This window comes from Hyphomonadaceae bacterium BL14, from assembly GCA_027627705.1.
Classification (GTDB): Bacteria; Pseudomonadota; Alphaproteobacteria; order Caulobacterales; family Maricaulaceae; genus Oceanicaulis.
Window position 1 is genome coordinate 1757379 of record CP091242.1, and the last position, 54920, is coordinate 1812298.

General features: G+C 66.3%; 58 protein-coding genes and 3 tRNA genes (1 of these 61 only partly in view). 29 read left to right on the forward strand and 32 right to left on the reverse strand.

The features are described from left to right. Positions 1–22: 22 nt before the first annotated feature. From L2D00_08490 to L2D00_08500, 3 genes are all read right to left on the reverse strand, one after another. Positions 23–424, reverse strand: coding sequence for a hypothetical protein (locus tag L2D00_08490; protein ID WBQ11887.1), 402 nt, complete (start codon positions 422–424; stop codon positions 23–25). Positions 425–550: 126 nt separating this feature from the next. Next, positions 551–943, reverse strand: a complete 393-nt coding sequence (locus tag L2D00_08495) for a hypothetical protein (protein WBQ11888.1) — start codon at positions 941–943, stop codon at positions 551–553. 75 nt (positions 944–1018) lie between these two features. Next, entirely contained in the window at positions 1019–1681 is a 663-nt protein-coding gene (locus L2D00_08500; protein WBQ11889.1) for a sulfur transferase domain-containing protein, read from the reverse strand. Between the two features lie 88 nt (positions 1682–1769). Between L2D00_08500 and L2D00_08505 the strand changes: the two genes are divergently transcribed. From L2D00_08505 to L2D00_08520, 4 genes are read left to right on the forward strand one after another with little or no spacing between them, the layout of a single operon-like run. Continuing rightward, entirely contained in the window at positions 1770–2492 is a 723-nt protein-coding gene (locus tag L2D00_08505; GenBank protein WBQ11890.1) for a lysophospholipid acyltransferase family protein, read from the forward strand. Beyond that, entirely contained in the window at positions 2489–3781 is a 1293-nt protein-coding gene (locus L2D00_08510) for a 3-deoxy-D-manno-octulosonic acid transferase (protein WBQ11891.1), read from the forward strand. The genes L2D00_08505 and L2D00_08510 overlap by 4 nt, the downstream gene beginning before the upstream one ends. Continuing rightward, positions 3778–4788 (forward strand): tetraacyldisaccharide 4'-kinase, encoded by a 1011-nt coding sequence (lpxK, locus tag L2D00_08515; GenBank protein ID WBQ11892.1) that lies wholly within the window; start codon positions 3778–3780, stop codon positions 4786–4788. Before L2D00_08510 ends, lpxK begins: the two co-directional genes overlap by 4 nt. Before the next feature lie 9 nt (positions 4789–4797). Further along, positions 4798–5736 (forward strand): lysophospholipid acyltransferase family protein, encoded by a 939-nt coding sequence (locus tag L2D00_08520; GenBank protein ID WBQ11893.1) that lies wholly within the window; start codon positions 4798–4800, stop codon positions 5734–5736. Here L2D00_08520 and L2D00_08525 read toward each other — a convergent pair. Beyond that, positions 5685–6503 (reverse strand): M23 family metallopeptidase, encoded by an 819-nt coding sequence (locus tag L2D00_08525; GenBank protein WBQ11894.1) that lies wholly within the window; start codon positions 6501–6503, stop codon positions 5685–5687. The two genes, L2D00_08520 and L2D00_08525, sit on opposite strands and share 52 nt — an antisense overlap. Before the next feature lie 2 nt (positions 6504–6505). Further along, positions 6506–6748: a DUF2093 domain-containing protein gene (locus tag L2D00_08530; protein WBQ11895.1), complete on the reverse strand. Its 243-nt coding sequence runs from the start codon at positions 6746–6748 to the stop codon at positions 6506–6508. Between the two features lie 105 nt (positions 6749–6853). Between L2D00_08530 and mutL the strand changes: the two genes are divergently transcribed. Together mutL and L2D00_08540 are read left to right on the forward strand one after the other, a co-directional pair. Next, a complete protein-coding gene (gene mutL, locus L2D00_08535) occupies positions 6854–8704 on the forward strand; it encodes a DNA mismatch repair endonuclease MutL (GenBank protein ID WBQ11896.1) in 1851 nt (616 codons plus the stop codon). 90 nt (positions 8705–8794) lie between these two features. Beyond that, a complete protein-coding gene (locus L2D00_08540) occupies positions 8795–9871 on the forward strand; it encodes a nitrate- and nitrite sensing domain-containing protein (GenBank protein WBQ11897.1) in 1077 nt (358 codons plus the stop codon). Positions 9872–9886: 15 nt separating this feature from the next. Here the strand turns inward: L2D00_08540 and L2D00_08545 are convergent, their stop codons facing one another. Beyond that, positions 9887–10549: a COQ9 family protein gene (locus L2D00_08545; protein ID WBQ11898.1), complete on the reverse strand. Its 663-nt coding sequence runs from the start codon at positions 10547–10549 to the stop codon at positions 9887–9889. 226 nt (positions 10550–10775) lie between these two features. Between L2D00_08545 and rpsU the strand changes: the two genes are divergently transcribed. From rpsU to L2D00_08565, 4 genes are all read left to right on the forward strand, one after another. Then, a complete protein-coding gene (gene rpsU, locus L2D00_08550) occupies positions 10776–11012 on the forward strand; it encodes a 30S ribosomal protein S21 (GenBank protein ID WBQ14498.1) in 237 nt (78 codons plus the stop codon). A 199-nt stretch (positions 11013–11211) separates the two neighbouring features. Further along, positions 11212–12444: a right-handed parallel beta-helix repeat-containing protein gene (locus L2D00_08555; GenBank protein WBQ11899.1), complete on the forward strand. Its 1233-nt coding sequence runs from the start codon at positions 11212–11214 to the stop codon at positions 12442–12444. Between the two features lie 2 nt (positions 12445–12446). Further along, positions 12447–13595 carry a hypothetical protein gene (locus L2D00_08560; GenBank protein WBQ11900.1) on the forward strand — a complete coding sequence of 383 codons (1149 nt, stop codon included), beginning with the start codon at positions 12447–12449 and terminating at the stop codon, positions 13593–13595. Positions 13596–13696: 101 nt separating this feature from the next. Further along, positions 13697–14200, forward strand: coding sequence for a hypothetical protein (locus tag L2D00_08565; protein ID WBQ11901.1), 504 nt, complete (start codon positions 13697–13699; stop codon positions 14198–14200). Between the two features lie 7 nt (positions 14201–14207). Here L2D00_08565 and L2D00_08570 read toward each other — a convergent pair whose 3' ends face one another. Next, positions 14208–15041, reverse strand: coding sequence for an enoyl-ACP reductase (locus L2D00_08570; protein WBQ11902.1), 834 nt, complete (start codon positions 15039–15041; stop codon positions 14208–14210). A 257-nt stretch (positions 15042–15298) separates the two neighbouring features. Here L2D00_08570 and L2D00_08575 point away from each other — a divergent pair, with 257 nt between their 5' ends. Both L2D00_08575 and L2D00_08580 read left to right on the forward strand, forming a co-directional pair. Further along, positions 15299–16225 (forward strand): acyl-CoA desaturase, encoded by a 927-nt coding sequence (locus L2D00_08575; GenBank protein ID WBQ11903.1) that lies wholly within the window; start codon positions 15299–15301, stop codon positions 16223–16225. A 141-nt stretch (positions 16226–16366) separates the two neighbouring features. Continuing rightward, on the forward strand, positions 16367–16780 hold the full coding sequence (locus tag L2D00_08580; GenBank protein WBQ14499.1) for a low molecular weight phosphotyrosine protein phosphatase: 414 nt from the start codon (positions 16367–16369) through the stop codon (positions 16778–16780). Between the two features lie 40 nt (positions 16781–16820). On the opposite strand, the gene L2D00_08585 is transcribed toward L2D00_08580, so the two are convergent. After that, complete coding sequence (locus L2D00_08585; protein WBQ11904.1) at positions 16821–18371, reverse strand: hypothetical protein; 1551 nt, start codon at positions 18369–18371, stop codon at positions 16821–16823. A gap of 286 nt (positions 18372–18657) precedes the next feature. Between L2D00_08585 and ahcY the strand changes: the two genes are divergently transcribed. Next, positions 18658–20076: an adenosylhomocysteinase gene (ahcY, locus tag L2D00_08590; GenBank protein ID WBQ11905.1), complete on the forward strand. Its 1419-nt coding sequence runs from the start codon at positions 18658–18660 to the stop codon at positions 20074–20076. A gap of 103 nt (positions 20077–20179) precedes the next feature. On the opposite strand, the gene L2D00_08595 is transcribed toward ahcY, so the two are convergent. Then, positions 20180–20407 (reverse strand): lipoprotein, encoded by a 228-nt coding sequence (locus L2D00_08595; GenBank protein ID WBQ11906.1) that lies wholly within the window; start codon positions 20405–20407, stop codon positions 20180–20182. Positions 20408–20418: 11 nt separating this feature from the next. After that, positions 20419–21831 (reverse strand): argininosuccinate lyase, encoded by a 1413-nt coding sequence (gene argH, locus L2D00_08600; GenBank protein WBQ11907.1) that lies wholly within the window; start codon positions 21829–21831, stop codon positions 20419–20421. 70 nt (positions 21832–21901) lie between these two features. Here argH and L2D00_08605 point away from each other — a divergent pair, with 70 nt between their 5' ends. Further along, positions 21902–22495 (forward strand): TlpA family protein disulfide reductase, encoded by a 594-nt coding sequence (locus tag L2D00_08605; protein WBQ11908.1) that lies wholly within the window; start codon positions 21902–21904, stop codon positions 22493–22495. Between the two features lie 138 nt (positions 22496–22633). On the opposite strand, the gene L2D00_08610 is transcribed toward L2D00_08605, so the two are convergent. Next, positions 22634–23452, reverse strand: a complete 819-nt coding sequence (locus L2D00_08610; protein ID WBQ11909.1) for an alpha/beta hydrolase — start codon at positions 23450–23452, stop codon at positions 22634–22636. Positions 23453–23711: 259 nt separating this feature from the next. On the opposite strand from L2D00_08610, the gene L2D00_08615 reads away from it, so the two are divergent. The 5 genes from L2D00_08615 (at position 23712) to L2D00_08635 (ending at position 26414) form a co-directional block, all read left to right on the forward strand. Then, positions 23712–24200: a TetR/AcrR family transcriptional regulator gene (locus L2D00_08615; protein WBQ11910.1), complete on the forward strand. Its 489-nt coding sequence runs from the start codon at positions 23712–23714 to the stop codon at positions 24198–24200. Beyond that, entirely contained in the window at positions 24197–24889 is a 693-nt protein-coding gene (locus L2D00_08620) for a LysE family transporter (protein ID WBQ11911.1), read from the forward strand. The genes L2D00_08615 and L2D00_08620 overlap by 4 nt, the downstream gene beginning before the upstream one ends. A gap of 60 nt (positions 24890–24949) precedes the next feature. Next, on the forward strand, positions 24950–25408 hold the full coding sequence (locus tag L2D00_08625) for a DUF2267 domain-containing protein (GenBank protein WBQ11912.1): 459 nt from the start codon (positions 24950–24952) through the stop codon (positions 25406–25408). Between the two features lie 184 nt (positions 25409–25592). Then, entirely contained in the window at positions 25593–26027 is a 435-nt protein-coding gene (locus L2D00_08630; GenBank protein WBQ11913.1) for a hypothetical protein, read from the forward strand. After that, entirely contained in the window at positions 26028–26414 is a 387-nt protein-coding gene (locus L2D00_08635; GenBank protein ID WBQ11914.1) for a hypothetical protein, read from the forward strand. Between the two features lie 71 nt (positions 26415–26485). Here L2D00_08635 and L2D00_08640 read toward each other — a convergent pair whose 3' ends face one another. Further along, positions 26486–27427 (reverse strand): helix-turn-helix domain-containing protein, encoded by a 942-nt coding sequence (locus tag L2D00_08640; GenBank protein ID WBQ11915.1) that lies wholly within the window; start codon positions 27425–27427, stop codon positions 26486–26488. Between the two features lie 111 nt (positions 27428–27538). On the opposite strand from L2D00_08640, the gene L2D00_08645 reads away from it, so the two are divergent. Together L2D00_08645 and L2D00_08650 are read left to right on the forward strand one after the other, a co-directional pair. Next, positions 27539–27967, forward strand: coding sequence for a rhodanese-like domain-containing protein (locus L2D00_08645; protein ID WBQ11916.1), 429 nt, complete (start codon positions 27539–27541; stop codon positions 27965–27967). A 17-nt stretch (positions 27968–27984) separates the two neighbouring features. Continuing rightward, entirely contained in the window at positions 27985–28173 is a 189-nt protein-coding gene (locus L2D00_08650; protein WBQ11917.1) for a hypothetical protein, read from the forward strand. 131 nt (positions 28174–28304) lie between these two features. On the opposite strand, the gene soxR is transcribed toward L2D00_08650, so the two are convergent. Further along, a complete protein-coding gene (gene soxR / locus L2D00_08655) occupies positions 28305–28754 on the reverse strand; it encodes a redox-sensitive transcriptional activator SoxR (protein ID WBQ11918.1) in 450 nt (149 codons plus the stop codon). Between the two features lie 79 nt (positions 28755–28833). On the opposite strand from soxR, the gene L2D00_08660 reads away from it, so the two are divergent. Beyond that, positions 28834–29217 carry a VOC family protein gene (locus L2D00_08660; GenBank protein ID WBQ11919.1) on the forward strand — a complete coding sequence of 128 codons (384 nt, stop codon included), beginning with the start codon at positions 28834–28836 and terminating at the stop codon, positions 29215–29217. Between the two features lie 274 nt (positions 29218–29491). Then, complete coding sequence (locus L2D00_08665) at positions 29492–29938, forward strand: hypothetical protein (GenBank protein WBQ11920.1); 447 nt, start codon at positions 29492–29494, stop codon at positions 29936–29938. Positions 29939–30200: 262 nt separating this feature from the next. Here L2D00_08665 and L2D00_08670 read toward each other — a convergent pair. From L2D00_08670 to L2D00_08690, 5 genes are all read right to left on the reverse strand, one after another. After that, positions 30201–30277, reverse strand: a tRNA-Arg gene (locus L2D00_08670). Positions 30278–30361: 84 nt separating this feature from the next. After that, positions 30362–30964 carry a hypothetical protein gene (locus tag L2D00_08675; protein WBQ11921.1) on the reverse strand — a complete coding sequence of 201 codons (603 nt, stop codon included), beginning with the start codon at positions 30962–30964 and terminating at the stop codon, positions 30362–30364. A 1-nt stretch (position 30965) separates the two neighbouring features. Next, the gene (locus L2D00_08680; GenBank protein ID WBQ11922.1) at positions 30966–31220 is read right to left on the reverse strand and encodes a helix-turn-helix transcriptional regulator; all 255 of its coding nucleotides are present in this window, start codon (positions 31218–31220) and stop codon (positions 30966–30968) included. Between the two features lie 162 nt (positions 31221–31382). Continuing rightward, positions 31383–31673 carry a hypothetical protein gene (locus L2D00_08685; GenBank protein WBQ11923.1) on the reverse strand — a complete coding sequence of 97 codons (291 nt, stop codon included), beginning with the start codon at positions 31671–31673 and terminating at the stop codon, positions 31383–31385. Positions 31674–31713: 40 nt separating this feature from the next. Next, positions 31714–32670, reverse strand: coding sequence for an ABC transporter ATP-binding protein (locus tag L2D00_08690; GenBank protein WBQ11924.1), 957 nt, complete (start codon positions 32668–32670; stop codon positions 31714–31716). A gap of 156 nt (positions 32671–32826) precedes the next feature. On the opposite strand from L2D00_08690, the gene L2D00_08695 reads away from it, so the two are divergent. Further along, complete coding sequence (locus L2D00_08695) at positions 32827–33039, forward strand: zinc-finger domain-containing protein (protein WBQ11925.1); 213 nt, start codon at positions 32827–32829, stop codon at positions 33037–33039. Positions 33040–33168: 129 nt separating this feature from the next. Then, positions 33169–34686 carry an SLC13 family permease gene (locus L2D00_08700; protein WBQ11926.1) on the forward strand — a complete coding sequence of 506 codons (1518 nt, stop codon included), beginning with the start codon at positions 33169–33171 and terminating at the stop codon, positions 34684–34686. Between the two features lie 4 nt (positions 34687–34690). Here L2D00_08700 and pyrF read toward each other — a convergent pair whose 3' ends face one another. The 7 genes from pyrF to L2D00_08735 all read right to left on the reverse strand — a co-directional run bounded on the left by pyrF (position 34691) and on the right by L2D00_08735 (position 41111). After that, positions 34691–35377, reverse strand: coding sequence for an orotidine-5'-phosphate decarboxylase (gene pyrF, locus L2D00_08705; GenBank protein WBQ11927.1), 687 nt, complete (start codon positions 35375–35377; stop codon positions 34691–34693). 70 nt (positions 35378–35447) lie between these two features. After that, complete coding sequence (locus tag L2D00_08710; GenBank protein ID WBQ11928.1) at positions 35448–36296, reverse strand: hypothetical protein; 849 nt, start codon at positions 36294–36296, stop codon at positions 35448–35450. A 122-nt stretch (positions 36297–36418) separates the two neighbouring features. After that, the gene (locus L2D00_08715; GenBank protein WBQ11929.1) at positions 36419–36799 is read right to left on the reverse strand and encodes a hypothetical protein; all 381 of its coding nucleotides are present in this window, start codon (positions 36797–36799) and stop codon (positions 36419–36421) included. Further along, positions 36799–37146, reverse strand: coding sequence for a hypothetical protein (locus tag L2D00_08720; protein WBQ11930.1), 348 nt, complete (start codon positions 37144–37146; stop codon positions 36799–36801). The genes L2D00_08715 and L2D00_08720 overlap by 1 nt, the downstream gene beginning before the upstream one ends. Before the next feature lie 23 nt (positions 37147–37169). Then, complete coding sequence (locus L2D00_08725; GenBank protein WBQ11931.1) at positions 37170–37808, reverse strand: hypothetical protein; 639 nt, start codon at positions 37806–37808, stop codon at positions 37170–37172. A gap of 57 nt (positions 37809–37865) precedes the next feature. After that, complete coding sequence (locus L2D00_08730; GenBank protein WBQ11932.1) at positions 37866–38201, reverse strand: hypothetical protein; 336 nt, start codon at positions 38199–38201, stop codon at positions 37866–37868. Positions 38202–38339: 138 nt separating this feature from the next. After that, a complete protein-coding gene (locus L2D00_08735) occupies positions 38340–41111 on the reverse strand; it encodes a TonB-dependent receptor (GenBank protein WBQ11933.1) in 2772 nt (923 codons plus the stop codon). A gap of 395 nt (positions 41112–41506) precedes the next feature. Between L2D00_08735 and L2D00_08740 the strand changes: the two genes are divergently transcribed. From L2D00_08740 to L2D00_08750, 3 genes are all read left to right on the forward strand, one after another. Beyond that, positions 41507–41583, forward strand: a tRNA-Arg gene (locus L2D00_08740). Positions 41584–42011: 428 nt separating this feature from the next. Continuing rightward, positions 42012–43502, forward strand: a complete 1491-nt coding sequence (locus L2D00_08745) for a SulP family inorganic anion transporter (protein WBQ14500.1) — start codon at positions 42012–42014, stop codon at positions 43500–43502. A gap of 12 nt (positions 43503–43514) precedes the next feature. Further along, positions 43515–44369, forward strand: a complete 855-nt coding sequence (locus tag L2D00_08750) for a universal stress protein (protein ID WBQ11934.1) — start codon at positions 43515–43517, stop codon at positions 44367–44369. A gap of 22 nt (positions 44370–44391) precedes the next feature. Here the strand turns inward: L2D00_08750 and L2D00_08755 are convergent, their stop codons facing one another. The 3 genes from L2D00_08755 to L2D00_08765 all read right to left on the reverse strand — a co-directional run bounded on the left by L2D00_08755 (position 44392) and on the right by L2D00_08765 (position 46955). Further along, positions 44392–45342, reverse strand: a complete 951-nt coding sequence (locus L2D00_08755) for a methyltransferase domain-containing protein (protein WBQ11935.1) — start codon at positions 45340–45342, stop codon at positions 44392–44394. Between the two features lie 81 nt (positions 45343–45423). Next, a complete protein-coding gene (hslV, locus tag L2D00_08760) occupies positions 45424–45975 on the reverse strand; it encodes an ATP-dependent protease subunit HslV (GenBank protein ID WBQ11936.1) in 552 nt (183 codons plus the stop codon). Then, positions 45972–46955 (reverse strand): complex I NDUFA9 subunit family protein, encoded by a 984-nt coding sequence (locus tag L2D00_08765; protein ID WBQ11937.1) that lies wholly within the window; start codon positions 46953–46955, stop codon positions 45972–45974. Before L2D00_08765 ends, hslV begins: the two co-directional genes overlap by 4 nt. Positions 46956–47249: 294 nt before the next feature. On the opposite strand from L2D00_08765, the gene L2D00_08770 reads away from it, so the two are divergent. After that, a tRNA-Leu gene (locus tag L2D00_08770) sits at positions 47250–47336 on the forward strand. A gap of 294 nt (positions 47337–47630) precedes the next feature. Here L2D00_08770 and L2D00_08775 read toward each other — a convergent pair. From L2D00_08775 to L2D00_08790, 4 genes are all read right to left on the reverse strand, one after another. Next, a complete protein-coding gene (locus L2D00_08775) occupies positions 47631–49013 on the reverse strand; it encodes an FAD-dependent oxidoreductase (GenBank protein WBQ11938.1) in 1383 nt (460 codons plus the stop codon). Positions 49014–49141: 128 nt separating this feature from the next. Then, entirely contained in the window at positions 49142–50770 is a 1629-nt protein-coding gene (locus tag L2D00_08780) for a peptide ABC transporter substrate-binding protein (protein ID WBQ11939.1), read from the reverse strand. A gap of 135 nt (positions 50771–50905) precedes the next feature. Next, positions 50906–53725, reverse strand: a complete 2820-nt coding sequence (locus L2D00_08785; protein ID WBQ11940.1) for a TonB-dependent receptor — start codon at positions 53723–53725, stop codon at positions 50906–50908. Between the two features lie 227 nt (positions 53726–53952). Further along, a protein-coding gene (locus L2D00_08790) for a metallophosphoesterase (GenBank protein ID WBQ11941.1) crosses the window boundary here: on the reverse strand, positions 53953–54920 show its 3' portion. It continues 91 nt past the right edge of the window; only the last 968 of its 1059 coding nucleotides appear in the window; its start codon lies beyond the right edge, outside the window; its stop codon occupies positions 53953–53955.

Below are 54920 nucleotides of genomic sequence, written 5' to 3' on the forward strand. Positions count from 1 at the left end.
GCCAATGAGCGGCGCGGGGCCGTCAGGCGAGGAAGAGAATATCGGCCTCGGCTTCGCTGGACAGCCAGGCATCGGCTTCCTGCTCGCAGATGAAGACCGCCGTCTCGTGCCCGGTCTCGATCAGGCCGCGCCGCCAGAAGCGCGCATACACGCTGTCCAACGATCCGGCGAGGATCGCGACCTTGCAAGGGACCATGTTGTGGCCACACCGCACGGCGCGCGCGTAGAGGTCTTCGGGCGGACCCCCATAAAAGGCGTTCGATACGTCAAACAGAACCTGATTGGACGGGTTGGCGCGATGCATCGTCATGAAGGCATCAAGCGCGGCCTGCGCCTGCCCCTCATCGCGCTCGCCGGTGATCCGAACCAGAATCAACCCGTCACGCGGGGTGGATACGATATGGCGGCGCGGCATAGCGGGCATGCTTTCATCGGCTCACTGAGCGCGTACACTGCATGCATACAGTAAATAATTTCCTTTGGATGTGAATCACTCGCGCCGCAGCGGATGTGCGGCCTGAAGCGAGCGGGTGTGATCGGCGTGTGGACGTCAGACAAGGAACAGGGTGTCGTCCTCGGCATTGCTGTTCAGCCAGGCATCCGCCTCTTCGGCGCAGACGAACACAGCCGTCTCGTGCCTGGTCTCGATCAGGCCCCGCCGCCAGAAGCGGGCGTAAACACAGTCCAGCGTCCGGGCGAGGATCGCGATCTTCCCCGGTGCAAGGCCATCACCATAGCCGAAGGCGCGCGCATAGATGTCCTCCGGCGGTCCGGCATAATCGGCCCGCCGGACATCAATCAGGATCTGGTCTGCGGGATCGGCCTCAAGCCACTTCATGAGCGCCTCGAAGGCTGCCTGCGCTTCGGGGTCATCACGCTCGCCGAACAATTCGATGACGATCAGCCCGTCGCGTGGGCTGGAGATGACGTGACGGCTCAACATGACGGCAACGCTCTCGTTCGTTCAATGAGCGCATACATTGCACGCATGCAGTAAACAAATCCCTGTGAGCGGGAATCACTCGCGCCGCAATAGCTTCTCTGTCAGCAGCGAGCCCCACCAGCTGGCCATGAAGCCGTCATGACAGGCTTGGCGGTCATATTCGGTGCGCACCCAGGTCAGGAAGTCTATGGGCTCGCGCGCATTGCGCTGGCGGTAGAGATCGAAGAAATGATCCAGCATGCCGGTCTTGCCCTGCCGGACATGGCCGTATTTGAACGATAACTGCCCCACCGCCTCTTCAAACGGCGCCTTTTCATGGAGCAGTTTGTAGAACACCGCCACGATCCCCGCCCGGTCCGCACCCGACTTGCAGTGCATGAAGGCGGGATACTCAATGGTATCGAACACCTCGATCAGGCGCTCGATACGCTCCACGAACGGTGCCTCGCGCGAGCCCCAGGGCAGATCAATAACCGTCAGGCCCAGCTGGCGGGCCGCGTGATGCTCCAGATCATAATAGGGCCGGCCCGGCTGGGTCCCGCGCAGATTGAGGATCGTGCGAAAGCCGATTTCCTTGAGTTCGGCCAGGCGTTTCGGGCTCGGCTGGTTGCCGCGCCACATTTCGCCGCCGACCCGGTGCATGTTGCGCCAGCGCTGGCGCAGGACGCCATGATCGCTCCACATCAGGGCGCGCATGGCGCGTCGGTACTCATCCGGATTGTCAAGATCATGGCCCATAATGCCTCCCCCTAGCGGCTGAACCGGCGCGCGGCAATGCGCCTGAGCGCTTGACGAAGCGGCTGCGGCCAGCGATCCAGCTTGCGCGATGGCGAAATCGATCCTCTCTTCCGGCCCGGTCGTCTGGGTGCTGGGCGGCCTCATCGGCGCCCACATGGCCCTGATCAAGCGCTTTACGCGCTGGGACGTGCGCGGGCGTGAGCATATCGCGCCGATCTGGGAGAGCGGCGAGGGTCTGGTCCTGTGTGGCTGGCACGGGCGCAATCTGTTTCTGGAATCAACCTGGCCGGCGAACCGTCAGCCTCCGGCCATCCTGATTTCCAAATCGCGTGAGGGCGATGTGGTGGCGCGCGCCGCCAGCCTGAATGGCGTGGCGCTGATCCGCGGCTCCACCCAGAACGACGCCAAGAAGCACAAGAACAAGGGCGGCGCGGCGGCCTTCCGCGACATGGTGCGCTGGGTGCGCGGCGGAGGTTGCATGGCGATTACCCCGGACGGGCCGCGCGGGCCGCGCCAGCGCGTGTCGCCAGGTGCCATCAAGCTGGCGCAGATCACCGGCGCGCCGCTGGTCCCGGTCAGCTGGTCGACGCGCTGGGGCTTCCGGCTGAACTCCTGGGACCGGTTTCACGTGCCCCTGCCCTTCGGGCGCGGCGTGATCATCTGGGGCGAGCCGGTGCGCCTGCCGGACAACCCGTCACCCGGCGATATCGAGGCTGCGCGCGTGCTGATCGAAGCGCGCCTGAATGACGGCATGGCCGCCGCCGACATCGCGTGTGGCCATGATCCGATGTTTCCGGACCCGGCGCCGTGACGGTCTATCGCCGCACGCCCGCCCTTCAGGCCTATTCAGGCGTGGCGCGCCTACTGGGGCCGGTGGCGTCGGCCTGGCTGGACCGCCGGGCGGCAGGTGGCAAGGAAGACCGGGACCGTCTGAGCGAGCGGCGCGGCATCGCCAGCCTGCCCCGGCCCGGCGGCGCGCTGGTCTGGCTGCATGCCGCCAGCGTCGGCGAGAGCCTGGTGGCGCTGAGCCTGGCAGACGGGCTGCTGGCCGCGCGCAGCGATCTGTCGATCCTGATCACCTCCGGCACCCTGACCTCCGCCAACCTGATCGCCCAGCGCGCGCCGGGGGCGGTGCTCCATCAATTCGTACCGGTGGACCACCCGGGCTGGGCGGCGCGCTTCATCGCCCACTGGCGCCCGGAGGCGGGCGTGTTTCTGGAAAGCGAGCTGTGGCCCAACCTGATCGCAGAGGCGGCGCGCGCCGGCGTGCCGCTGGCGCTGGCCAATGCCCGCATGAATGATGCGTCGATCCGCAGCTGGGGCCGATTCTCGGGTGCTTTCCGCGCACTGGCTTCATCGTTTGACTGGATCGGCGCCGCGGACGCGCGCACGGCGCAGGGCCTGGAGCGGCTGACCGGGAAACCGCCTGCGCTGGTGGCCAATTTGAAACTGGAGGCGGCCCAGCCAGATCCCGACCCGGACGCTCTGGCCCAGGTGCGCGCCGCGCTCGGGGCCCGGCCCGTGTTCACTGCCGCCAGCACCCATGCCGGGGAAGAGGCGATCCTGGCGCGCGCCCATGCCGGCATCCTGAAAACCCGGCCCGATGCGCTGATGATCCTGGCACCACGCCACCCGGCCCGCACAGACGAGGCGGGCGAGGCGTTGCGCGCACACGGCCTGGCGTTCGCGCGCCGATCCGATGGCGCCGCCCCGGATGCCAGTACGCCGGTCTGGCTCGCCGACACGCTGGGCGAGATGGGTTTGTGGTACGCGCTCAGCCCTGTGGCGGTCATCGGCGGCAGCTTCATCGACGCCATTGGCGGCCATAACCCGGTGGAGGCGACGCGCGCGGGTTCAGCCGTCGTCACCGGGCCGTTCACGGCCAGCTTCGCCGATGTCTATGCCGCCTACCGCGCCCACGACGCGGTGCTGACGGCGGCGACCGCCGACGAGATTGCCGGCGCGGTGCTCGCCATCTGGGACGGGCGCGGACCCGCTGCAGAGGCAGGCAAGCGCGCCATCGCCTCCCTGCCCGGCGGCGCACTGGCCCGGACCAGCGCCGCAATCCTCAGTCTTCTGTCCCGCGAGGCCCGCTCATGAGACCGCCACCCTTCTGGGATCCCAATGGCGCGCGCAGCTCCGGCGCGATTACCCGCGCCCTGCTCTCACCGCTGGGCTGGGCGTATGCGGCTGCGAGCGCAAGGCGGATTGCAACCACCATTCCTGCCCTGGCACCGGTTCCGGTGATCTGCGTCGGCAACCTGACGCTGGGCGGGACGGGCAAGACGCCGGTGACGCTGGCCGTGATGGAGGCCGCGCGCGCGCTGGGCCTGACACCGGCCGCGCTGACGCGTGGCTGGGGCGGACGCCTGGCCGGTCCGGTTCAGGTCGACGCCGCCGTGCACAGCGTGCGTGAGGTCGGTGACGAACCGCTTCTTCTGGCGCGTGAGGGGCTGACCATCGTGGACCGCACGCGGGTGGCGGGCGCGGGACTGGCCGTGACGCTGGGCGCACAGATTATCGTCATGGATGACGGCCATCAGAACCCGCGCCTGGAAAAATCCCTGTCGCTCGTCGTGGTGGACGCGATCAGCGGCTGGGGGCCGGGGCAGATTTTCCCTGCCGGCCCCCTGCGCGAGCCGGTCAGCGCCGGTCTGGCGCGCGCCGACGCCGTGGTGGTGATGGTTCCCGACGAGCGTTTCGAACCCGATCTGGATCGGCTGGACCTCACCGAACTCGGCAAGCCGGTACTGCGCGCCTGGCTGGAACCGGTCGCCGCGCCGCCCGACGGGCCGTTGCTGGCGTTTGCCGGCATTGGCCGGCCGCAGAAATTCTACGATGCGCTGGTGCAGTGGGGCGGAGATCTGCGCGACACCGCCAGCTTCCCCGACCATCATGTGTTCAGCCGGGCCGATCTGCATCGTCTCGCCGACCTGGCTGCGGGGCTGGAGGCGCAGCTGATCACCACCGAAAAGGACTGGGTGCGCCTGCCCGGCGATATGGCGGGTGGCATTCACGCCTGGCCGGTCAGGGCCCGCTTCGCCGAACCGGCGCGCCTGTCCGCGCTGGTCGAGCAGGCCATGGATTCCTGGCGCGCCCGGCGCTAAGGACCAGTCATGAGCGGATTTCTCGCCACTGTATCGCGCCGTCTCGAGCGTCTGGCCTGGGACGGCTATTCGGCCGGCTTCCGGGCCATGGGGCTGGAGCGCGCCAGCGATGCCGGGGCGGCTCTGGCGCGCCGGGTCGGACCGCGCACCGGCGTGCATCACATCGCGCGGGTGAATATGCGATTGGCCTTCCCCGGCGCTCATGAGCGCGAGCTCGACGCGTTGCTGGATGCCATGTGGGACAATCTGGGCCGAACCCTGGGCGAGGTGGCCAATATGGACCGCATCGACCTCACCCCCGGCGGCGCGCATCTGGAGGTGGAGAATCTTGCGGCGCTGGACGCCATCAACGCCTCGGGACGGGCGGTGGTGTTTGTGGGCGGGCATTTCGCCAACTGGGAAATGCAGCCCGCCTTCATCGGCCACTACATGACCAATTGCGGCATCGCCTACCGGGCGGTGAACAATCCGCTGGTGGAAGACAGCATCCGGGCCATGCGCGCAGCCTATGGCGTGAATTTCTTCGCCCCCAAGGGCCCGTCGGGCGCGCGGGTGATTATGGGCGCGCTCAAAGACGGTGCCTCCATCGCCATGCTGACCGACCAGAAAATGAATGACGGCATCGCCGCGCCCTTCCTGGGCCGGCAAGGCATGACCGCCTCGGCACCCGCGCGCATGGCGCTGCGCTATGGCCTCGATATCGTGCCGATGTCATTGCGCCGGATGGATGGCGTGCGCTTCCGCATCACCGTCCATGACCCCATCGGGAAGCCGGACGGCCAGAGCGCAGCGGCGGTGCTGGAAGCCACCACGCGCATCAATGCCTTCCTGGAGGACCAGATCCGCGCCGCACCGCCACAATGGTTCTGGGTGCACCGGCGGTTTGAAAAGGCGCTCTACCGCAAGGCCGATACGTCCAGCGCCAGCAGCGCCTCGGGATCAATCTGACGATTGCGCCAGCGCACACGCCAGTCCAGATGCGGACCGGTAACCCGGCCTGTGGCCCCGACCGTACCGATCACCTGACCGCGCTCCACCACATCGCCAACGGCGACATCGACGCTGTCGAGATGCATGAACACGCCGGTGAAGCCCTGGCCGTGATCGATAAAGATCAGCCCGCCTTCCCAATACATGTCCGGATCGGCCAGCGTCACCACACCGCCGGCTGGCGACAGCACCGGCGTGCCGGTGGGCGCGGCGATGTCGAGCCCGAAATGCGGCCGGCGCGGTTCGCCATTGAGCACGCGCTGGGAGCCGTAGACGCCCGTGATGCGCCCTGTCACCGGCCACTCGAACCCGTCCAGGAACCCGCGGCCCTCCCAGCGGGAGGCATAGGCCGCGCCCTTGGCCCGGTTCTCGCGCGCGAGACGCGCCTGAAACTCCGGATCGGGCGGCGGCGTCACCATGGCAGGCGGCAGGCCGTCAATGCGCTGGATCTCGTACTCGCGGGCCGCGACGCCGACGCGGCTTTCCCACAGTTCGCCATCATGGCGCACACGCAGCACCGCCTCGGCGGGCGCATCGCGGTGATGGCCCATCACGATCCAGCCATCGGCGTCGGCGCGTTCGGTGAGATCACCCAGCGTCACCTGCGCGCCCGGCGCAGTGCGGCAAACCAGTATGGCGCCCTGGCGGTGCTCACCGGCGCACGTGATGGGGGCTTCGGCCTCCGGGCTGGCGGCCATGAGGGTGAAGGCCAGTACTGCAATCATGATCACGCCTCCGGGTCAGGCGCCCCGGCGGGGCCGCCATTGAGCTGAAGCCAGCGCGCCGTGGCCGCATCGGCGTCGGCATAGGCTTCCTGATGCTCCGCGCTCCAATAGCGCAGATCATTCAACGCGACCCGGGCCCCGGTCACCGCGCAGGTGACATAGGCACCGGGTTTCATGATGAGAAAATCGGCGTCGCCATACTCAAGATGGGCTTCGCCGCTGAAGTCCTTGTCAAACTGGGTCATGGGCGCTCCGGTCATGGACGCTTGCATATCATGGGCTATGCGCGCTGAGAAAGACCGGGCGCAGACGCCTTGACCGACTCACCGCGCGCCGCGAGGCTTTGAGCCATGATCCGCATCCGCCGCCTGTCGCCTGAAACCGTCAACCGGATCGCCGCGGGCGAGGTCGTGGAGCGCCCTGCGTCGGCGGTGAAAGAGCTGGCGGAAAACGCGCTGGACGCCGGCGCAGCGCGCATCGATGTGCGTATCGAAGCCGGCGGGCTGAGCCTGATCCTGGTGGAAGATGACGGCGAGGGCATGGATGCGGACATGCTGGCCGTCGCCATCGAGCGTCACGCCACCTCCAAACTGCCCGTGGGTGCGGACGGGGCGGATGATCTTCTCAACATCGCCTCCATGGGGTTTCGCGGTGAGGCCCTGCCCTCGATCGGCTCGGTGGCGCGCCTGACTCTGGTGAGCCAGGCGCGCGGCGCGAGCGAGGCGTTCGAACTGACTGTGGAGGGCGGACGTGTCGGCACGGTCAAACCGGCGGCGCCGCTGGGCCGCTCCGGCACGCGCGTCAGCGTGCGCGACCTGTTCTACGCCACACCGGCGCGGCTTAAATTTCTCAAGAGCGAGCGCGCCGAGACGAGCGCGGTCATCGACATGATCAAGCGCCTGGCGCTGGCGCGGCCCGATGTGGCGTTTTCAGTCCATGCCGACGGACGCGCGCGCCTGTCGGTTCCGGCCGAGACCCATGACGATCCGGCCGAGGCGCGCCGGGCGCGATTGTCAGCGGTGCTGGGCGCGGATTTCGGGGAGAATGCGCTGGCGCTGGACCAGACCCGCGAGGGCGTGCGCCTGTCCGGCTTTGCATCCCTGCCCACCTATAACCGGGGCACAAACCAGCACCAGCACCTGTTTGTGAACGGGCGCCCGGTGAAAGACCGGCTGATCGTCGGCGCAGTGCGCGGCGCCTATCAGGACTTCCTGGCCCGTGACCGCCATCCGGTGGTGGCGCTCTATGTGGACGTGCCCGCAGATCAGGTGGACGTGAACGTGCACCCGGCCAAGGCCGAGGTGCGCTTTCGCGATGCCGGACTGGTGCGCGGCCTGATCGTGGGCGCGCTGCGCCATGCGTTGGCCGGGGCCGGTCACCGCGCCTCCACCACTGTGGCTGGCTTTGCACTGGGCCGCGCCCGGCCCGAAGGCGCGCCTGCGCCATCCCTGCCGCTTAGCCGGTCCGGCTGGGCCAACCGCCCCTCCCCGGCCTGGGAGGCGTCGCTGGCGGACAATGCCCAGGAGCTCTTTGATGCGGGCCTCGCCAGCACCGCGCCCGGCATGGGCGAAAGCGCGCGGCCTGCCTTTGAGGGCGCAGCGGCGGCACCGGACGAGACCGGCTGGCCGCTGGGCGCCGCGCGCGCCCAGGTGCACACCACCTATGTGATCGCCGAGACCGCTGACGGTCTGGTGATCGTTGATCAGCACGCCGCCCACGAGCGACTGGTCTATGAGCGCATGAAGCGCCAGCTGGCTGAAACCGGCGTGGCGCGCCAGAGCCTGCTGGTCCCCGAAATTGTCGAGCTGGACGAGGCCGAATGCCGCCGCGTGCTGGAGCGCGCAGACGAGCTGGCCGAGCTGGGCCTGGTGGTGGAACCGTTCGGCGCAGGGGCCATCGCCGTGCGCGAGACGCCGGCGCTTCTCAAACGCCTGGATGTGCAAGGTCTGATCCGCGATCTGGCTGATGAACTGGCCGAATATGACGAGGCGCTGGCGCTGAAGGAAAAGCTGGAAGAGGTGGTCGGGACCATGGCCTGCCACGGCTCGGTGCGGGCCGGGCGCCGGCTGGGGGTGGAGGAGATGAATGCGCTCCTGCGCGAGATGGAGGCCACGCCCCATTCGGGCCAGTGCAATCATGGCCGGCCGACCTATGTGGAGCTCAAGCTGGCGGATATCGAGCGCCTGTTCGGACGGCGGTGACGTGCGCCCCGCCGCGTTAGTGGAGCCTAAAGGGTCGATGCGTATAAATCCTCAGGTCCGGCTCGCGCCGCCTCCACAGGATCGCCCCCCATGTCCGACGACAAGCTGCCCTGGTTCGGCCTGCTTCTGATCGCTCTGGTGATCGTGGGCGCATCGGCGCTGTCGGTGTTCACCGGAACCGGAGCGCGCATCGCCTCGGCCGAAGCGGTGGGCGAATTTGCGGCACGGTCGGCTGTCGCGCTGGATGACCTGCAGCGCGAGCGCGCCAACGCCACCAGCTGGCTGAACTCCGGCTCCGCCGCGTCACGGCAGATGTATGAGAGCAACTGGGAGAACTATGAGCGGACGAGCGAAAACCTGTTCGCCCTGTTTGAGCCGGACAACCCCCACAGTGCGGCCTTCCGCCCGGAGACCCTCGACGCGCTGCGCCTGTCACTGATCGAGGTCCGGGATATCCGGCCGGCCGTGCTGGCGCAGGCCGTGTCCGTGGAGCAGGCGCTGGACGCCTATACGGACGCGCTCCATCATTTCATCGATGTGATGGCACTGGAGCTGAGCCGGGCGACCGGAGAACAGGCCCGTTTCACCGGCGCTTTTGTCGCCCTGTGCCGCTTTCATGACCGGTATGCCGAGGAGCTCGGGGCCGGCCTGTTCGCCTATGGCGCAGGCCAGATCAGCCCATCTTCCCACAGCGTTATCCTGCAGGCGATCGGCGCACAGGATAGCCATCTGGCCGCCTTCCATTCGCTGGCCGACCCGCGCTGGGACCGGCAATTGTATGAGCTGATCAGCCGGGCCGATACGGGCATCCTGGCTGAAGCGCGCGGGCATCTGAGCGCGGCGGGCTATGGCGCGCCACTGAACGAGACGCATCGCGCCTGGTGGCGTGAAACCCGGCTGCCGGTCTATTTCGAGCTGTCCACATTGCGCAATCGCTTTGCCCAGGAAGGCGTGCGCGAAGTCCTGGCCGAGGCCCGGGCACGGCGCGATGAAGCGGTCCGCAATGCGGTCTGGCAGATCCTGCTGATCATGCTGGCGGCGCTGCTCTCAGGCTATGCGGCGAGCCGCATGACGCGCGCGCCGACGGGCGCGGAGACCGGCGCAGCGGAAGGATTTGACGCCCCTGCGCCCGACGAGATGGATGATGGCTATCCGTCGCGGCCGTGAGGCGGTGTGCCCGGCCTAGCGCCCGCCACCCCCGCCATAGCGCATGCGCCCGGCCAGAGCGGCAAAATCGGGCAGGTTCGACTGTACCTCGCGCCAGCGCGCCTTGACCTTTTCAAACTGCATGACTCCGTCAATGCGCCGGTCAAGGAAGGCCCGGGTGCGCGGCTTGGCTGGATCATCCTCGTTCAGCCACACCGCCTGGGTGGTCGTGAACACGCCTGACAGCGTCACCCGCTTGGTGTAGAAATTCACGTCCGTGCTGGGATCACCCAGTGCGCGCCAGATGGAATCGGCACTGGCCCAGATGAGGCGGGTGCCACGATCCAGGCCATCGGGCAGAAGCAGCCGGGCGCGGGCCCGGCGCGCGGCATCTTCATGACCGGCCATGGCCTCAAGGCGGAACAGGACACCGTTGGTCACCCGCTCACGCACGCGCTTTGCGGGATCTGCGGCGATGGCCTCGGCGGCAATGGCATCGCTGCGCCGTGACCAGGTCTCGATCAGATCCAGAACCCCGCCCGGACAATACAGCGCCACTTCGCCTGCGCTGAGGCCTGCGTCCTCGCCCGCAGCGCTGAGGGTGGCGGCGGTCCAGCCATCAAAGGCGGCATGCATCAGCGCCGCGTCCAGAAGGGCGAGGCGGGCAGCGTCGGCGCGGGGGGTCGCAGTGTCTGTCATATGCACAGATATAAGCCCGCACGGGGCCTGCGTCACGGGGCGTTTCGCCGCGCCGGGCCGCTGGACAGACGCATGCGCCTCCGGTATACCCCCCGCCTCTGCTGGAAGCGCCGCCGCGCCGCCGGGGGCCAAATCCTTCGGCCCGGCGCGTTTTGCGTGAACAGCATACGTCAACAGGCAGCAGGCGCGCGGCGTCCTGCACGGAACACACCAGGGAGAGCGGACCATCGTTCAGATTGTTGTGCGCGATAACAACGTCGAGCAAGCGCTCAAGGCGTTGAAAAAGAAAATGCAGCGGGAGGGCACCTTCCGTGAAATGAAGCGCCGTAACCACTACGAAAAACCGTCCGAGAAAAAGGCGCGCCAGAAGGCCGAGGCTATCCGCCGCGCCCGCAAGCTGGCCCGCAAGCGCGCCCAGCGCGAGGGTCTGCTGCCCAAGCCGAAGGTCGCAGCCCGGCGCTAGAGCGCCGTCTCGACGTCAAGGACGCTTCTGCACGACATCAAACGCCGTGCTCCCTGGTCCGCGGGAGCGCGGCGTTTTTCGTGGGTGAACGGCGTTCATTCGGCTCGACATGTCCTGCCCCGCGCGGTTAACCTCTCCCCATGCTCCGGCAAGAGGCGCGCACGCCAGACGCGCCGCGCCGGTCAGGGGAGAAACCAAGATGACTGTGTCACGCCTGATTGCTGCGCTTGGCGCAGCCCTGATCGTGTCGGCCTGCGGCGGCGAGCCAGAGGCGCGCGACACCAGCGATTTCGACCGCGAATACCAGAGCGTCCTGCATGAGGCGCTGCTTGACGCCCAGCCCGGCGATGTGATCGAGATTCCGGCAGGACGCTTCGCCTTTGACCGGGGCCTGTCCCTGAGCGGTGTCAGCGGCGTGACGATCCGCGGCGCCGGGATGGACCAGACCATTCTGTCGTTCGCCGGACAGCGCCAGGGCGCTGAAGGCCTACTGGTCTCCAATTCAGATAATTTCACCCTGGAAAATCTCGCCGTGGAGGACACGGCCGGGGACGCGGTGAAAATTACCGGCGGCGATGGTGTGGTCATACGCGGCGTGCGCGTGGAATGGACGCGCGGCCCCTCCACCGACAATGGCGCCTACGGGCTGTATCCGGTGCTGTCGCGCAATGTGCTGATCGAGGATTCGGTGGCCATCGCGGCATCGGACGCCGGGATCTACGTGGGCCAGTCGGACATGATCATCGTGCGCAACAACCGCGCCGAATACAATGTGGCCGGGATCGAGATCGAGAACTCCAACAATGCCGACGTCTACGGTAATGTGGCGGTGAACAATACCGGCGGCATTCTGGTATTCAACATGCCCAACCTGCCCCGCCCCGGCGCGGGCACCCGGGTGTTCGACAATGATGTAAACGAAAACAACACCCCCAACTTCGGCCATGCCGGTACGCCCGTGGCCAATGTCCCGGCGGGTACAGGCATCCTCATCAATGCCAATGATGATGTGGAGATTTTCAACAACCGGATGCGCAACAACCGCACCGCCCACGTGATCATCTCCTCAGGCTATTCCTCGGGCTTCTCCGATCTGGGTCTAAACGAGGAGTTTGATCCCTATCCCGAAGGCATTCACGTCCATTCCAACACCTATGAGGGCGGCGGCAATAATCCCGACAATATGGAGCTGCAGGCGCTGCGTATCATGAAGTTCGGGCCCACGGGCCGCCTGCCGCCGGTATTCTGGGATGGCTATGTGAACGCGGACCGGATGGTGGATGGGGCCCTGCCTGGCGCCCTGCGCCTGTGCATCACCGACGCCGATGTGCTCGACGCCGACGGACCCAATGACTTTGCCAACCCGCAAGTGGATCGCGAGGCGTTCAACTGCACCCATGAGCCCCTGCCGGCAGTCACGCTGGAGGGCTAGTCTTGAGGCTGATCCTCGCCGCCGGCCTCGCCCTTCTCTGCGCCGCCTGTTCGGCGCAGCCCGATGCGCCCGCGCCGGAACCGGCCTTCATCGCGGACGGCCGGCCGGCGGCGCTGGAGGCCTGGGGCCAGGTGGCCGTGCGCCGCAATGCGCTGGTGCTGGGCGAGGGCGTGACGGCCTACGGGCTGAATACCGCGCTGTTTTCCGACTACGCGCTCAAACTGCGTACGGTCTGGATCCCGGACGGGGCCGAAGCGGCCGCCTATCACGAGACGGAGACGTTCGCATTTCCTGTAGGCACGGTGATCACCAAGACCTTCTTCTATCCTCTGGCGGGCAGCGGTTTTGATCAGGTCTCGGCCCAGGGCCGGCTGGAGGACCATTTCAACGGGACACAGCTGAATCTTGCCGGCCTGCGCCTCATCGAGACGCGGGTGCTGGTGCGGCGCACGGGCGGCTGGGAGGCGCTGCCCTATGTCTGGGACGACGCCCAGCGCAGCGCGTCCCTGCAGCGTACCGGCGCGTTCGTGGAGCTCACCCTGATCAGCACGGCGCGGCCCGCGCAGAGCTTTGCCTACGCCGTACCGGACGTGAACCAGTGCGCGGCATGCCACGTCACCGATGCCCGCGACGGCGCGGTGCGTCCGATCGGCCCGCGCGCACGGCATCTCAACGGGCCCTTCGCCTATTCGGACGGGCCTGAGAACCAGCTGACGCGCTGGGTGGAGGCTGGCCTGCTGACCGGCGCGCCCGAGCCCGATCTGGCGCCGCGCGCGGCGATCTGGGACGGCGATGTTACCTTGTCCGGCGTCGCGCTGGATGCCGCGTCACGCGCCTGGCTGGACATCAACTGCGCCCACTGTCATTCGCGCACCGGACCGGCGCGCACTTCGGGGCTGTATCTGGAACCGTGGGAGCCGGACGGGCCGCATCTGGGCCGCTGCAAGCCGCCCATCGCCGCCGGGACAGGCACGGGCGGGCGGCCCTTCTCCATCGTGCCGGGATCGCCGGAGCAGTCTATCTTCGCCCACCGCCTCGAAACCGAGCGGCTGAGTGACATGATGCCCGAGCTTGGCCGCTCTGTGACCCATCACGAGGGTGCAGCGCTCATCGCTGCCTGGATCGGTGCCATGAGCGGCGGATGCGGCTGATTTGCAGGCCTGACGGCTTGGCGAAGCGGGCGCGTGCGTGCATGCTCGCACCAGACAATCCCGCCGCTTGCCGCGGCTGACGATGTGCCGGAGACACCCTGATGACCGCCCGCCTGAGCCGCCTTGCGCCCGCCCTCGCCGCCGCCGCGCTGGCCAGCGCCTGCACGACGACCCAGTCGGTCTCCTGCCGCGATGCTGATGCGTCCGAGCGGGCCGCCTTCGCGGCCATCGTGACCCACGACCAGAACCGGCTGGCGGGCCTGCTGGCCGCTGAAGGCAGCGAGACTGCGCGCCGCCTGCGAGCAGACGATCCAGCTGTCTTCGCCCAGGTGTTCGGCGCGCGGATGAACGAGCGGTCTGTGCGCACCGTGCTGATGCGCCCGCCTCTGTGCCTCATTGATGAACCGGCGCGGGACAATGCACGCCTGACCTATGTGTTCCCCGCCGGGCGCTTCGACGCGCTGCAAAACCCCGGCATGACCGGGCTGCAAACCGGCGAGCCGGGCCGCGATCACGCCGCCTGCCGCTTTGTCATGGAAAACGGCCAGTGGCGGCTGGCCGATGCCTGCCTGGCAACCTTCCAGCCGCGTCAGCCTGTGGGGTGAAGGAGAATTACTCCTCCCCCTCCGGGGCGTCCGGCACGCCCACGACATGGAAGCCCGCGTCCACATGCAGGACTTCGCCGGTGCACGACTTGCCAAGATCGGACAAAAGGTAGAGCGCCGCGCCTGCGACCCCCTCCATGGTCGTATCCTCTTTCAGGAGCGACCAGTCCTTGCCGGTTTTCATCAGCTGGCGACCGCCGCTGATCCCGGCCATGGCGAGGGTGCGCATCGGGCCGGCAGAGATGGCATTCACGCGGATGCCCTCAGGACCCAGATCGCGCGCAATATAGCGGGTGGAGGCCTCCAGCGCGGCCTTGGCGACGCCCATGACATTGTAGTTGGGCACCACGCGCTCGGCACCCAGATAGGTGAGGGTGACCATGGCGCCCCCGCCGTCTTCATGCGGCGGCATCAGGGCGCTCGCGCGCTTGGCTGCGTCGACGAATGAGAAGGCGGAAATGTCCATCGCCCGCTTGAAGCCTTCGCGGGTGGTGTTGTGGGTGAAGGAGCCCTGCAGCTCGTCCTTCCCGGCGAAAGCGATGGCGTGGACCAGAAAGTCGAGCTTGCCCCATTTGGCCTTGATCGTCTCAAAACAGGCATCCATGGAGGCGTCATCGGACACATCAGCTGTGACCATGAATGGCTCATCGCCCAGTGATTCGACCAGTGGACGCACGCGCTTTTCCAGCGCCTCGTCCTGATAGGAGAAGGCGAGCTCGGCACCCTGCGCATGCAGCTGGCGGGCGATCCCCCAGGCGATGGAATTCTTGTTCGCCACGCCCATGACAAGCCCACGCTTGCCCTTCATCAGTGCGCCCGCCGGAAATTCACCTTCAGCCATTGCCTGCTCCCTGCCTGATTTTTCAAGGCTCTGACGGCATGAGCCGCCTTGCCGGTCATCTTGCCTTCGCCAATAGCGCACACGCGGGCCCGCGTCGAGCGCCGCCCTTGACGGGGCTCACTGCGCTGTGACTGCGCCGGGCGCACGAAGGCCTGTTTTTCGCCGTGAAGCCATGTCAATCTTACCATCAGAAGGGGGAGGTCTTGCCCGCAGACGCTTGTGTCATCGCTGGCAAGCAAAGCCATCAGAGGTCCTGAATGAAAGCCTTGCCGACGCCGCGGTCGGTCGCCATCCGCAAAAGCTGGTCTACCCTCGACTGGGCCAGCGTCTTCGCCGCCATCATCTATCCCGCCCTGGGCGCCATCGGCCTCATCGCCGCCGCCATCATCGGCTGGTCCTTCTCCGGGGTGACCCTGGAATGGTGGTACATCCCGCTCGCCCTGCTGTCCGGCACCGTGACGCTGGTGATCTGCAATGTCGGCATCGGTGTGCTGCACCGTGTCTGGCAGCACAAGGCGGGCGAGCTGCGCTGGCCGGCGCAGGTTCTGACCACCTTTAACTGCGTCGTTGCGATGCAGGGCCGGTTCCGCGACTGGGTAAACTATCACAGCCAGCACCACCGCCTGTCGGACCGCCCCGGCGATCCGCACAATCCCGCCGAGGGCAAGCTGTGGGCGTGGCTGGGCTGGCTGTTCTGGCGCGATCCGAATGATTTGCAGCGCCCTCTGGCCATGTGGCTGCGCGATACGCGCTCGGTGGTGATCTTCGACCGGCACTACTCGCTGATCTCGGTGGCGGTGCACCTGCTTCTGCCCGCCGCGATCTATGCGCTGGTCTGGGGTCTGGGCGGGTCGCTGATCCTGACCTTGATCCTGCACGCCAGCGCCGTGGTGGCGCGCGGGGTGCAGTTCCACGCCACCATTCTGGGCGTGAATGTATTTGGCCACCTGAAGACACCGGCCTGGGCAGACTATCTGCTGGCCCTGTTGACCGGGGGCGAAGCGTTCCACGATCACCACCACGCCGAGCCGGCCAGCGCCCTGCACCTGCCCCGGCGCGGCCTGCTCAACCGGGTGTTCGACTATAACGGCACGGCGCTGCTCCTCTTTGAAAAGCTGCGCTGGGCGCGCGATCTGCGTATCGCGCCGCAATTTGCCGCGCCGCAAACACTCACGCCCGGTTAACCGCGCCGCTTAAGCAGGCCTTAAAGCAAACGGCGGCTCTATGGGGCCGCCGTTTTTTCCTGCCCCGGAGGCATATCCACCATGGCGCGCAGATCGATATCGATTCTGTTTGTCTGTACCGGGAGTATCTGCCGCTCGCCCATGGCTGAAGCGGTGGCGAACGCGCTGGCGGATCGGTCCGGAAAGTCCATGACATTTCAGTCCGCCGGGACCGGCGACTGGCATGCCGGGGAGAGTCCCGATCCGCGTGCCGCTGCGGCTGGAGAGCAACGCGGTTATGACCTGTCCGGGATCACGGCACGCGCCGTAACCAATGAGGATTTCGAGCGGTTTGATCACCTGATTGCCCTGGACAAGGGCCATAAACGCTGGCTCGCCGCGGCTCGCGATCACCGCCATCTGCCAGAGCGCGCAAAGATTTCCCTGCTGCTCGACTGGTCGGTCGGCATGGCCGGCGAGGACGTGCCGGATCCCTACTATGGCGATGAAGCCGATTTCAACCGTGCCCTGAACCTGATCGAGAAGGGCTGCGAAGGCCTGATCCGACGGCTCTAGCAGCAGCGCACCGGCTCAGATCCTGGACCGGCAATCTGTGCTAGCGGCCCGTCTCCGGCGTCTGCGTTGCTGAATCACCCGGTCCTGCAGCCTCGGCCCCGGCCTCAGCGGACTGCGGCTCATCCGCATCATCCGCAGTCGTGGCGAAGGCCGGCTCGGCACCCGCCTGGGGCCGCGGCATGGGCGGCGGCGCCGGCAGCACAATGGCGCGCGCGGCATAGCGCGGATCATCGCGCAGACGCGCTTCCTCAATGCTGTCGGCATCCGCCGGCGGAGCATCGGTGCCAGCCGGGGCGGCCGGCGCAGGATCCGCGTTGAGGTGCGGATCAACAAATCCATCCACTTCGATGGCGTCCGATGCCGCATCGCCTGTTCCGTCGTGCGGTGCCGATGCCGCTTCGTCAGGGATAGCCGGTACAGTCGGCTCGTCAGCCTTGGCCTCAGCTGCGGAGGCGCTCGCCTCGTGAGCCTCGGTGGTTGCGGTCTCGGGCAGCGCATCGTCGGTGACCGTCTCTGTCCCGGACACTGCGTCCTGGGCGGAGTCCACGTCGACCGTGTTGTCACGGCTCGCGTCCCCGGACCCAGCGGTGCCGGTCTGAGCCCCGGTTTCGGCCTCGACAGCGGTCTCGCCGGCCTCGTCCGGCCCATCCGGTTCGCGCAGGGCAGACGCCGTGATAGTGCTGGCACCCATGGATGCGCCGGCAGGCTCCGGTAGGCGCGAGGCGCGCACATGCTCAACCGGAGCCTGGGACACAAGATGATCGGCGAGCAGCGCGATGCGCTTGTCCAGCCGCGCCTCATCGCGCAGGCGGTTGATCGCGCCCCCCACCACAAACAGCAAGGCCGCAATGCCCAGAGCGGCCAGTGCTGGTCCTTCCGCCCCAGCCGGTCCGTCAAGGCCGATAGCACCGACGACGGCCAGCGCGACGAAGACCGGTGCCCATACCAGCCGCCAGGAGCGCGCGGCATACACCAGCGCGGCGAAGCCCGCCGCGATGGCGGCGAAGGCGATCAGCCCGGCTTGGCCAGCAAGGCCGGGCCCGGCGGCTTCCAGCAGAGGGGCAAGCCCGCCAGCGGCCTCCGACCAGCGGAACGTGTCCAGTCCCGGCACACGCGCTTCAGCCAGGGCAAACAGGTCCGGCACCGGCAAGGCGGCGATGCGCCCGGGCACCAGCTCCACCAGGAACGCATGCAGATAGGGCCAAACGATCGCCAGAGCCGCCAGGGCGAACAGCGCCATGGTCAACCACCAGTTCACACTGCGCGACACCCCTGCGCGCGACAGAAGGGCCGGTACGCCCGGATGGGTCCGCGACCAGCTTTGCGCCGAAGGGCTGGCGACCGCCACAGGACGGGAGCGCCGTTCCGGCCCGGGCTGCAGCCGCAGCACGCTGGCGCTGTCGCCGGGTTCGAGGCGGTAACCCTTTTCCATCAGGCGCAGGGTGTGGCGTGCGCCATCAAGGTCCTGGATCCGGCGCTCCTCAGCGCGGGCGCGCGGGTCAGAGCCGACGACTTCGCCGGAGACGGCGTAGAAGTCGATGGTCTTGCGCCCGAAACGCAGGCTGGCATAGGCCGTCGGCAAAGTCGCCATGATGAATCTTCCCCTCATGCGTGGCGGCCCGCGGCGAAGTCGCCATGCAAGCCGGCCAGACCCCTCCGGACACCGCGCGCGTCCCCTCGAACGCCCGCGCGATCCGTTACCAAAAAGTATATACAAGTTTAGGACCGTTTTAAGAATTTTCCTGAGTCGCAAGGAATTTCGCCCGTGGCGCGATGCACGTTTGCGCCGATATGCACTTTCCTTTATATGATCGGCGTCCCGATCCGGGACGTATGAGACACTCTCCCCACGACTGGCGAAAAGGCCCTTGTAAACAATGACTCTGATCAATGCTGCGAACACCGGCGAAGACCGGTATGTGAAAGACATGAGCCTGGCGCGCTGGGGCCGGATCGAGATCGAAATGGCCGAGATCGAAATGCCCGGCCTGATGGCGCTGCGTGAAGAGTATGGCAAGGCGCAACCGCTCAAGGGCGCGCGTATCGCCGGCTCGCTGCACATGACCATCCAGACCGCAGTGCTGATCGAGACGCTGGTCGCGCTCGGCGCTGATGTGCGCTGGGCGTCGTGCAACATTTTCTCCACCCAGGATCATGCCGCGGCTGCCATCGCCGAGACCGGCGTGCCGGTATTTGCCTACAAGGGCGAAACCCTGAAGGAATACTGGGAGTTCGCAGACGCGATCTTCCATTGGCCCAATGGCGAATCCGCCAACATGATCCTGGACGATGGCGGCGACGCGACCATGTATCTGCAGCTCGGTGAGAAAGCCGAAGCCGACCCGTCCGTGCTCGGCGAGCCGAAATCGGAAGAGGAAAAATTCCTGTTCGAAACCATCCGCGAGCGCATGAAACTGTCGCCGGGCTGGTTCAAGACCGCCAAGGCCGCGATCAAGGGCGTGTCGGAAGAAACCACCACCGGTGTGATGCGCCTCTATCAGATGGCCAAGCGCGGCGAGCTCGCCTTCCCGGCGATCAACGTGAACGATTCCGTGACCAAGTCGAAATTCGACAACCGCTATGGCTGCCGTGAGAGCCTGGTGGACGCGATCCGCCGCGGCACCGACGTCATGATGGCCGGCAAGACCGCGGTGGTGTGCGGCTATGGCGACGTGGGCAAGGGTTCGGCAGAATCGCTGGCCAAGGCCGGCTGCCGCGTCTCGGTCACTGAGGTCGACCCGATCTGCGCCCTGCAGGCCTGCATGGACGGTTTCGGCGTGGTGCGCCTGGAAGACGTGATCAAGGACGTCGACATCGTCGTCACCGCCACCGGCAACAAGGACGTGGTCACCGTCGATCACATGCGCGCCATGAAGCACATGGCGATCGTGTGCAATATCGGCCACTTCGACAACGAGATTCAGGTCGAGGCCCTGCGCAATTTCCAATGGACGAATGTGAAGCCGCAGGTAGACCTGATCGAGTTCCCCGAAGGCCACAAGATCATCATGCTGTCCGAAGGGCGCCTGGTGAATCTGGGCAACGCCAACGGCCACCCGTCCTTCGTGATGAGCGCCAGCTTCACCAACCAGGTGCTGGCCCAGATCGAGCTGTGGACGCGCGGCGACCAGTACAAGAACGACGTCTACATCCTGCCCAAGCACCTCGATGAAAAAGTCGCGGCGCTGCACCTGCCCAAGCTCGGCGCCAATCTGACCGTGCTCAGCAATGAGCAGGCCGATTATATCAGCGTCAGCCAGACCGGCCCGTTCAAGGCCGAGCACTACCGCTACTAGGCGTTACGGCTTCGACGGACGAACAGCCCCGCCGGTGCAAACCGGCGGGGTTTTTATTTGTCTGGGTGCGCAGCCCGCCTGGGCATCAGAGCGTCCCCTCACCCTAGCCTGGCGCGCGCCAGTCGTCGGGATCGAGGAAGTCGTCGTCTTCAACGTCGTCCTCGTCTTCATCTGTATCCGGAGCCGCTTCACGCTGCGTCCCGTCGGCGTCACCCCACAGCGGCGCAGGCCGCTCCAGCCCGCCGCGCACCCCGCACCCCGCGAGGGCCAGCGCCGCCAAGGCGCAGGCGATCAGCCCGATCATGCGCTGCAATGTCGTGTCTGCGGTCATGGCCGGCCTCCTCACGCCTCCAGGCGTTGTTTCCAAACGGCGATCTGCTCGCGCACGCGCACCGGCGCGGTGCCGCCAAAGCTGGTCCTGCTCTCCATGGAGGCGCGTGCGGACAGGACCTCGAACAGGCGCGCATCAATGCGCGGCTCGATCTCCTGATAGCGCGACAGCGGCAGGTCCTTCAACGCCAGACCCTCGGCCTCAGCGGCTTTCACCGCAGACCCCGCCACGTGATGGGCGTCGCGGAAGGGCATGTTCAGCTCGCGCACCAGCCAGTCGGCCAGATCGGTGGCGTCAGAATAGGCTTCGCCGGCCGCCGCCTCCAGCGTGTCGCGGTGGAAGGTGAGATCCCCAGCCATGCCGGTCATGGCGGTGATGGCGAGCATGAGATCGTCAAACGCGGTGAAGACCAGCGCCTTGTCTTCCTGCATGTCCTTGGAATAGGCTAGCGGCAGGCCCTTCATCACCAGGATCAGCCCCTGCAGCGCCCCGGCGATGCGGCCTGGCTTGGCGCGCACCAGCTCGGCGGCATCGGGATTGCGCTTCTGGGGCATGATGGACGAGCCGGTGGAAAACGCGTCCGACAGGCTGGCGAAGCCGAAGCGGCGCGAGGTCCACAGCACGATCTCTTCGGCAAAGCGCGACAGGTTGATCGCCGTGATGGCCGCGGCCGACAGCGCCTCCAGCGCAAAATCGCGCGAGGACACGGCGTCCAGCGAATTGGCCATGGGCCGGTCAAAGCCGAGGGCCTGCGCCGTCATGTCCCGGTCGATTGTGAACGCCGTGCCCGCCAGCGCCGCAGCGCCCAGAGGCGACTCATTCAGGCGCGCGCGCGCATCCAGCAGGCGCCCCCGGTCTCGTTCGGCCGCCTCGACCCAGCACAGAAGATGATGGCCCAGGCTCACCGGCTGGGCGGTCTGCAGATGAGTGAAGCCGGGCATGACCCAGTCGGCATGAGCCTCGGCGCGCGCCACCAGCGCCCGCTGATAAGCGCGCAGTGCGTCCGCGGCGCTTTCCAGCGCCTCACGCAGCCAGAGCCGGAAATCCGTGGCCACCTGGTCATTGCGCGACCGGGCCGTGTGCAGGCGGCCCGCGGGCGCACCGATGCGGTCACGCAGGGTCGCCTCGATATTCATGTGCACGTCTTCCAGCGCCGGCTTCCACTCGAACCGGCCGGCGCGAATATCGGTGCGGATTGCGTCCAGACCGCGCGCAATCGCCTCACCATCCTCTCTTGAAATCACGCCGCAGGCGGTCAACATCGCCGCATGGGCCAGCGATCCGGCGATGTCCTGTTCGAACAGGCGCTTGTCGACATCCACAGACGCGTTGATCGCCTGCATCACGGCGGACGGGCCGGCGTCGAATCGGCCGCCCCAGATGCCGCTGGCGGACGGGGTCGAGGCGGGAGCGTCAGAGGTCATGGTCAGGGCGGCGTCCTGTGTGTGAGCGGGTCATCGATTGTGTGCCGGCATTAGGAAGAGGAAGTGCGTCATGCGCAAGCCGCAGCTGAAGCTGTCCCACGCCATTTTCGCGATGATCGCGGTCGGCGTGGGCACCGCAGTGTGGACGATTGGCGGGGCGTTCTTCAGCGGCCCGGCACCGGCCACGTTGTCGAGCTTTACAGTCGGCGAAATGAGCGCGTTCCGCACCGTCACCGGCGCGCCCGGCCAGCCGCGCGGGATGATCCTCACCGCAGACCGTCAGGAGATCACGCTGGCTGACAAGCGCGGCAAGGTCATTCTGGTCAATTTCTGGGCCACCTGGTGCCCGCCTTGCGTGGTGGAGATGCCGGCCTTGGACGCGCTGCAGGCCCGGCTGGGGTCAGACCGGTTTGAAGTCGTCGCCATCTCGATGGACCGCCGTATCGAGGATGCGGAGGCGTTCTTTGACGAACGCGGGCTCGATCACCTGGCCCTGTATTTCGATCCCAACATGAATCTGGGCTTCGCCGCCGGGGCGCGCGGCCTGCCGCTGAGCGTTCTGTATGACCGCCACGGGATCGAGATCGGCCGGCTGGACGGCGATGCGGACTGGGCCAGCCCCGAAGCGGTCGCCCTGATCGAAGCGGCCATCGCGCGCTTCTGATTGCCGGGCTGCACCGCCGGGCTTTTGCCAGCCGGCGCATCAACCTGCCAGACGCGCCGTGTCAAAGCGATTGCAGGCATCAATCTATTCATGAACGAATTTGATGTGTCCAGCATCGGCCATGCGGCATCTCTGCTGTCAGTCTGCCAACGCGCTGAGCAGTGCGCGCAGAACAATGCCCGGCGCTTCGAGCTGGGGCAGATGGCCGACCCCTGGCAGGGTTGAGAAGCTGGCACCAGGCATGTGCGCCCAGAGGCTGCGGCCGCGTTCCAGGGGGATCCAGGGATCGTCCTCGCCCCATAGAATCGCGGTGGGGCATCGAACCTTGCCGTACATAGGCTCGATTTCGGCCGTGTACCGCTCGTCGGCCTGCTCGAACTGCCGGTAAAAGCTGACGCGGCCTTCTGGTGTCAGCCACGGATCACAAAGGCCCGCCAGATCCTCGTCCGGGATCACCGAGCTGAGAGCACCGCCAATATAGGCGCGCACCACCGCCTGATGGATGTGCGCGGGCAATCCGGTGAACGCGTCCACGTGCCGGCCCACATGGTCAAAGAATTCCGATCCCCAGGGCCGAATGGCGACCACATTCATCAGGACAAGACGGTCATAATCACAGCCGTGCAGCAGGTGCGCGCGCAAGGTGGTGGCACCGCCGAAATCATGAGCAACCACCTTGGGCCGCTCGATGCCCAGATGGTCCAGCATGAAGGCGAGCACCTCGCCCTGGACATCAAGAGAGGTGCGCTGGCCGGGCCGCATCTCGGACCGCCCGTAGCCGGGCATGTCATACCAAAAGACCCGGAAATGCTGCGCCAGGCCGGGGATGATCCGGCGCCAGGAAAAGGATGACCACGGCCAGCCATGGGCAAGGAGGAGCGGCGGGCCCTCGCCGGCGGTTCCAAACCGGACACGGCCGGCATCCGTTGTCACCGCCTGGTCAAGATTCCATTCCATCACAGTCCTCCCGTAAGCGCGTGAGCAACGCGGTGCGCCGCTGCCCTTGCAAGGGTATGGATCGTCCTGCGCCTGACGGCAGCAGCCCGCGACCGCTTATGACACACGAAGCCTGATGCATTTCAGCTTGCCTCGCCCGCCATCCTATGCGACGCGAGATAGATCGACCAGTCTATCTAGCGATCCAATGTCACAAACAGCAACAGACCGCCTTACCGGGACCGCCCTTCGCCTCTTTCAGGAGAAGGGATTTGCGCGTGTGGGCATCAATGAAATCATCCGCGAGGCCGATGTCGCGCGAATGTCGCTCTATAATAATTTCGGCTCCAAGGACGATCTGGCGCTGGCGGCCTATTCGGCGCTGTCGCGTGAACGCCAGGCCGCCATGGACGCGGCGATCGCCGCGGCCAGCGGGCCGCAGGCGGCGATCATCTGTCTGTTCGATCTGGCCGAAAACCTTGCCGCCAGGCCCGGCTTCCGTGGCTGTGCTTTCATCAACCTCGCAGCCCAGACGGCAGGAGGGGATGAGCCGCTTCTGACCTTGGTGCGAGCCCACAAGACGGCTTTGCGTGAGCGCTTCATCGGGCTGGCTGCTCGATCCGGGGCGGCTGATCCGGCCGCGCTGGGCCGGCAATTGCTGGCGCTCTGGGATGGCGCAATCATCGCAGCCTTCCTCGAAAGCGATACAGCCCCAATTCGTGCCGCGCGCGCAGCGGCGCAAACGCTCATAGGCGAGGCCTGCCCATGACAAACGCAATCGCGACCCTTGAGATGTCCTTCGGCATGGTGTTCCCATCAATCATGCCGGTCCTGCTGGCTGCATTTTTGGCGCAAGCCAGCCCTGGCCCCGCAACCCTGGCGATCGCCCGGGAGGCGATGGCATACGGTCGCGGCAACGGCATCGCCCTGGCGCTTGGCGTGACAACCGGATCGTGGATCTGGTCGGCGCTGGCTGCGGCTGGAATGAGCACGCTCCTGCTCGCGCATGACGCATTGATCATCGGTTTGCGGCTGCTTGCCGCCCTGTATCTGGGCTGGCTGGCATACAGGTCGGCACGCAGCGCGTTGGGCCGGCACTCCGACGCCGCTCTCTCAGCCCCGGCCACCCGGACCAGCGCTTACGGGCGGGGCCTGCTGATCCATCTGACCAATCCAAAGGCCATACTGTTTTTTGCGGCGCTCTATGCGTTCGGTCTTCCTGAAAATGCCGGCCCTGTGTCCGTGTTCGTGATCGCCTCTGCCGTCGCGATCCAGACCCTTGTGGTGTTCACGGGCCTGGCGCTGGTGTTTTCCTGCGCCCCGATGGCGACGGGATATGCGCGGCTGCGCCGTGGACTTGAGGCCCTGTTCGCCACGGTCTTCGCCAGCGCCGCTATCGGCTTTCTCGCCAGCGCGCTGCGCCCGGCTTACCCGGCGCTGACACGCTCACCGGGATGAGAGCGCAACACACGACACCTCTCCCGCCCACGCCTGACGGAAGCAGAATCGAGGTCGGTCATGCCGATGCCATGGACCTATCGTCACGCCAGCCGCGAGTTTGAAGCCTTTCTGGCAGATGCTCGAGACCGCATGGACCTTGTGTCGAACAATATGACCTACACCGCTGTCGATGGTGTGTTTCAGGTTTTCCGGCACCGTCTGACGGCCCAGCAGGGTCTTGATTTTGCAAACACACTGCCCGCCGTGCTGCGCGCGATCTTCGTCCAAGACTGGGACGTTTCAAGCACGCCAGTCCCGTTTACGGATCGTGCAAGCCTCACCCGTGAAGTCCAGGCCTTGCGGCGCCATCACAACCTGACACCGGACAACGCCATCGATGCGACGGCCTGGGCCGTGCGGCGTTGCGTCGACCAGACCGCATTCGACCGCGTGCTCGCAGACATAGGCCCGCAGGCTCAAGCCTTCTGGCACGTCACGGTCAGTGACCCTGCCGAACTGGACCGGAGGATCGTCTGATGAAGCGGGCCTGCGTCAAGCCGCAGTCGGGTGGACCGCGTCCAGACACCCCGGCCTGCATCCACGCATGCCGCGATGTGCCCGGCTTGAAAGATCGTCATCGCCTGGATGTTGGCGCGATCCGTGTGATTTCCAGCCTGTGTGAATGCAGCCGCCCCATGCGGGCGGTGCCACTCTCCGCCTGATGATCGCGGCGGGTTCAAGTTTGGTTTTGTTTTTCGGCACTGCGCTCGCAGTGTTTTCAGGTCTGAGGATCGCGCGGGCCGATCCGCTGAGGCTGAAATACGCCCTCCTGACAGCTCTTACAGTCCTGTTTCTAACCCGTCTGGTTTGCGACCCTTTGCCGAGCGCGATCCTCGCCTGGCTCGGTGCCGCGATCTTCAGCTATGTCTTCGTACTGGAAGCGACCCTGCTGGCGCTCAAGCAAAGCCCGCCTGCGCAAGGCACATACAACCCGGCTGTCTTTATGCTGATCGCGATCGCGCTTGTTGCCGGTGTTGTCAGTTCCGGATCGCCGGGTTTGGCCCTGGCCAGCGCAGCCGGGCTCATTTTCGGTGCCGCGATCCTGGGCGCGCTGAATAAAATCAGAACGCCCCGCGCTGACCCGGAGGATCGTTAAGTGTTGCACCATGTCGAGCTTTACGTGTCGGACCTCACGCGCTCTCAAGCGGCCTGGGTGCCGCTTCTGGCCCATCTTGCCTATGTGCGAACCCGATCATGGCCGGGCGGGTTCACTCTTGAAGGCCCTTCACGGCCGCACCTCACGTTCGTCCAGGTCCCTGCACAACACGCGCATCGCCCCTACCATCGCTGCGCTGCGGGACTGAATCATCTGGCGTTCCAGGTGAACACCCGCGCCAAGGTGGACGCCCTGCGCGCGCATTGTCTCGAAGCGGGTTTGCCGCTGCTTTACGATGACCGCTATCCGTTCGCGACAGGGCCTGACTACTACGCCCTGTTCGTGGAAGACCCTGACCGCATGAAGCTGGAATTCGTTGCGGCCTGATGCGGACATCAATGGTGAACGCGATCACGGGCCAGGCAGGGCCAGGCGGTGCCACGTCCGCGCCGCCCAGCTTAGCGCGAGACGAAAAATCGTTTGCGATAGGCGCCCGGGCTCGCGCCGACAATTGTCTGGAAGCGTTCGCGAAAACCGCCCGTGGAGGAGAACCCGCACTGGAAGGCGATGTGGTCCACCGGCAGGCCGGATGTCTCGAGCAGCGCCTGGGCGCGACGTATTCTCTGCTCCATGATCCAGCGGCCCGGGGCGGTCCCGGTCGCCGCTTCGAACCTGCGGATAAAGGTCCGCCGGCTCATGCCGGCCTCCCCGGCGAGCGCCTCTATCGTCAGCGGGCTGTCCAGGCGCGCCGTGAGCCCGCTGATCAACCCGTTCAGTGTCTCGTCCGCTGTGCGCTGCGGGGCCGCCCTCTCGATGAACTGCGCCTGCCCGCCCGCCCGCACCGGCGCGGCCACCAGGCGCCGCGCCACGATATTGGCTGCTTGCGCGCCGTAATCTTCGCGCACCAGATGCAGCGACAGATCGATCGCGGCGGCGCTGCCCGCGGCCGTGTAGATATTCTGCTCAGCCACCCACAGGCGCGCCGGATCCAGATGGACGCGCGGGAAGCGGGACTGGAACAGGGCGGCATGTTTCCAGTGGGTCGTGGCCATCCGCCCGTCCAGCAATCCGCTGGCGGCCAGAAGGAAGGCGCCCGAGCAGAACGAGGCGATCCGCACGCCTGCCTCGCTCGCGCGCCGCAGCGCATCCACCATGTGTTCGGACGGCGTGGCGTGAACCGGCCAGCCGGGAATGATCAACGTGTTGAGGTCAGTCACCCCGTCAAGATCATGCTGCGCCGCCGCCGCCAGCGGCCCATGGCGCGCTGTCAGCCCGGCGCGCTCGCCAAGCGTTACGAACGTGTAGGCGATCTCGGGGCTCTCGGGGCGATCCAGCCCAAACACCTCAAAGGCAACCGCGAACTCGAAGGGCGACAGCGCCTCGGTGATCAGGGCGCCCACTTTTAGCGGCCGCTGAAATGGCATTTTTGATGTTTTGATTGTCATACGTGCCACTTTATCCAGACGGCCAAAGGGTGACAATCACGCATCACGTTCAATCCGGAGGATCACATGAGCACGATCGTCACCGAGTTTCCGCCCGCCGACAGCGCCTCTGCGCACGCCTGGTTCAGCGCGCGCCTGGCCCACGAGACAGATTGCTGGGATGTGCATCATGCCCTGTCGACCGGCGCGCCGGACTTTGTCCTTCTCGACGTGCGCACGCCGGCCCTCTACGCGCAGGGACATGTGCCGGGCGCGGTGAACATGCCCCATGCCAAGATAATCGAGAGCAAGATGAAGGCCTGGCCGGCGGAGACGGTGTTCGTGGTGTATTGCGCCGGACCGCACTGCAACGGCGCGGACAAGGGCGCGAAACGGCTTGCAGCGCTCGGCCGGCCGGTCAAGTTGATGATCGGTGGCGTGACCGGCTGGCTCGATGAGGGCTTCAGCCTGGCGCAAGGCGTCGAGCCCGGCGATGTCCGGCACGTCGAGGCATGACGGGCGCGGTCCGCCCCATGGCCGAAGCGGACGCCGGGAAAGTATTGCGCCTGATGCGGGTGCTGGCGGCGTTAGAACATTATCTCGACCGCTTCCAGGCTCCCAAACCCGCCCTGCTCGAACGCGCCTTCGCGCCGGATCCTGATTTTTCGGTGTTTGTGGATGGGCCGGAGGGAGGCCGGCTTAACGGCTACGCGGTCACCTAATGGGTGCGCTGGACCTACACGCTCGCGCCGGCACGTGAACGCCATGGCACCCTGGCCGCGACACCGCAGGCTGTCTCACGCCTGGAAACCCGGAGCCCGGCGCGAGCGCAGGGCTTGCCGACAGCGTCGCGTCAAAATCGTCCCCTGAGCACATATTGGGCGCCCGACCCGCGGTTCCGGGCGCGGTCGTCGCGATTGTGCAGCGCGCATTCGTTCAGCGACAGGCATCCGCATCCGATGCACTGGTCGAGCATGTCGCGCGTGCGCTCCAGCTCCGCGATGCGCTGATCGAGGCGGTCGCGAATGCCGGTCGACACCCGGCGCCAGTCGGCCGCGCGCGGGGCGCGCTCAAGGGGCAGGTCCGCCATGGCGGCGCGGATATCCTCCAGCGACAGCCCAAAAGACTGAAGCAGCATGACGAAGCTCAGCCGGCGAATGTCAGATCGCGCAAACCGCCGGCTGCCGCCCGGCGTTCTGCTAGCCAACACGAAGCGGCACTGCTCGTAATAGCGGATCGTCGGGATCGAAATCCCGGTTCTTTCAGACACCTCCCCGATGGACAGCAAATCGGTCGAGCTCATGGTTTTTCGCCTTGATCTCAAGTGAACTTGAGATTCTAGCCTCGCCGCCATCGTACCGTTTTGCAAGGAGGCTGACCCAATGACCGAAGCCAGACTGGAACACGTGAACATCACCGTGCCCGATCCCGAGCGCACCGCCGCGCTGCTGATCGCGCTGTTCGGCTGGAGGCAGCGCTGGCGCGGCTTACAGAGCGACGGGCGCGTCGCCATCCATGTCGGCGGAGCGGATAGCTATCTGTCGCTCTATGCGCCGGAACCGGGTCAACCGCCCCGCCCCGCACAGTATGGACGGCCTTTGAACCATATCGGCATCATCGTCGAAGATCTCGACGCGGCCGAGCAACGCGTAACCGAGGCCGGTCTCGAGACCTTCGGTCACGGGACTTATGAGCCCGGGCGGCGCTTTTACTTCTTCGACCCGGACGGCGTGGAGTTCGAGGTGGTGTCCTATGCCGGGGCGTGAAGGCGCGCACAGACAATGGCGAGCATCCGCCGGCCACCGCCGGAGACGCACACGCCGAGGTGCCTGACGCCATAGTCGTCAAGCCAGATGCCGACGCCGAAAAGTCCTTCCATCGAATCTGGAGCGGTGCGCACAGTGTCAGGTATTCACCCTGATCTGCTGCAAGCGTGTCGATCACGCACTGCAGCGCGCGGGGCAATGGGCCCACGGCCCAATGGCTCGGCCCGGCACGCCCCGGCTTGCGCCGGAGGCGCCCAGACCTGAGGAGGCCGCAATGCATCTTCGTTTCGATCCGCCACTGAGTGGCGACATCGTGGAGGCTTATGAGGCACCCTATCGCGACCCGATCAGCGTGCAGCGCGGCGATGCGCTAAAGATCGACCCGGAGCGCTCCAAAGAGACCGATATCAGCGGCTGGGTCTGGTGCATCGGCCCTGACGGGCGCGATGGCTGGGTTCCCAAGGCGTGGATCGATGCAGCCGCACAGCCACCAGTGATCGTGCGCGATTACAGCGCGCGCGAGCTGACGGTGCGCATCGGCGACCGGGTTGTGATCCATCATCTGGAAAGCGGGTTCGCCTGGTGCACAGCCACTGAGGGCGAGCCCGGATGGCTGCCCCAGGGCGTGCTGCGCCTGACCGGCGATGAAGGGCGAATGTCCACTCGCGCACACGGCGACCATACAGAAACGGCACCGCAAGGAGGTGCTTTTGGACTGTGATGAGGTGATGCAGACGCCAAAGCCGGCAGATTCAAACGCTGATCATTGTGTTTGCGCTGGGAGCGTGCACAGGCTCAACATCGTCGGGGCGGCCATACCCCGCCCGTGCTGTTACGGATCGGACCCTGGGAACTGGCGCGCCTTGGCGGCCCCAGATCGAACCCGCAGGGTTCGCAAGGGCGACTGCCCGCCCGCAGCAAGCGGGGCTCGGCCCCGCGCAGCGAGGATCGACTGAGCGAACGCGAAGGAGAACGAGAGAAGATGGCGCACCCGACAGGATTCGAACCTGTGACCTCTGCCTTCGGAGGGCAGCGCTCTATCCAGCTGAGCTACGGGTGCTGATCGGCCAGATGAGGTGCATACAGGAGGCAGGCGACCGGTTCAATCGTGTCGCGCGCCCGCCCGCAGGCGTTTGGCGCGCGCCTATGCCGGCGGCGCGATAACGGTCGCGAAGATGGCACCGGCCACGGCAGCAGCCGCGATCAGGCCCCAAAGCCACCAGCGCGTACGGGGTTTGTGGCCGGGCACTGCGGCGGCCGCATCCTGGTCCTCGTCATCAGGGGCCGGCAGGGTCCAGGCCAGCCAGGCCGACGGCAGGGTGAAGCTGTACAGCAGCACGCCCCAGAAGATCGCGTTCCAGTGGGCGTAGGTTTCAGGAGCCCACAAGGTCAGGCGCGTCTCGTCATTGGCTACGGCCAGATAGAAAACCCCGGCCGCCATCAGCCCGGTGAAGACCTGGTAGGAGAAGGCGAAGGCGCGCCGGCGCAGATCACGTTCCAGATCATCCAGCTCGCTGGCCTGCTCGCCGGCAATACGTTGGACATAGGACGTGGCCAGCCAGAAGAAGGCGATCGCCGACAGCACCACCAGAGCAAGGCCCGTCAGGCCCACCGCCCGCGCCGTGTCGCCCAGTTGCATCAGGCAGCCCAGGGGATAGGCGATGAGCACCATGAGAACGGCCCCGCGCACCGAGGCGCGCGAGCGGTGGGGAATGCGGCCCGAAGCCGTACGGATGTAAAAGGACATGTCAGTCGCCTTTGCCAGTAGCAGCCAGGCGCGATAGCGGCGTGAAAGGCTGCAGGGAGAAGATCATTTCCACCGGCAGCTCGAAATATGCCGCCAGCTTCAGCGCCAGCTCCAGCGACGGGTTGTAATCGCCCCGCTCCAGATAGCCGACCGTCTGGTAATTGACCCCGAGTGCCTCGGCGAGAGCCTTGCGCGACAGGCCACGCTCGGCGCGCAACACAGGCAGGCGGTTATGGATGGTGGCAGGGTCGTTCACGCGCCTAGGCTCCGGGTCCTTGCACCACGCCGGACAGCCCGGCCATGACGCATCTTGACCCTTGTCTAATCCGCATTGATTTTCGATGCAATCAAAATATTGCGTATACACAACAATTCATCTTGGACCTGCGGCTACCGCGCAGGCCGGTATGGTGTCACGTCAAAGGTCGAGTTCGTCGTCATCGTCGCGGCGCGCGCGATAGCCGAGGCCCACCATCATGCCTGCGCCCGTGCGTTCGGAATGGGGCGAAGCAGCGCCGGTGGACCGCACCAGACTGGCATAGATGATGAAGCCCGCCAGCGCGCCGGCAAACGGCAGGCCAATGAGCAGCGCCCAGCCGCCCGTGCCTTCCGGCCGCATATACAGCGCCAGCCAGAGCGTGACGCCAAACACGCTGAGCGCCAGGATCAGCGCCAGAAACCGGGTGAACATGCGTGCGATGAATCTCATACCGCCAGCATAGCCGCAAATACGGCGAAGTGACGGCCCGTCACGCCGCGCTGTCAGCCTCATAGGTCAAAGCCAGGAAGACGTCTTCCAGATCCGGCTCTTCGGTGCGCAAGTCGGCGATGCGCCCGCCCGAGGCGTGATAGGTCTCGATCAGGCGCGCCACCGACGCCTCGCCCACCTTGTAGGTTATGGCCAGCGCCCCGTCCTTGCGGATCACCGCCTCGGCGTGCTCGAAGCCCTCCGGAACGGCGGACAGGGGTTCGCCCGGCTCGATGACCAGCGTCTTGTGGTTCAGGCGCTTGAGGAGCTGGTCCTTGGATTCGCACGCCACCACCTGGCCGTGATTGATGATGGCGATCTGGTCGCAGAGCTCCTGGGCCTCTTCGAGATAGTGTGTGGTGAGCACGATCGTGACCCCGGCCTCGTTGAGCCGAACCACATAATCCCACAACTGGCGGCGCAGCTCGATGTCGACACCGGCGGTGGGCTCGTCGAGCACCAGAAGCGGCGGATTGTGCACCAGCGCCTTGGCGACCAGAAGGCGCCGCTTCATGCCGCCCGACAGCTGGCGCACATAGGCGTCACGCTTGTCGGCCAGCCCCATGATGTCCAGAATCTCCATGGTGCGCCGTTCGGATTTCGGCACGCCATAAAAACCGGCCATGAGCTCCAGCGTCTCGAACGGGGTGAAGAACACGTCCATGGCCAGTTCCTGGGGCACCACGCCAATGGCAGCGCGCGCGGCGCGCGGGCGGCGGTCGATATCCATGCCCCAGATCGCACCGCGCCCGGCGGTCTTGGTGACCAGGCCGGCGAAGATATTGATGAAGGTAGATTTGCCCGCTCCGTTGGGGCCCAGAAGGCCGAAAATCGACCCGCGCGGGATGGACAGGTCAACGCCGCGCAGCGCGTGCTTGGCCGGGCTGTTCTTGGTGGCCGGATAGGTCTTTTCCAGCCCTTCGGCTTCCAGCGCGTAGTCGGGCAGGTGTTCGGTCATGGACGGTCCCGTCGGGTCAGAGCGTTGCGCGGCGCGGCGCGCAATTGACGCCAGCGCGCCGCGCGCCTAGTTACGGATTGACGCAAACTAAACCCGCGCTGACCGGTGCGTCCACGCCGGAACGCCGCGCGGCTCAAGCGGAGCGCTGTCCCGACCATGCCGGCTCATCCCGATTCCACCGCTTTCCCGCCGCCCGAAGTGATTGTGGTGACATCCAAGCGCGTCATGTGCGATGGCGGCGGTGGCGCGCTGGGCCATCCGCGGGTGTGGTACGACATGGGCACCGACACGTGCGTGGAGTGCGGCTATTGCGACCGCCGCTTCGTGCTGCAGGGCTCCAAGGATGATCCCGGCGCGGCCGCAGCGTGACCTGGCATCAAGGCGGAGCGGGCTTGCGCCCGGCACCCTAACCCGGTTGACCCGCGCGGCCTGGCCGCCACAATCATCCCCTGCGCGGCCCTGATCGCCGCAGAGTGATGGAGCGGGGGGCGCTGAAGCATGACCGGATTCTGGACGGCGAAGCGGGTCGGGCTGATCCTGGGCCTGGTCCTCGCCCTCATCATCCAGTTCATTCCGGTGCCCGAGGGTGTCTCGCGCGAAGCCTGGATCGTGGACTCCATCGCCGTATTGATGGCGTGCTGGTGGGCCACCGAGGCCATCCCCATCGCCGCCACCGCCTTCATTCCCCTGGCTCTGTTTCCCGTGTTCGGCGTGCTGTCGACGCGCGCCGCCGCGGCACCCTATGCCGACCCGATCGTCATGCTGCTTCTGGGCGGCTTCATTGTCGCGCTGGCCATCGAACGCTGGAATCTGCATGCGCGCATTGCGCTCAATGTGGTGGCGCGGTTTGGCGGGCGCCCTGCGCTACTGGTTCTGGGCTTCATGCTGGCCACGGCCTTGTTGTCGATGTGGATCTCCAATACCGCCACCACATTGATGATGATCCCCATCGCCTTCAAGGTCGCCGAGAAGATGGCCGATGAGGGCGTGGAGCTGACCATGTTCGCTCCCGCGCTGGCGCTCGCGGTGGCCTATTCAGCCAGCGTCGGCGGGCTGGCAACGCCGGTGGGCACGCCCACCAATCTGATCGCCATCGGGTTTCTGGAGCGCGAATTCGCCGCCTCGATCACCTTCGTTGAATGGATGATGCTGGGCGTGCCGGCTGTCGCCGTGATCCTGCCCGTCATGTGGATCATCCTCACCCGCTTCACCTTCAAGGTCAGCGCCAGCGCGCCCAATGCCGCCGGCCACGAGGAAGTGCTGCGCCAGAAGCGGGCGCTGGGCCACATGACCACGCCGGAATGGCGCGTGGCGCTGGCGTTCGGGACGGTCGCCATCTTGTGGATGGGGCGCGAGCTGCCCGGCGCACTGATCTTCCGACCCGAGATCAGCTTTGGCTGGAACCCGCTTCTGGCCTGGCTGTCCGATAGTTTGGCCCTGCCGGTGCGCCTGGCCCTGTCCGACGCCCAGATCGCGATCATGGGCGCCGTGGCAGTGTTTCTCATTCCGGCGGGCGGGGACGCCAACAAAGGTCAGGCGCTGATGGACTGGGAAACCGTCCAGCGCCTGCCCTGGGCGGCGGTGATCCTGTTCGGCGGCGGGCTGTCGCTGGCCGCGGCGATCCAGGCGACGGGGCTGGCCGGCTGGATCGGCGGTCAGCTCAGCTGGGTCGCCGCCCTGCCCCTGCCCCTCACCGTGCTGATCCTCGTGTTCATGGTCATCTTTCTGACCGAGCTCACCTCCAACGTCGCCACGGTGTCGGGCTTCCTGCCCGTGCTGGCGGCCATTGCCATCGAGGCCGGCATACCGCCCGCCCACCTGATCGTGCCGCTGGCGCTGGCGGCCAGCTGCGCCTTCATGCTGCCGGTAGCGACCGCACCCAACGCGATCGTCTATGCCTCGGGCGCAGCCAGCATGAGCCAGATGATCCGCGCCGGACTGCGCATCAACATTGTCATCGCCCCGCTGATCGCACTGTTGGCGACCCTGCTGACGCCGCTGGTGTTTCCGGGGTGAGGGATCAAGCCCGCGCCATCTCCGCCGCAATCGCCTGCGCCGCGGTGCGCGGATCGGGGGCGGCGCTGATGGGACGGCCGACCACCAGATGGGTGGCACCAGCACGCAGCGCCTCGGCCGGTGTGGCGGTGCGTACCTGATCGCCCTTGTCCGAGCCGGCGGGACGCACACCCGGCGTGACGATCAGGAAGCCTTCGGGCACGCGCGCGGCGATCTCGGCGGCTTCCTGGGGCGAAGCGACCACGCCGTCCATGCCGCAGTCGATCGCCTGATCCACCCGGCGCAGCACCAGATCGCGCGCGCTCGACGCATAGCCCATCTCCGCCAGCATGGCATCGTCATAGGCGGTGAGCACGGTGACCGCGAGGAGTTTGAGGGCCGAGCCCGCCCGGCCCGCTGCTGCCGCCCGCATCACTGGCGGCTCACCATGCACGGTCAGCAGATCGGCACCTGCCCCGGTGATGGAGCGCACGGCTTTCTCCACCGTGGCGGGGATGTCGTGGAGCTTGTAGTCGAGGAAGACCTGCGCGCCCCGGCTTTTGAGACCCGCTGCCAGCGCCATGCCGCCCACGGGCAGGAGCTGGAGCCCGATCTTGTAATGGCTGCAGGCGGGCCCGAGCCGCTCGACCAGCGCATCGGCCTCGGCGGTCGAGGGCAGATCAAGAGCCGTGATGAGGCGGGGGTCGGCCATGGCGCACTCCTGTCGGGCAGGCGCGCACATTAATCCGGCTCGCGCAGCGGGTCGACGCCTGGCGCAAGCCTTAGCGCAGCGTGCGCGGCTCGGATGCGTCCAGGATTTCCAGCTGGGCGGGGTGGGTTAGGATGATCATCGGGCCGTTCTCATCCTGCAGCCATCCGCGGACGCGTACCTGCGCGCCCTCCAGCGTCTCGAGCTGCACGCCCGCCGCCTCGAAGCGGTTACGCGCAGCACGGCTGGCGCTGGCGGTGAAGTCGGTCCGCCAGTCTGCGCCGAAATTGAGAAACACCCGGCCATTGCGTGCCTCGCCGGTACTGGTCACGCGGCCCTCAATGATCTGGGCGCTGTCGAGATGCTGGGCCAGCCTGTCAGGATCGCTATCACGGATCGCAAAGGCACCGAGCCCCCAGGCACCGCGGGCCCCCGCCCGGGCCTGCGCCTCGTGCGCCAGAAAATCCTCCAGCGGCAGGTCCAGCCCGTCGCGCGGCCACACCAGCCCCCAGCCTTGCGCGATCAGATCCGCGCCCAGATCCAGTTGATCGGTGCCGCGGGTGAAGACCACCCGCGCCTGTACCCGGCCATAGCGGTCCAGGCTGTCACCGCCCGCCGCCGGAATGATGGACAGGCCCGCCCCCGCCTCGCTCAGCAGACCATCCAGATGCGTGCGCGCCAGCGCGGCGGCCTCCGGCGCGGCTTCAGGGCGCGGCGTGACGACTCCGGCCAGGATGATCCGGGTCTCAGTCCCGTCCTCGCCTGGAACGGTGAAAGCGTGGGCAGACGCCACCTCGCCTGCAGCCCGCACAAGTATGGGCGCTTGCGGCGTTTGCGGAGCTTGCTCCACGCGCTCTCCACATGCCGCGAGCAGCGTCGCCGACAACGATAAAGCCAACCCGATCCGCACGCCCTGCGCCATGGCAGCCTCCCCTGAAAGGAGAATATCATGACCCAGAACGCGCAAAAGGGGAATGGGCCAAATCTTTGACGGGGTGCCTTTTCGAACCGCAAGACCGGTTCCCCCGTTTGCGGAAAAGCTGCCTAGAGCAGCAAGTCCGCCGCAAAGAATGCAAAGAAGCCTCCGATCAGCAGAAGGACCAGGGCTGACCAAAGCGCCCACCCGCCAATCCGTCGCAACCGCGTACAGGCTTTGGCCTGAGCCGGATCAGCGGGACAGGGTGCATTGCGCGTGGCCCACCGCATGGCAAAGGCCGCCGCCAGAACGAGGGCCGCGATCGCAAACACCCATTCCTTTTTTGCGGACAGGAAGATGAGGCCCGGCGCATTGGACGCCAGGCCCGCCATCACCGCGCCCGCGCCGATGGTCACCAGCAGCGCCGGCAGGGCGCAGCAGATGAGCGTGCCGGCGCTGGCGAAGAGGGCCAGCGCCGGAGCTGCGGTTTCCCGGAAGGCGAGACGCATCAGGCCTCGTCCCCGCGCCGGATATCGCCGGTGAGCTGATAGCCGGAACGGCGCACCAGATCGGTGATGGTCGCGTCGTCCAGGGTCTGCCCGTCACGCACCACCAGCTGCAGCGTCTTGTCATCCAGATCGATATGGACTGCCGCAACTTCGGCCCGGCGGCCGAAGGTGCGGGTCATGGCGATGGCGCAGAAATCGCAGACCATGCCGAGGATATCGGCGCGGACCAGCGTGCCGCCGTCCGCGACGGCGGCGGCGAGTTCCGGCGTGGCGTAGGCGTGGTCGTCGGCCATGGCGGCGGGGGCAAGCGACAGCGCGGCAATGGCCGCGATCAGGATACGAAACATGGGATCTCTCCTTTTGAGGATCATCAGAAACGATAGATGAAAGTGACAAGGGCCTCGTCGACGGCCGGGGTGTAGCCCAGCTCCAGAAGGGCCGGACCCCGGAAGAAACGCACCAGCGGCGTCACCGCCACGGGCGTGGCGTCTTCGGGATGATGATCGACCTCGACCATCAGCCAGGTATGCAGCTCGCCAAAGCCCGCGATATAGGGCGCAACCCCGGCGCGGGCCGATTGCATGGCGTGGGCACCCTCGCCCATGTCACTGACCCGGCCCATCCAGGACACAAACCAGCGCCGCGTTTCCCAGTCGGCCATGATGCCGGCATAGCCGGCACCGGTGGCACCGCGATCATTGTCGTTGAAGCCTTGAGCCACCCCTGCGCCGGCAAAGGCGTAGAGATTGGCCTGGTAGTCCTCGCCGAACCAGCGATTGGCCAGCCAGGTCGCCTGACCGCCGTTGAACAGGAGATCGTCGGTCCGGTCCCATTCGGTCTTCACACCGATGGAGTAGTCAAAACGCGGGGTGTAGTGGATCAGCAGGCCGGTGGTCATTCGGTCAGACTGGGCGATGGTGGTCCATCCCCCTTCATAGGACACCGGGCGGGCGTCAGCCGCGCCAGCGCCCAGCGCCATACACGCGCAGGCCGTAAGTAAATGTCGCATGAATTCTCATACGCTCCCATGCCGGGTAAACGAAGAACGCGAAAACCTGTGTCGCGGTCAGCGTTTCGGCGGGGGCGGATCCGTGAGGCGCAGAACGGACGGTGCCTGGGCGGGCACGAAGGCATGGCCCGGATCCGCCTCTGGCGAGGCCGGTCCGGCGCCGGGCGCACTGTCGAGAGCGGCCAGCAGCACGCAAGTTCCGCAGGCAGCACCGCCCGTGCAGTGAGCTTCGGCGTCCAGGTCAGGGGTTTGAGCCGACGCACCATGGCAGTCGGCGGCAGCGATCATGTCGCCCGCATGGGCATGCGCCGTCCCGTCCAGCATGCCGGGGCAGAAGCGCGCGCCAGCCTCGACGAGGACCAGCACCGCCAGAATGGACATAAACCAACGCATCACCGTCATTTATACGCGCAAACACCGCGCCGCGAAAGCCGGGCGCGCTCACAGAAGCGTGACGGGTCAGACGCAGTCGGGGCGCGGAAGGTCTCCCCTCCGCGCCCCGCTGGCAGGCTGGTGATCGGCTTGGCGCTTTTAGAAGTTGAAGCGCAGGCCGCCGAACAGGGTGTAACCGAACGCTTCGCGCTCAAGCACGCGGCTGCGGTCACCCACGTAACGCACACCCTCGGTGTTGGTCAGGTTCTTGGCTTCGAAGAACACGCCCAGACGCTCGCTCACATCAAAGCTGGCAGAGAAATCCAGCTGGCTGCGGCCTTCCCAGAATTCGTCCAGACGCGAGTCCTCGCCATCGACATCATCCAGATAATCGGAGCGCTCATTCCACGACAGACGGGCGCTGAAACGCTCGGTTTCGTAGAACACGGCGAGGTTCAGGATGGTGTCCGACTGACCCGGCAGGATGCGCGTGCGGCTGCCCGAAATCGGGGCCGCCAGCGTGATCTCTGCATCGGTCCAAGTGTAGTTGGCGAACACGCCGGTGTTCGACAAGAAGCCCGGCAGGTTAACGAACTGCTGCTGATAGGTCAGCTCGATCCCGCGGATATAGCCGTCCGGCGCGTTTTCCGCTTGGGAGATTTCCGCAGGAAGCCCTTCATACGTGCCGTCGCGGTTCAGCGTGAACTCGTAATTCTCCAGATCCTTGTAGAACACGTTGACGGCCGCCAGGCCCAGCGGAGTGAAATAGTATTCCAGGCCCGCGTCGAAATTGTTCGACAGGGTTTCGCGCAGGTCCGGATTGCCACGGTCCACGCCCACCGGCAGCGAAGTGCGGTCGCCTTCTTCCACCCGCGGCACCACGTCCTGGTAGCGCGGACGGCTGATGGCGCGGGTCAGCGCGACACGGCCGATGAAGTTGTCGGCAAACTCGTGACGCACGGTCAGGTTCGGGAACCAGTTGGTGTAATCCCGGCTGACCGCGTTGATGCGGATGTTGTCATTGTCGTCGATGAACGGGGCCGAGCCTTCGAACTCGGTGTGCTCGACGCGCAGGCCGGCCACAATGCGCGTGGCGCCGGCTTCCACCGTGGCCATGCCGTAGGCGGCGTAGATCCGCTCTTCGGCGTCATAGTCGGCTGTGGTCGATTGCGGCACGCGGCGCACCGCCGGCTGGGTGGAGGTCGCCTGAATGGCGTTCCAGTAGGCGGTCACCAGGGCCGGGTCGTATTTCTGGCCGAGGAAATAGCCGAAATTCTGCGAGCGCTCATTGCCCAGGAAGGCCGAGATCGGCTGGCCCGGGTTGGCGACGCCGCGGCGGTCGCGATACTGCTCGTTATCATTGGTGACGTCGCGGTTGCGCACCGACGCGCCGGTGCGGAACTCGGCCGGATTGGCGAAAAGCGAACTGCTGAAGGCATAGTTGATGCGCGCGGCAATCTCGTCCTGCTCGGTGGTCTGGCCGCGTGACACGTTCTCGCGGAAATTATAGGCACCCAGGTCGAGGTGCTCGTTGGTAGTGAACAGCGACAGGGCCGGATTATCCGCATCGGCGTAGTCATAGCTCAGCGTCGGACGCAGCGAGGAGCGGAACAGGAACTGGGCGCGGCGCGGGTTGAACTGTTCCGAGCGCGAATAGGACACCGAGTAATCCAGCTCGCCGGCACCCAGAAGATGCTCGCCGCCCGCCTGGAGCGTGGCGATCTCGTTCTGCACAATACGGTGGCGCAGCTCTTTCTCTATGCGGGTGTCGCTCCAGGTCGCATTACCGTTACTCGCGCCCGGCTCCAGATCGCCGGCAGAGTAGTCGACGATCAGCGTGTTGCGGAATTCGTCATCGCGGAAACGCGAATAGCTGCCAGTGACAAAGAAGCGGGTTGCGTCGTCGGGGCGGAATTCCAGCGAGGCGGTCAGCGCATTGCGCTCGCGCACCGTGTCGTAGTCCTTGAATTCCTGGTCTTCGACAATGAATACGTCCTGGCCGCCGATCTCTTCGATCGCCCAGCCCGATTCGATGTTGTCGACCTGACGGTCTGTGCGCGAGTAGCTCGCCGAGAGCAGCGCGCCAAAGCGGCCGTCAGCGGTGGTGTTGGACACCGTACCCGAGGCGCGCCGGTCATTGCCGCCGCCGAACTCGTTGTAGCTGATACCGCCTTGACCCGACACTTGCAGGCCCGGCCGGTCGAACGGCGAACGGGTCACCAGGTTCACCGAACCGGCGATGGAGTCGGCGTCCTGATTGGGAAGCAGGGTCTTGGACACTTCCAGCGAGGCGACGATGTCGGATGGAATGGTGTCCAGATCCACCGCGCGGGTCTCCGGATCGGGCGAGCCCACGGCCACGCCGTCCACGGAGATGCCGGTGAAACCACCGGGCGCGCCGCGCAGATTGATGAAGCGGCCTTCGCCCTGGTCGCGCGCGACCGCGAAGCCCGGCACGCGCTGCAGTGCTTCGGCGATGTTGGCGTCGGGGAAGCGGCCGATGGTGTCAGCCGAGATGATATTGGTGGTGGCGTCATTGGTGCGCTGCTGGTTCAGGGCGCGCGCCGTGGAATCGAGGATCTGGCCGGTGATGATGATGCGGTCTTCGGCCTGGCTGTCGGCCAGGGTGAAAGTGATGAAGTTCGCATCCGTGGCCGACACGGTGATCGGCTGCACGCTCGTGGGCAGGCCCAGATAGCTGATCTCGAGCTGCGTCGCGCCGGCGGGCACGGACAGGAAGGTGAACTCACCCTGACGGTTGGTCGCGGTGGTCAGACCCAGTTCACGGACGCGCACCTGGGCACCCGGCAGCGGCGTGCCGCGCTGGTCGACAACCACACCCGATACGGCGTGCTGCGCGAAGGCCGTCCCGGATGCGGCACAAAGCGCAAGGAAAGACGCTGCACCGAGCAGCGCGGCATGAGATTTCATAAGGATCGCCCCTGTCATAAACCCGTCAGCTCAAAGCGACCGTTTCTGGAAGAAAGGCGCTTGCTGAAGAGCGGGCTAGATGTCCGGATTTCGTGACAGGCTGATCACTGCGTCATGACAATATTCTTGCGCTTATGTATCAGAAATGAGACCGCGACCGTCCGCACCTGATAAAGTCTAGTTTAACAAGCTTGATTCTCCTAGAGGTGTGCATTGCAAGGTAGAGCGGGGCGTCATCAATGCCGAGTTTGCTGGCAGGTTCCCCTGGGCCATGAATTGCGATTGTCTGTGTCCTGAAGGCAACAGCCGGGGTAGTCCGGCTGGCGCGCCTGCGCCGGGCAACGCCACGCCCGTCTCGCCAAAACACCCCGCCCACGCTATACCGCGCCCGCTGCGTCCCCGTAGCTCAGCAGGATAGAGCACCAGATTCCTAATCTGGGGGCCACAGGTTCGAATCCTGTCGGGGACGCCAGTTTTACTTGTGCTCACGCCCGTCCGGGCGTTCGCGTCCTCGCTAAAGCTGCGGGCGGGCTTTGCCCTTGCGAACCCTGCGGGTTCGGTTTTGCCTGGCCTCAGACCCGTCCGGGTCTTCGTTTCCTCGCTAAAGCTGCGGCCGCGCGGTCGCGCTCTTGCCTCGGCGAAGCCGGGGCTTCGCTCCGGCGTAGCCGAGTGCGAACCCTGACGGGTTCGGGGGCGGCACAGGCCAGCGCCCCGCTTGCTATTGTGCACTGCAACATATATCCCGTCTGGCATTCATGCGTCCCCGCTCGCCTCGCGCGGTGCGGTGCACAATCTGACATCGAAGTCCGGCCATCAGGCTTGCCTGCTTTCAGGCGGCCATTGGGGCGCCATTGCTGAGTGAGACCCGACATGAACCTGCCCAGACCGGCGCTTCCTGACCTGGATTTCGACATTGTGCGCCGCATCCGGGCGGAATGGTTCGGCAATGTGCGCGGTGATGTCCTGGCGGGTCTGGTGGTGGCGCTGGCGCTGATCCCCGAAGCCATCGCCTTCTCCATCATCGCCGGCGTGGACCCGCAGGTGGGTCTCTACGCCAGCTTCTCCATCGCCGTGCTGGTCGCGTTTACCGGCGGGCGCCCGGGCATGATCTCGGCGGCGACGGCGGCCACCGCCGTCTTGATGGTCACGCTGGTGCGCGATCACGGCCTGCAATACCTGCTGGCGGCCACCGTGCTGGCCGGTCTGATCCAGATCGGCGCCGGCGTGCTCAAGCTCGGCTTCGTGATGCGCTTTGTCTCACGTTCGGTGCTGACCGGCTTCGTCAATGCGCTGGCGATCCTGATCTTTCTCGCCCAGATCCCCGAGCTGACCAATGTGACCTGGGTCACCTACGCCATGGTCGCCGCCGGACTGGGGATCATCTACGGCTTCCCATACATCACCAAAGCGATCCCCTCGCCCCTGGTTTGCATTGTGGTGCTGACCGGCCTCGCCCTGTGGATGGGCATGGATGTGCGCACCGTGTCGGACATGGGCGAGCTGCCCTCGACCCTGCCGGTCTTCCTGATCCCGGACATCCCGTTCAATCTCGACACGCTGATGATCATCCTGCCCTACTCGCTGGCGGTGGCCATGGTGGGCCTGCTGGAATCCCTGCTGACGGCGCAAATCGTGGACGATCTCACCGACACGCCCAGCGACCGCAATCGCGAGTGTATCGGCCAGGGCATCGCCAACACCGCCACCGGCTTTATCGGCGGCATGGCGGGCTGTGCCATGATCGGCCAGTCCATCATCAACATCAAATCGGGCGGGCGCGGGCGGCTGTCCACGCTGATGGCAGGCCTGTTCCTCCTGTTCATGATCCTGGTGCTGGGCGAATGGGTGGGGCTCATCCCCATGCCGGCGCTGGTGGCCATCATGATCATGGTGTCTATCGGGACGTTCTCCTGGCGCTCGGTCAAGAACCTGCGCGATCACCCCAAAAGCTCCAGCTTTGTCATGATCGCCACCGTCGCCACGGTGATCTTCAGCCATAACCTGGCCATCGGGGTGGGCGTGGGCGTGCTGCTCTCGGGGATTTTCTTTGCCTGGCGGGTCTCGCGCAGTTTCGCGGTCACCACCTTGGCCAGCGAGGACGGGCGCGAACGCACCTATACGGTCTCCGGCCAGCTCTTCTTCGCCTCGTCAGAGGACTTCATGAAGGCGTTTGATTTCAAGGAAGCTCTCGACAAGGTGACCATCGATCTGTCCGCAACCCCTATCTGGGATTTGTCCAGCGTGGCCGCTATCGATATGGCCGTGCTCAAGTTTCGCCGCGACGGTGCGGAAGTGGAGCTCAAGGGCATGAATGATGCCAGCCGCACGCTGGTCGACAAGCTGGGCATCCACGACAAGCCGGGCGCGCTCGAACGCCTCATGGGCCACTAGGAGGCCCCCGCCATGACCCATATCACTGCGCTCATCGACGGCTCGATCTACGCCAGAGGCGTCTGCGACCACACGGCGTGGGCTGCCGCGCAAACCTCTGCCAGCGTGGAACTGCTGCATGTGCTGGGCCTGCGCAGTACGACAAGCCAGCCGGCGAACCTGTCAGGCAATCTGACACTGGGCGCGCGGTCGGACCTGCTCGACAAGCTGGCCAGTCACGATGCTGAGCACGCCAAGCTGGCCAAGGAGCGCGGCCGGGTCATCCTTGATGCGGCCAAAGCCGAGCTGGAAGCCGCCGGTATCAGCCGGGTCACGGTCCGCCTGCGCCTGGGTGACATCGTCGAGGCGATCCACGATGTGGAGGCCGGCGCGGCGCTGATCATTCTGGGCAAACGCGGCGAGGCGGCGGACTACGCCAGGGACCATCTGGGCTCAAATCTGGAACGCATCGTGCGCGCGGCGACGAAACCGGTGCTGGTGGCATCCCAGGCGTTCAAGCCGGTGCGGCGCGCCCTGATCGCCTTTGACGGCGGCCCCAGCGCCCAGAAAGCCGTGGCGCATCTGGCCAAGGGCAGGCTGCTCAAGGGCGTCACCGTCGACATCGTGTCGGTGGGCGAGGATACCGCCGAGCGGCGCACGCCGCTGGAAGACGCGGCAGAGGCGCTGCGCGCGGGCGGTCATACGGTCACGGCCCAGGTCCTGCGGGGCAAGCCGGAAGAGGCCATCGCCGGACACATCAAGGCCCATGATATCGATCTTCTGGTAATGGGTGCCTACGGCCATTCGCGCCTGCGGGCCCTGTTCATCGGCAGTACGACGACCGAAATGCTGCGGTCAAGCCCGGTTCCGGTGATGCTGTTCCGTTAGGCACCCGCGTCGAGCTGGCGTCTCACGCGACGGCGGTCAGCTCGCCATCGCCCTCGCGGTCCTGGCCCCCGGACGGCGCGGCAGCCACGGCGATGAGGCCAGCGATATCCGCACCCCGGTCCTGGCGCAGGACGCAATCTGTGAGCCTCACGCCGTCAAATCCGGCGCTGGCCAGGAGATCGGCCAGATAGGCGCGGCCATGGGCGAAACGCCGGCTTTCGCGCAAGCTGACGCCCGCTTCCCCGGCCTCCACAGCGAACGCCAGCCGTCCGCCGGGGTTCAGCGTGCCGGCGCACCAGGCGATGATTCGTTCCAGCGCTCCCACATAGGTGAAAACGTCCGCCGCCACGATGAGATCATAGCGCGCCTCATCCAAAGCCAGGGTGTTGATGTCGGCCTTGTCCAGCTGGTCATAGAGGCCCTTGGCCTGTGCTCTGGCCAGCATGCCGGCAGAAAGATCGACCCCGCCCAGCCAGTCACACCGCGCGCGCAGTACCTCGCCCATCAGACCGGTGCCGCATCCCAGGTCCATGACCCGCCCGGCCCGACCGAAACCGGCCTGATCCAGCGCGTCCACGATCAACTGCGGCGCGCGATAGGCGAGCTTGCCGGTCAGGGCGGCATCAAAGCGTGGCGCAAACTGGTCGAACAGCGTCTCCACAAAGGCAGACGGCAGGCTCTCAGAGACCGGCTCGCCGGAGAGCAGGTCCAGCCGCGCGCCCGCGCCCAGCGCATCTTCGGGGTCCAGCGCCACCACGCGCCGCCAGGCCTGCACGGCCTGCGTGCATTGATCGGCACAGGCGCACCAGTCGCCCAGCTGGTACCAGCCTGCGGCCCAGTCCGGCGCAAGCTCCAGCGCCCCCGACAGCACCTCGATGGCACCCGCCAGATCGCCGCGCGCGGCCAGCGCTTCGGCGAAGCCAAACCGGCTGTCCGCTCTTGCGTCGCCGGACAGAAACCGCGCATCGGTCATGATCATCTCGACAAGCACACCGCCCGCAGGCGGCGGGCCGCGAGGAGATAGGGCGCCGCCGCGCCGTGCGCCAGAGACGTTTTAGCCGAGCGTTTCGACAGTCAGGTTATTGTTGGAGAACACGCAGATTTCCGACGCGATCTCCATGGCACGCCGGGCAATGGCTTCCGGGTCGTCCATGTGATCCATCAGCGCGCGCGCCGCAGCCAGGGCGAAATGCCCGCCAGATCCGATGGCAGCGATACCGTGCTCGGGCTCCAGTACATCACCAGCCCCGGTCAGCACAAAGCTTTCCTTGGCGTCGGCCACGATCAGCATGGCCTCCAGCCGGCGCAGATAGCGGTCCGTGCGCCAGTCCTTGGCCAGCTCCACACAGGCGCGCGCCAGCTGGCCGGGATACTGTTCCAGCTTGGCTTCAAGGCGCTCGAACAGGGCAAACGCATCCGCCGTGGCACCGGCGAATCCGGCCACCACCGCGCCGCCCGCCAGGGGACGCACCTTGCGGGCGCGCGATTTGATCACCGTGTTGCCGATCGACACCTGGCCGTCGCCCGCAATGCAAACGCGGTCACCCTTGCGCACGCACACGATCGTGGTGCCGCGCCAGCCGGGGAAGGTCTGGGTCTCGCTCATACGCCTTTCCGTTTCGCCGCGAACTGGCCGCCCTTGCGGTAGCGTGCCAGATAGGACGGGACAATGGCCTCGATGGATTCCGGCGTCACGCCGAATGCATCAATGCGTCCCAGCCCCTCGCCGCCCGCGCCGACCACATTGTCCTGTTTGAGGAGGGTCACCTGATCGCGCGTGAGGAAGGGCTCGACGAAAGGCAGCGCCCCGGCGATCTCGCCGCCCAGCCCCATCAGCGTGGCAATGGGGAAGGGCACCGGGACCAGCAGGCGCCGGCGGTCAATGGTGATGAGGATATAGGTCATCAATTCGCGGAAGGTGTAGACGGACGGCCCGCCCAGCTCGAACACCTGCCCGCGCACCGCATCCATCTCCAGTGCCCGCACCGCGCACTCGGCCACATCGCCGCAATAGACCGGCTGGAACTGCGTGGCACCGCCGCCGATCAGCGGCAGGGCGGGAACAAAGCGCGCCATGTCGGCAAAGCGGTTGAAGAACCCGTCTTCCGGCCCGAATACGATGGAGGGGCGCAGGATCACCGCGCCGGGCAGCGCCTCGAGCACCGCCGCCTCGCCTGCCGCCTTGGTGCGGGCATAGCGCGACTTGCTGTGCGCATCCGCGCCGATGGCCGACACCTGCACAAAGCGCTCGATCCCGGCGGCATGGGCGGCTTCGGCGATGGTACGCGCACCGTCGGCTTGAAGCGACTGGAAGGTCTGGCGGCCGCCTTCGGCCAGGATGCCCACCAGATTGACCACGCCATAGGCACCGTCCACGGCGCGGGCCACCGAGTCCGGGTCGCGCAGATTGGCCTGGGCCAGCTGGACCTGTCCCACCACGCCCATGGGCTTGAGCTCATGTGCCAGGTGAGGGCGGCGCGTGGCCGCGCGCACCCGGTAGCCCGCCTTGGCCAGCCGGCGCACCACATACCGGCCGATAAAGCCGGAGGCACCAAACACCGTGATCATCTCGTCGCGCAACGCCATGGCGGGTCTCCCGTTGAACAGCGCCGCGAAAGGCCTCGCGCGCGCCTGTCAGGGCATCAGAAACTGGTTGTCCCGCGATAGACCAAAAATCCCCGCGCCTGTCCATGCGCCCTGCAGGATCTGTGACCATGTGACCGGGCCGGGCCACATCCCGGCGCGGTGCCGGGGGGGGCACGCGGCGATGCAGGCAACGCCTTCATGCGCAGCCGATGTGCAAATGCCCGCCCTGGCACCCGCGCGCGGGCGTTGACACCCCGCCCCGCGCGCCGTATCACCCGCGGCCTCAGTTGCCTTGCCCAGGTGGCGGAATTGGTAGACGCGCTGGCTTCAGGTGCCAGTTCCCGAAAGGGAGTGGAAGTTCGAGTCTTCTCCTGGGCACCATCGCTGCATTTGATTGGTCGACACGTGCGGTTTTTTGCGGGGCCCGGATTGGGCACCGGTACATGTCGCACAGCACGGCCTGCACCGCCAAGGCCGTCTTGCCCGCTTCAAACTCTGAGCCCGCCGCCTAGGCGTCCTTACCGGACAAGCCGGCCTGCAAGGTCGCAAGCCAGCGTATGCAGCCCACCCATCCGCATCCATGACCCAGACTGCCCGGCCGCTTACTACGTCTGCAAGTTGGACTGTCGCCCCGACGCTCCCGGCATCCTGGCCCGAGGCGCACTTCAGCCCGGCTCAGACCCCGGCCGCAGCCAGCCCGCTCAGGAATGCGCCATGGACCGTGCCGGGATACCCGGTGCTGCAGGCCTCGCCGGCGAAGCAAACCGCTCCGCCACCTTCAGGACGAGCCAGAGTTTCGCGGTCGTCTGGACCGCTGCCCACCGCGTAGAACGAATAGGCGCCGCCCGCCAGCGGGTCACGCCCCCAGCGCGTCATCTGGACAGCCACGGGCACCGGAGTCGCCGAGCCGAACATGTCACGAAGCGTGTCCAACGCATCGGCAAGAACCGCGCGATCCTCCAGCGGCTCGGTCCGGCGCGCCGCATCCCCGCCGGTGAAGCCCATCAGAACCGGCGCGCCGGCGCGCGCCAGGCTCACCCACTGCGACCAGAGGCCGGGCTCGCGTTTCATGCATTCGTGCCAGTCAATGCCGGCTGGCCAGAACGCCGTCTCGAAGCGCAGGAATTGCTTGTTGAGAAGGCCCATGCCGAGCCGGTCAATTGCCGCCTGCTTGTCCTGTGAAAGTTCAGGCGTGAAGCGGATACCACCGGTTTTCAGCACGCCCAGCGGCACGGTGACGATCACGCGGTCAGCCCGAAGCGATTCGCCGGACACCAGGACGACCTCCACGCCCGGCCCGTCCCAGCGCACCTGGGCGACCGGCCTGTTAAGGCTGATGTCGAGCCCGCGGGCGAGATAGAAGGGCAGCTGGTCGTAGCCGTCCGGAAAGAGCACATCATCGCCGCTGAACTCCGCGTCAGCCCCGGTCCACCAGGCGGAGAGCTCGTGCGCGCCGCCGGCGTATTCCTGCTCATAGGCGCCGGCCAGATGGTGCTCCAGCTGGGCAGCGCGAACAGGCGCGCGCTGGTCCGGCGGGCTGATCTGGTCAATCGCGGCCCGAAGCGACATGTCGGCATCCGCCTCCCGGGCGCGCTCCAGCGCCCGTTCCACAAGGTCAGCGGCCCATGGCGCGCCAAGGCCGGTCACACCGATAGCGGCAAGCTCAGGTGCAATATAAAGACCGGCATTATCCTGCCGGGTGACGAGGGCTTCAGCTCCGCATGCACGCGCCAGGGTGGTGAGCGGATTGCCATGCTCGCCATGGATCCAGGACGCCCCCAGATCAGCCGGCGCATCCCGCCAGACACGGCTTGTATGGATGCGCCCGCCCAGACGGCCCCGTGCCTCAAGCAGCGTCACGCGCGCGCCGCGCCGGGTCAGGGCCCGGGCTGCCGCAAGACCCGCCATGCCCGCCCCAATGATGATCACGGTCTCCGACGCCCGCGCACAGGCCGCCAGTCCGGGCGCGGCAAGCGATGCTCCGATTGCAGCCAGAATGCGCCGTCTGTCGATTATGGCCCGCTCTTGCTGCCCGCTCGTGTCCGCAGGTGCCGCCATGTTGCATGAGCCGCTTATCGCGGACTGTGGCGTCCCTGCCGATTGCCATCGCAGATCGCGCCGGCAGCCATGGTCAGGCCCGGATTCGCCTGCCATCGCTTGCCGTGACCCTCTCCGCAAAACTCGCCTCACCGCTCCGGCACCGGCTGCGCCTCAGCCCCCTCCCCCCCAACACACAGCCATCGCGTCGGGTTGATCACCCGGGCGTGGGCGGTCCAGCCCTCGACGCGCGGGCCGACGAGGGCGCGCTGGTTTTCGAAGAAGACCGGGATGTAGTGGGCGCTGTCGAGCAGCCTCTGCTCGGCCTCAGCCAGCAGGGCGCCGCGCTCTCTTTCGTCCAGCTCGAAATGGGAGCGGGTCAGCAGGGCGTCGAATTCGGGGTCGGTCCAGCGCGAGTAATTATACTCGCCCGCCGCGCTTTCGGTGACCATGAGATAGCCGTAGGCATCGTCGAAATAGGGCGCCCAGCCATCGCTGGCGATGTCGAAATCGCCCGCCTGCATCTGGGCATAATGGATCGGCGTGTCGGCGGTCTCGATCTCCACGCTCACCCAGGGCGCGATGGCGGTCAGATCGGCCTGGATCACCGGGGCGAGGCGCGGCCAGCTGGCCGCAGGCTGGTGGGAGAAGGTGAGCCGCAAGGGATTGTCCGGCCCCCAGCCGGCCTCGGCCAGCAGCGCCCGGGCCGCGATGCGGCGCGGCTCCATGGGCTCGTCCGCCTGGCTCATCCGCGCCGGGCCGGTGCGTCCGGGCACGTCATCGGGCATGAACTGAAACGCCGCGCGGTCGGCGCCGGCCAGCACCTGATCGGCGATGAAATCGCGGTCGATCGCCAGGGCCACCGCGCGGCGCGCCCGCACATCGTCAAACGGCGGCCGGGCGGTGTTCAGCGTCAACATGCGCAAGACCCGGCCCGGGACCGAGCGCACCAGATCCGGCGCCTCGCGGCGCAGGAAGGCGTCATTGCTGGCGAGATAGTCCGTGTTCAGGTCGAGCTCTCCATTGCGCACCCGGCGTTCGGCGGCGGCGGCGTCAACAGTGGGGTAGTAATAAACCGTGTCGATGCAGGCGGCGTCCGCTTCATGGAAGGCTTCATTGCGCACCAGGCGGATATGTTCAAACGAGCGCCAGGACGCCAGCCGATACGGCCCGCTGACCACCATGTTCTCCGGCCGCGTCCAGTGCTCGCCATGCTCGGCGATGACCTGCAGGGGCACGGGCACGGCGGTGCTCTGCATCAGCACGTCAAGCAGGTAGGGGGCGGGATAAGCCAGCGTCAGCCGCACGGTGCGCGGGTCGATGGCCTGCGCCCCCAGCGCCTCGGGCGGCGCCTCGCCGGCATTGACCGCCGAGGCGTTCTCGATGGAGAACAGCAAAGCGGGAAACGGGTTGAGCGTCGCGGCGTCGAGCGTGCGGCGCAGGCTGCCGACCACGTCATCCGCCGTGATGGGCTGGCCGTCGGACCAGCTCGCCGCGCGCAAATGAAACACCCATTCCAGGCCGTCCTCGCTCACCGTCCAGCTGTCCGCAAGGCCGGGGATCGGCCGCCCGTCCGGACCCGGCTGGGCGAGGCCGAGGAAGAGATCATAGATGATCGCCTGTTCGTTGGTGATCAGCGCCCGGTGCGGATCGAGCGTGCCCGGTTCAATCGCATTGCCGCGATGCAGGACCGCGCCATCATCGCGTGACGGCTGTCCGCAGGCGGCCAGCGCCAGGCAGATCGCCGCGGCGGCGGCCCGACAGGTCCAGTGGGTCATGGCAGACTCCCTTTGCGCCAGACTGGACGCAGCGCAAGGGCGCAGCAAGAGCGTGGACGCGCGGCGAGGCATGCCGGGACATAAAACCCCCCGGAACGCCGGTTCCGGGGGGCCTCACGTTCCGGCGAGCCGGCCTTAGTAAGTGAACTGGAACCCGAACAGGGCGGTCCAGCCGTATTCCTCGTACTGGGAGCTCAGATTGCGTCCGCCCTGATTGACCACGGCGACGAAGGGCTCGTCACGCAGGTTCTTGAATTCCAGGAAGGCGCGCAGCTGCTCGGTGAAGCGGTACTTGACCGAGATGTCCAGGCCGAGATGGTCCTGGGCGAAGCGGTCGATGCCGTCCCCGCCCTCATTGATCCCGTCCAGGAAGCGGTCGCGATAGGTGGCCGCGGCGCGCAGGTCCAGCGGTCCGTTTTCATAGCCCAGCACCAGGCTGGCCACGTTCTGCGCCTGTCCCGGCACGGTGATCGTGCGGCCATCGGGAAGGGTCACTTCGGAGTCCACCCAGGTGTAGTTGGCCGAGACGATCAGGTCCGAGAGCGGTCCCGGCAGCATGGTCAGGGCCTGCTGGTAGTTGAACTCGATCCCGAGGATTTCGGCGTCATCGAGATTGATGAAGGTCGATACTTCATCAAAGGTCACGCCGTTGACGACGGTGTTGTCGAACGTGGTCTCGCCGATGAAGTTCTCGATGCGCTTGTAGAACAGGTTGGCCGACAGCACCGAGTCGTTGTTGGGATAGTATTCGAACGCCAGATCGAAATTGTCCGCCTGGGCGCGCACCAGATCGGGATTGCCCGCCTCGCCCTCGACATCGCCGCCGGAACGCTCGATCTCCACGCGCGCCGTGGCCTGCTCCGGGTTCGGACGGACGATGGAGGCGAAATAGGCTGCGCGGCCGATCAGCCGGTCATTGAACGCGTAGCGCAGGTTCACGCTGGGCAGCCAGTCGGTGTAGCGATTGTCGGCGGTGATCTGGGACACCAGCACCGTATCATCGGCGTAGAACACGCCATTGACCGTCTCGCCGCCCTCGATGATGTCGACCTGGTTGCCGGTGGAGGTGAAGTCCGTGCGCTCGACCCGCACGCCGTAGACAATGCGCAGCGCATCCACATCCAGCGTGTGCATCAGATAGCCGGCGAACACGTCTTCCTGCGCCGAGTAGGTCTCGACATTGCTGTCGATGGCCGTGTCGATGTCGTTGATGTCGAACTGGCTGCGGTTGTTGTTGAAGAAGGTGCGGATCGCCGGGCCATCCACCGCCGGACCGAACGGCGCCAGCGAATAGTCCACCTCTCCGACGAACTGGGACAGGAACAGATCGCCGCCCGCGAAGTCCTCAAAGAAGGTCACATCGGCCTCAAAGCCCTTGTCGCGCAGGCGGATCGCGCCGCCGAACTTGATCGAGCCGGGGCCGCCGAACAGATAGGTTTCGCGTTCGGCGTTGAAGTCGAATGACCACTCCTCGTCACGGCTCGCGCCGTCGACCAGTTCGAACCCGTCGAACTCATAACCCGAGGCGTCATTCCAGGCCGCCGACGCGTCGCCGTCGAGGGAGATGCGCGGCAGCTCGCCATTGCGCGAGTCGATGGTGAAGGCGCCGGCGTCGAGCTCCTGGACGAACACGCTGTACAGCGCATTGTCCTCAATCTCTTCCGCCTGCGAGTACGCGGCCTGGGCGTCAAAGGTCCACAGGCCGGCGGTGCGCTCGCCGCCCACCGCCACCGAGTAGATGCGCTGGATTTCCAGACGGTCCTTCAGCTCGCGTTCGATCTCGATCTCGTCGCCCGGCTCGGCGCGGATGATCGCGGTATTGCCCGCGCTGGACGGATCCAGCACGCCGTCCTCGAACGGGATCACCGCGGTGGTGCGGTATTCCTGGTCGGAGAAGTCGGAGAACAGCGAGCGCAGGTAGATGCGGGTGTTGTCATCCGGCGCAAAATCGAGATTGAGCGCGAAGGTCGTGCGCTCGCGCTCGACCAGATAGTCGCGCAGCTCCACTTCCAGCGGATAGAAGGCCGGGTTGGTCTCCCATTCCGCGCCGGTCTCGAAATTGTCCGATCCGAAGGGGCGGTTCTGGTGCGCCAGCGACGCCGCGATCCCGAATCGGCCATCGGCGAACTGGTCGGCGAAGGTCAGCGAGCCGCGATACCCGGTCTCGTCCACCAGATCAGTGTAGATGCCCGCCGCGTTCAGGCGCACGAGACGGTCATTCCGGCTCAGGCCCGAGAGCGTTTCAATATCGATATTGCCGCCGACGGTGTCGCCGTTCATTTCCGGGGTCAGCGTCTTGGAGATGGCGATGGATGACAGGATTTCGGAATCGATCACGTCCAGCGGCACCTGGCGGTCGCCCGCCTCCGGCGAGGGCAGGCGCACGCCGTTGAAGCTCGACGTCACGAAGTTCGGATCCAGGCCCCGGATAGACACAAAGCGGCCTTCGCCCTGGTCGTTGAGCACGTTGACGCCCGGCGCGCGGCGCGCGGCCTCGGCGACGTTCTCGTCCGGGATGGCGCCAATGGCGTCAGACGACAGCACCGTGAGCACCGAGTTCGACGAGCGCTGGCGATTGATCGCGCTGGTGAGCTGGCCGCGCTGGCCGATCACCAGCACGTTGTCGGTGACTGACAGGTCCGCGCCGATGCGGAAGCTGGTTTCAACCGTCTCGGTTTCTGTCGAGAGCACCACGCCGCGCGTCATGTCCTCCGCGCCCAGATAGCTCACCACAACCGTGTAGTCGCCCGGCCGCACATTGGCGAAGCGGTACGTGCCGTCCTGTTGCGTCGTCGCTGTCTGGCCGGTCTCGACGATCCGGATAATCGCGCCTTGAAGGCCGATCGTACCCGTGGCTTCGGTCACCCGCCCGGTGATCTCACCGGCATTGGCCGCTGCGGCGGTCGCGAGCGCCAGCGCGGACGCGGCCCCAAGCATGCGTGCAAGTCGTGTCATGAATGCCCCCATAGCGGGCGCCCGATGCACCCGATCAGGGCCGAACCATAGTCGGCGAATTTGACAGCACCGCTTCACGTCCGTGACGGATCAATGAACAAAATGGGACACGGCGGGGAAAGACAGACAGTATTTGAGGCCGGCGCCAAGCCCATAAAAAACCCCGCGCGCCGGATGTAATCCAAGGCGCACGGGGCTGTCAGGCAGGCTGTCTGAGGCTGACGCGTCTAGCGCGTCTCGCCGTTCAGGGAGAAGCGGTAGGCGTGACGCGCCAGCGGCTCGGCGACGCCCGTCTGGTAGGTGTCCACCCAAACCTCGCCGTCATTCGTGACGGTGAACACGCGGAACATCGGCGTGTGATTGGTCTCGTCTGGGATTTTGGTGCGCTCCAGCCCGGGGATGTGGAAATAGTGCACGCCCTCGATCTCCAGCGAGTGCCGCACCCGGTCCATGTCCATGTGCAGATCGCCGGAAATCACCGCGGCCAGATTGGGCTCGGCGACGATCTCGAGGAAGCGCGGATTCTCCACGCCCTTGTCGGCGTTCTCGGCATACACGCCCACCTGCGCGCCATGCACCACCAGGAAGACCGGGCGGGGCGCGGCGGCGCGCACCTGTTCCAGGATCCAGTCAATGCTCTCGTCGTTGAACTGGCGGCTGAAATCGGGCGAGGCCATCACGAAGGTCACCGGCCCGCGCTCCAGCGTGTAGCTGGCCTCGGTCACTTCAGGGTTCCACTGGCCGGCGAACTCCAGGAAGCGTTCGACCGTGTCCCCATGCTCCTCATTGCCCATGATCGGATAGAAGGGCGAGGTCAGTGATTGCAGGGCGGGCGTGACGTTCTCGTACTGGATCTCCGTGCCCTTGTGGGCGAGATCACCGACGCCGAGCACGAAATCGATCCGGCCCGCTTGCGCCAGCGCGTTCACGTCCAGCACCGCCGCTTCCACGCCGGGGAACAGCGCGCACGGCTTGGGCTCGGCGTCGCCCAGAACCGCAAAGCGCACTGCGATCTCATCCTCAGCGACCGTGGCGCCGCTCGGGCCGGCAGGATCTGCCACAGGGGCCTCTGCGCTGGCAGGCGCGTCGTCCATGGCCGGCGCCGTTTCGGCAGGGGCCGGATCGCCAGCCGGCATGTCGCCGTTCGAAGCTGCATCCTGAGTGGCGGGGGGCGCGTCCGGAGCGTCCGCCGGCG

What these genes read in the sequence shown, in the direction of transcription:
- L2D00_08490 (WBQ11887.1), bottom strand. Translation starts at nt 424, where the DNA reads ATGCCCGCTATGCCGCGCCGCCATATCGTATCCACCCCGCGTGACGGG.
- L2D00_08495 (WBQ11888.1), bottom strand. Translation starts at nt 943, where the DNA reads ATGTTGAGCCGTCACGTCATCTCCAGCCCACGCGACGGGCTGATCGTC.
- L2D00_08500 (WBQ11889.1), bottom strand. Translation starts at nt 1,681, where the DNA reads ATGGGCCATGATCTTGACAATCCGGATGAGTACCGACGCGCCATGCGC.
- L2D00_08505 (WBQ11890.1), top strand. Translation starts at nt 1,770, where the DNA reads ATGGCGAAATCGATCCTCTCTTCCGGCCCGGTCGTCTGGGTGCTGGGC.
- lpxK (WBQ11892.1), top strand. Translation starts at nt 3,778, where the DNA reads ATGAGACCGCCACCCTTCTGGGATCCCAATGGCGCGCGCAGCTCCGGC.
- L2D00_08520 (WBQ11893.1), top strand. Translation starts at nt 4,798, where the DNA reads ATGAGCGGATTTCTCGCCACTGTATCGCGCCGTCTCGAGCGTCTGGCC.
- L2D00_08525 (WBQ11894.1), bottom strand. Translation starts at nt 6,503, where the DNA reads ATGATTGCAGTACTGGCCTTCACCCTCATGGCCGCCAGCCCGGAGGCC.
- L2D00_08530 (WBQ11895.1), bottom strand. Translation starts at nt 6,748, where the DNA reads ATGACCCAGTTTGACAAGGACTTCAGCGGCGAAGCCCATCTTGAGTAT.
- mutL (WBQ11896.1), top strand. Translation starts at nt 6,854, where the DNA reads ATGATCCGCATCCGCCGCCTGTCGCCTGAAACCGTCAACCGGATCGCC.
- L2D00_08540 (WBQ11897.1), top strand. Translation starts at nt 8,795, where the DNA reads ATGTCCGACGACAAGCTGCCCTGGTTCGGCCTGCTTCTGATCGCTCTG.
- L2D00_08545 (WBQ11898.1), bottom strand. Translation starts at nt 10,549, where the DNA reads ATGACAGACACTGCGACCCCCCGCGCCGACGCTGCCCGCCTCGCCCTT.
- L2D00_08555 (WBQ11899.1), top strand. Translation starts at nt 11,212, where the DNA reads ATGACTGTGTCACGCCTGATTGCTGCGCTTGGCGCAGCCCTGATCGTG.
- L2D00_08565 (WBQ11901.1), top strand. Translation starts at nt 13,697, where the DNA reads ATGACCGCCCGCCTGAGCCGCCTTGCGCCCGCCCTCGCCGCCGCCGCG.
- L2D00_08570 (WBQ11902.1), bottom strand. Translation starts at nt 15,041, where the DNA reads ATGGCTGAAGGTGAATTTCCGGCGGGCGCACTGATGAAGGGCAAGCGT.
- L2D00_08575 (WBQ11903.1), top strand. Translation starts at nt 15,299, where the DNA reads ATGAAAGCCTTGCCGACGCCGCGGTCGGTCGCCATCCGCAAAAGCTGG.
- L2D00_08580 (WBQ14499.1), top strand. Translation starts at nt 16,367, where the DNA reads ATGGCTGAAGCGGTGGCGAACGCGCTGGCGGATCGGTCCGGAAAGTCC.
- L2D00_08585 (WBQ11904.1), bottom strand. Translation starts at nt 18,371, where the DNA reads ATGGCGACTTTGCCGACGGCCTATGCCAGCCTGCGTTTCGGGCGCAAG.
- ahcY (WBQ11905.1), top strand. Translation starts at nt 18,658, where the DNA reads ATGACTCTGATCAATGCTGCGAACACCGGCGAAGACCGGTATGTGAAA.
- L2D00_08595 (WBQ11906.1), bottom strand. Translation starts at nt 20,407, where the DNA reads ATGACCGCAGACACGACATTGCAGCGCATGATCGGGCTGATCGCCTGC.
- argH (WBQ11907.1), bottom strand. Translation starts at nt 21,831, where the DNA reads ATGACCTCTGACGCTCCCGCCTCGACCCCGTCCGCCAGCGGCATCTGG.
- L2D00_08605 (WBQ11908.1), top strand. Translation starts at nt 21,902, where the DNA reads ATGCGCAAGCCGCAGCTGAAGCTGTCCCACGCCATTTTCGCGATGATC.
- L2D00_08610 (WBQ11909.1), bottom strand. Translation starts at nt 23,452, where the DNA reads ATGGAATGGAATCTTGACCAGGCGGTGACAACGGATGCCGGCCGTGTC.
- L2D00_08620 (WBQ11911.1), top strand. Translation starts at nt 24,197, where the DNA reads ATGACAAACGCAATCGCGACCCTTGAGATGTCCTTCGGCATGGTGTTC.
- L2D00_08625 (WBQ11912.1), top strand. Translation starts at nt 24,950, where the DNA reads ATGCCGATGCCATGGACCTATCGTCACGCCAGCCGCGAGTTTGAAGCC.
- L2D00_08630 (WBQ11913.1), top strand. Translation starts at nt 25,593, where the DNA reads ATGATCGCGGCGGGTTCAAGTTTGGTTTTGTTTTTCGGCACTGCGCTC.
- L2D00_08645 (WBQ11916.1), top strand. Translation starts at nt 27,539, where the DNA reads ATGAGCACGATCGTCACCGAGTTTCCGCCCGCCGACAGCGCCTCTGCG.
- L2D00_08650 (WBQ11917.1), top strand. Translation starts at nt 27,985, where the DNA reads ATGGCCGAAGCGGACGCCGGGAAAGTATTGCGCCTGATGCGGGTGCTG.
- soxR (WBQ11918.1), bottom strand. Translation starts at nt 28,754, where the DNA reads ATGAGCTCGACCGATTTGCTGTCCATCGGGGAGGTGTCTGAAAGAACC.
- L2D00_08660 (WBQ11919.1), top strand. Translation starts at nt 28,834, where the DNA reads ATGACCGAAGCCAGACTGGAACACGTGAACATCACCGTGCCCGATCCC.
- L2D00_08665 (WBQ11920.1), top strand. Translation starts at nt 29,492, where the DNA reads ATGCATCTTCGTTTCGATCCGCCACTGAGTGGCGACATCGTGGAGGCT.
- L2D00_08675 (WBQ11921.1), bottom strand. Translation starts at nt 30,964, where the DNA reads ATGTCCTTTTACATCCGTACGGCTTCGGGCCGCATTCCCCACCGCTCG.
- L2D00_08685 (WBQ11923.1), bottom strand. Translation starts at nt 31,673, where the DNA reads ATGAGATTCATCGCACGCATGTTCACCCGGTTTCTGGCGCTGATCCTG.
- L2D00_08690 (WBQ11924.1), bottom strand. Translation starts at nt 32,670, where the DNA reads ATGACCGAACACCTGCCCGACTACGCGCTGGAAGCCGAAGGGCTGGAA.
- L2D00_08695 (WBQ11925.1), top strand. Translation starts at nt 32,827, where the DNA reads ATGCCGGCTCATCCCGATTCCACCGCTTTCCCGCCGCCCGAAGTGATT.
- L2D00_08700 (WBQ11926.1), top strand. Translation starts at nt 33,169, where the DNA reads ATGACCGGATTCTGGACGGCGAAGCGGGTCGGGCTGATCCTGGGCCTG.
- pyrF (WBQ11927.1), bottom strand. Translation starts at nt 35,377, where the DNA reads ATGGCCGACCCCCGCCTCATCACGGCTCTTGATCTGCCCTCGACCGCC.
- L2D00_08710 (WBQ11928.1), bottom strand. Translation starts at nt 36,296, where the DNA reads ATGGCGCAGGGCGTGCGGATCGGGTTGGCTTTATCGTTGTCGGCGACG.
- L2D00_08715 (WBQ11929.1), bottom strand. Translation starts at nt 36,799, where the DNA reads ATGCGTCTCGCCTTCCGGGAAACCGCAGCTCCGGCGCTGGCCCTCTTC.
- L2D00_08720 (WBQ11930.1), bottom strand. Translation starts at nt 37,146, where the DNA reads ATGTTTCGTATCCTGATCGCGGCCATTGCCGCGCTGTCGCTTGCCCCC.
- L2D00_08725 (WBQ11931.1), bottom strand. Translation starts at nt 37,808, where the DNA reads ATGCGACATTTACTTACGGCCTGCGCGTGTATGGCGCTGGGCGCTGGC.
- L2D00_08730 (WBQ11932.1), bottom strand. Translation starts at nt 38,201, where the DNA reads ATGCGTTGGTTTATGTCCATTCTGGCGGTGCTGGTCCTCGTCGAGGCT.
- L2D00_08735 (WBQ11933.1), bottom strand. Translation starts at nt 41,111, where the DNA reads ATGAAATCTCATGCCGCGCTGCTCGGTGCAGCGTCTTTCCTTGCGCTT.
- L2D00_08750 (WBQ11934.1), top strand. Translation starts at nt 43,515, where the DNA reads ATGACCCATATCACTGCGCTCATCGACGGCTCGATCTACGCCAGAGGC.
- L2D00_08755 (WBQ11935.1), bottom strand. Translation starts at nt 45,342, where the DNA reads ATGACCGATGCGCGGTTTCTGTCCGGCGACGCAAGAGCGGACAGCCGG.
- hslV (WBQ11936.1), bottom strand. Translation starts at nt 45,975, where the DNA reads ATGAGCGAGACCCAGACCTTCCCCGGCTGGCGCGGCACCACGATCGTG.
- L2D00_08765 (WBQ11937.1), bottom strand. Translation starts at nt 46,955, where the DNA reads ATGGCGTTGCGCGACGAGATGATCACGGTGTTTGGTGCCTCCGGCTTT.
- L2D00_08775 (WBQ11938.1), bottom strand. Translation starts at nt 49,013, where the DNA reads ATGGCGGCACCTGCGGACACGAGCGGGCAGCAAGAGCGGGCCATAATC.
- L2D00_08780 (WBQ11939.1), bottom strand. Translation starts at nt 50,770, where the DNA reads ATGACCCACTGGACCTGTCGGGCCGCCGCCGCGGCGATCTGCCTGGCG.
- L2D00_08785 (WBQ11940.1), bottom strand. Translation starts at nt 53,725, where the DNA reads ATGACACGACTTGCACGCATGCTTGGGGCCGCGTCCGCGCTGGCGCTC.